Source organism: Streptomyces sp. NPDC088553, from assembly GCF_044752965.1.
GTDB lineage: Bacteria > Actinomycetota > Actinomycetes > Streptomycetales > Streptomycetaceae > Streptomyces.
In genome coordinates, this window is record NZ_JBIVMG010000003.1 from 221,380 (window position 1) to 279,050 (window position 57,671).

General features: G+C 70.1%; 44 protein-coding genes and 1 pseudogene (2 of these 45 only partly in view). 23 read left to right on the plus strand and 22 right to left on the minus strand.

The window, feature by feature from the left end:
• The 4 genes in view from ACIP8Z_RS10505 to ACIP8Z_RS10520 are tightly spaced (each overlapping or abutting the next) and all read left to right on the plus strand, a layout consistent with a single transcriptional unit that may run on beyond the window.
• Positions 1-79: the 3' end of a 2-oxo acid dehydrogenase subunit E2 gene (locus ACIP8Z_RS10505; protein ID WP_402081275.1), read on the plus strand. 1,316 nt of this gene lie to the left of the window's left edge; 79 of the gene's 1,395 nt are visible here — the last part of the coding sequence; the start codon falls outside the window, past its left edge; it ends in the stop codon at positions 77-79.
• On the plus strand, positions 76-345 hold the full coding sequence (locus ACIP8Z_RS10510; RefSeq protein ID WP_402081277.1) for a phosphopantetheine-binding protein: 270 nt from the start codon (positions 76-78) through the stop codon (positions 343-345). The genes ACIP8Z_RS10505 and ACIP8Z_RS10510 overlap by 4 nt, the downstream gene beginning before the upstream one ends.
• Positions 345-1,025, plus strand: a complete 681-nt coding sequence (locus ACIP8Z_RS10515; protein WP_402081279.1) for a CBS domain-containing protein — start codon at positions 345-347, stop codon at positions 1,023-1,025. Before ACIP8Z_RS10510 ends, ACIP8Z_RS10515 begins: the two co-directional genes overlap by 1 nt.
• Positions 1,022-1,879 carry a universal stress protein gene (locus ACIP8Z_RS10520; protein ID WP_402081282.1) on the plus strand — a complete coding sequence of 286 codons (858 nt, stop codon included), beginning with the start codon at positions 1,022-1,024 and terminating at the stop codon, positions 1,877-1,879. The genes ACIP8Z_RS10515 and ACIP8Z_RS10520 overlap by 4 nt, the downstream gene beginning before the upstream one ends.
• 10 nt (positions 1,880-1,889) lie before the next feature.
• Here ACIP8Z_RS10520 and fdhF read toward each other — a convergent pair whose 3' ends face one another.
• Genes fdhF through ACIP8Z_RS10535 form a run of 3 tightly spaced genes read right to left on the minus strand, consistent with a single transcriptional unit; the run spans position 1,890 to position 6,585 of the window.
• Positions 1,890-4,583 carry a formate dehydrogenase subunit alpha gene (gene fdhF, locus ACIP8Z_RS10525; RefSeq protein ID WP_402081284.1) on the minus strand — a complete coding sequence of 898 codons (2,694 nt, stop codon included), beginning with the start codon at positions 4,581-4,583 and terminating at the stop codon, positions 1,890-1,892.
• Complete coding sequence (locus ACIP8Z_RS10530; protein ID WP_402081287.1) at positions 4,580-6,274, minus strand: NADH-ubiquinone oxidoreductase-F iron-sulfur binding region domain-containing protein; 1,695 nt, start codon at positions 6,272-6,274, stop codon at positions 4,580-4,582. The genes fdhF and ACIP8Z_RS10530 overlap by 4 nt, the downstream gene beginning before the upstream one ends.
• Before the next feature lie 53 nt (positions 6,275-6,327).
• A complete protein-coding gene (locus ACIP8Z_RS10535; protein WP_266973966.1) occupies positions 6,328-6,585 on the minus strand; it encodes an SHOCT domain-containing protein in 258 nt (85 codons plus the stop codon).
• A 237-nt stretch (positions 6,586-6,822) separates the two neighbouring features.
• Between ACIP8Z_RS10535 and ACIP8Z_RS10540 the strand changes: the two genes are divergently transcribed.
• The 4 genes from ACIP8Z_RS10540 (at position 6,823) to ACIP8Z_RS10555 (ending at position 13,496) form a co-directional block, all read left to right on the plus strand.
• Positions 6,823-8,037 carry a nitrate/nitrite transporter gene (locus tag ACIP8Z_RS10540; RefSeq protein ID WP_402082338.1) on the plus strand — a complete coding sequence of 405 codons (1,215 nt, stop codon included), beginning with the start codon at positions 6,823-6,825 and terminating at the stop codon, positions 8,035-8,037.
• Between the two features lie 122 nt (positions 8,038-8,159).
• Positions 8,160-8,897, plus strand: a complete 738-nt coding sequence (locus ACIP8Z_RS10545; RefSeq protein WP_402081290.1) for an ABC transporter ATP-binding protein — start codon at positions 8,160-8,162, stop codon at positions 8,895-8,897.
• A 2-nt stretch (positions 8,898-8,899) separates the two neighbouring features.
• Positions 8,900-11,836 carry an ABC transporter permease gene (locus ACIP8Z_RS10550; protein ID WP_402081292.1) on the plus strand — a complete coding sequence of 979 codons (2,937 nt, stop codon included), beginning with the start codon at positions 8,900-8,902 and terminating at the stop codon, positions 11,834-11,836.
• A gap of 328 nt (positions 11,837-12,164) precedes the next feature.
• Positions 12,165-13,496 (plus strand): DUF1254 domain-containing protein, encoded by a 1,332-nt coding sequence (locus ACIP8Z_RS10555; protein ID WP_402081295.1) that lies wholly within the window; start codon positions 12,165-12,167, stop codon positions 13,494-13,496.
• 91 nt (positions 13,497-13,587) lie between these two features.
• Here ACIP8Z_RS10555 and ACIP8Z_RS10560 read toward each other — a convergent pair whose 3' ends face one another.
• From ACIP8Z_RS10560 to ACIP8Z_RS10590, 7 genes are all read right to left on the minus strand, one after another.
• Positions 13,588-14,091, minus strand: coding sequence for a GAP family protein (locus ACIP8Z_RS10560; protein WP_402081298.1), 504 nt, complete (start codon positions 14,089-14,091; stop codon positions 13,588-13,590).
• Positions 14,092-14,275: 184 nt separating this feature from the next.
• Positions 14,276-15,493: a PP2C family protein-serine/threonine phosphatase gene (locus ACIP8Z_RS10565; protein ID WP_402081299.1), complete on the minus strand. Its 1,218-nt coding sequence runs from the start codon at positions 15,491-15,493 to the stop codon at positions 14,276-14,278.
• Between the two features lie 140 nt (positions 15,494-15,633).
• Complete coding sequence (gene uppS, locus ACIP8Z_RS10570) at positions 15,634-17,439, minus strand: polyprenyl diphosphate synthase (protein WP_402081302.1); 1,806 nt, start codon at positions 17,437-17,439, stop codon at positions 15,634-15,636.
• A 16-nt stretch (positions 17,440-17,455) separates the two neighbouring features.
• Positions 17,456-18,322: an ABC transporter permease gene (locus ACIP8Z_RS10575; protein ID WP_402081305.1), complete on the minus strand. Its 867-nt coding sequence runs from the start codon at positions 18,320-18,322 to the stop codon at positions 17,456-17,458.
• Positions 18,319-18,927: an ABC transporter ATP-binding protein gene (locus ACIP8Z_RS10580; protein WP_402081308.1), complete on the minus strand. Its 609-nt coding sequence runs from the start codon at positions 18,925-18,927 to the stop codon at positions 18,319-18,321. Before ACIP8Z_RS10580 ends, ACIP8Z_RS10575 begins: the two co-directional genes overlap by 4 nt.
• 438 nt (positions 18,928-19,365) lie before the next feature.
• Positions 19,366-19,929: a GNAT family N-acetyltransferase gene (locus tag ACIP8Z_RS10585; RefSeq protein WP_402081311.1), complete on the minus strand. Its 564-nt coding sequence runs from the start codon at positions 19,927-19,929 to the stop codon at positions 19,366-19,368.
• A gap of 25 nt (positions 19,930-19,954) precedes the next feature.
• Positions 19,955-20,866 carry an alpha/beta fold hydrolase gene (locus tag ACIP8Z_RS10590; RefSeq protein ID WP_402081313.1) on the minus strand — a complete coding sequence of 304 codons (912 nt, stop codon included), beginning with the start codon at positions 20,864-20,866 and terminating at the stop codon, positions 19,955-19,957.
• A gap of 118 nt (positions 20,867-20,984) precedes the next feature.
• On the opposite strand from ACIP8Z_RS10590, the gene ACIP8Z_RS10595 reads away from it, so the two are divergent.
• The 4 genes and pseudogenes from ACIP8Z_RS10595 (at position 20,985) to ACIP8Z_RS10610 (ending at position 26,942) form a co-directional block, all read left to right on the plus strand.
• Positions 20,985-21,623, plus strand: coding sequence for a TetR/AcrR family transcriptional regulator (locus ACIP8Z_RS10595; RefSeq protein ID WP_402081315.1), 639 nt, complete (start codon positions 20,985-20,987; stop codon positions 21,621-21,623).
• Positions 21,624-22,840: 1,217 nt separating this feature from the next.
• Positions 22,841-23,740 carry a hypothetical protein gene (locus ACIP8Z_RS10600; RefSeq protein WP_402081317.1) on the plus strand — a complete coding sequence of 300 codons (900 nt, stop codon included), beginning with the start codon at positions 22,841-22,843 and terminating at the stop codon, positions 23,738-23,740.
• Between the two features lie 145 nt (positions 23,741-23,885).
• Positions 23,886-24,066 (plus strand): annotated as a pseudogene (locus tag ACIP8Z_RS10605) (IS5/IS1182 family transposase); the annotation flags it as partial.
• Positions 24,067-26,633: 2,567 nt separating this feature from the next.
• Complete coding sequence (locus ACIP8Z_RS10610; protein ID WP_402081320.1) at positions 26,634-26,942, plus strand: hypothetical protein; 309 nt, start codon at positions 26,634-26,636, stop codon at positions 26,940-26,942.
• Here the strand turns inward: ACIP8Z_RS10610 and cas7c are convergent.
• From cas7c to cas5c, 3 genes are read right to left on the minus strand one after another with little or no spacing between them, the layout of a single operon-like run.
• Positions 26,932-27,801 carry a type I-C CRISPR-associated protein Cas7/Csd2 gene (gene cas7c / locus ACIP8Z_RS10615; protein WP_362638480.1) on the minus strand — a complete coding sequence of 290 codons (870 nt, stop codon included), beginning with the start codon at positions 27,799-27,801 and terminating at the stop codon, positions 26,932-26,934. The two genes, ACIP8Z_RS10610 and cas7c, sit on opposite strands and share 11 nt — an antisense overlap.
• A gap of 59 nt (positions 27,802-27,860) precedes the next feature.
• Positions 27,861-29,693 (minus strand): type I-C CRISPR-associated protein Cas8c/Csd1, encoded by a 1,833-nt coding sequence (gene cas8c / locus ACIP8Z_RS10620; RefSeq protein ID WP_402081322.1) that lies wholly within the window; start codon positions 29,691-29,693, stop codon positions 27,861-27,863.
• 1 nt (position 29,694) lies between these two features.
• Positions 29,695-30,468: a type I-C CRISPR-associated protein Cas5c gene (gene cas5c, locus ACIP8Z_RS10625; protein ID WP_402081325.1), complete on the minus strand. Its 774-nt coding sequence runs from the start codon at positions 30,466-30,468 to the stop codon at positions 29,695-29,697.
• A 218-nt stretch (positions 30,469-30,686) separates the two neighbouring features.
• Between cas5c and ACIP8Z_RS10630 the strand changes: the two genes are divergently transcribed.
• Positions 30,687-32,951: a CRISPR-associated endonuclease Cas3'' gene (locus ACIP8Z_RS10630; protein ID WP_402081328.1), complete on the plus strand. Its 2,265-nt coding sequence runs from the start codon at positions 30,687-30,689 to the stop codon at positions 32,949-32,951.
• 47 nt (positions 32,952-32,998) lie between these two features.
• On the plus strand, positions 32,999-33,241 hold the full coding sequence (locus ACIP8Z_RS10635) for a hypothetical protein (protein WP_402081331.1): 243 nt from the start codon (positions 32,999-33,001) through the stop codon (positions 33,239-33,241).
• A 2,423-nt stretch (positions 33,242-35,664) separates the two neighbouring features.
• Here the strand turns inward: ACIP8Z_RS10635 and ACIP8Z_RS10640 are convergent.
• The 7 genes from ACIP8Z_RS10640 to ACIP8Z_RS10670 form a co-directional block, all read right to left on the minus strand.
• Positions 35,665-36,801 (minus strand): tyrosine-type recombinase/integrase, encoded by a 1,137-nt coding sequence (locus ACIP8Z_RS10640; protein WP_402081334.1) that lies wholly within the window; start codon positions 36,799-36,801, stop codon positions 35,665-35,667.
• Positions 36,802-37,366: 565 nt separating this feature from the next.
• The gene (locus ACIP8Z_RS10645; RefSeq protein ID WP_402081336.1) at positions 37,367-39,064 is read right to left on the minus strand and encodes a SulP family inorganic anion transporter; all 1,698 of its coding nucleotides are present in this window, start codon (positions 39,062-39,064) and stop codon (positions 37,367-37,369) included.
• Positions 39,065-39,066: 2 nt separating this feature from the next.
• Positions 39,067-39,747 carry a GAP family protein gene (locus ACIP8Z_RS10650; protein ID WP_402081338.1) on the minus strand — a complete coding sequence of 227 codons (681 nt, stop codon included), beginning with the start codon at positions 39,745-39,747 and terminating at the stop codon, positions 39,067-39,069.
• A 7-nt stretch (positions 39,748-39,754) separates the two neighbouring features.
• Positions 39,755-41,107, minus strand: a complete 1,353-nt coding sequence (locus ACIP8Z_RS10655) for a DUF1254 domain-containing protein (RefSeq protein WP_402081341.1) — start codon at positions 41,105-41,107, stop codon at positions 39,755-39,757.
• Positions 41,108-41,121: 14 nt separating this feature from the next.
• Positions 41,122-42,435: a DUF1254 domain-containing protein gene (locus tag ACIP8Z_RS10660; RefSeq protein ID WP_402081343.1), complete on the minus strand. Its 1,314-nt coding sequence runs from the start codon at positions 42,433-42,435 to the stop codon at positions 41,122-41,124.
• 119 nt (positions 42,436-42,554) lie between these two features.
• The gene (locus ACIP8Z_RS10665) at positions 42,555-43,892 is read right to left on the minus strand and encodes an MFS transporter (RefSeq protein WP_402081345.1); all 1,338 of its coding nucleotides are present in this window, start codon (positions 43,890-43,892) and stop codon (positions 42,555-42,557) included.
• A gap of 11 nt (positions 43,893-43,903) precedes the next feature.
• A complete protein-coding gene (locus ACIP8Z_RS10670) occupies positions 43,904-45,316 on the minus strand; it encodes an alkyl sulfatase dimerization domain-containing protein (RefSeq protein WP_402081348.1) in 1,413 nt (470 codons plus the stop codon).
• A gap of 169 nt (positions 45,317-45,485) precedes the next feature.
• Here ACIP8Z_RS10670 and ACIP8Z_RS10675 point away from each other — a divergent pair, with 169 nt between their 5' ends.
• The 7 genes from ACIP8Z_RS10675 (at position 45,486) to ACIP8Z_RS10705 (ending at position 53,522) form a co-directional block, all read left to right on the plus strand.
• Positions 45,486-46,724, plus strand: coding sequence for a PucR family transcriptional regulator (locus tag ACIP8Z_RS10675; RefSeq protein ID WP_402081351.1), 1,239 nt, complete (start codon positions 45,486-45,488; stop codon positions 46,722-46,724).
• An 879-nt stretch (positions 46,725-47,603) separates the two neighbouring features.
• Positions 47,604-47,771, plus strand: a complete 168-nt coding sequence (locus ACIP8Z_RS10680) for a BON domain-containing protein (RefSeq protein WP_402081353.1) — start codon at positions 47,604-47,606, stop codon at positions 47,769-47,771.
• Positions 47,768-48,370: an AMP-binding protein gene (locus ACIP8Z_RS10685; RefSeq protein ID WP_402081356.1), complete on the plus strand. Its 603-nt coding sequence runs from the start codon at positions 47,768-47,770 to the stop codon at positions 48,368-48,370. The genes ACIP8Z_RS10680 and ACIP8Z_RS10685 overlap by 4 nt, the downstream gene beginning before the upstream one ends.
• A gap of 628 nt (positions 48,371-48,998) precedes the next feature.
• On the plus strand, positions 48,999-49,721 hold the full coding sequence (gene cseB / locus ACIP8Z_RS10690) for a two-component system response regulator CseB (protein ID WP_402081358.1): 723 nt from the start codon (positions 48,999-49,001) through the stop codon (positions 49,719-49,721).
• Complete coding sequence (locus ACIP8Z_RS10695) at positions 49,718-50,977, plus strand: ATP-binding protein (RefSeq protein WP_402081361.1); 1,260 nt, start codon at positions 49,718-49,720, stop codon at positions 50,975-50,977. The genes cseB and ACIP8Z_RS10695 overlap by 4 nt, the downstream gene beginning before the upstream one ends.
• A 491-nt stretch (positions 50,978-51,468) precedes the next feature.
• Positions 51,469-52,422: a D-alanyl-D-alanine carboxypeptidase family protein gene (locus ACIP8Z_RS10700; protein ID WP_402081364.1), complete on the plus strand. Its 954-nt coding sequence runs from the start codon at positions 51,469-51,471 to the stop codon at positions 52,420-52,422.
• A complete protein-coding gene (locus ACIP8Z_RS10705; protein ID WP_402081366.1) occupies positions 52,419-53,522 on the plus strand; it encodes an endonuclease/exonuclease/phosphatase family protein in 1,104 nt (367 codons plus the stop codon). Before ACIP8Z_RS10700 ends, ACIP8Z_RS10705 begins: the two co-directional genes overlap by 4 nt.
• Before the next feature lie 127 nt (positions 53,523-53,649).
• On the opposite strand, the gene ACIP8Z_RS10710 is transcribed toward ACIP8Z_RS10705, so the two are convergent.
• A complete protein-coding gene (locus ACIP8Z_RS10710) occupies positions 53,650-54,087 on the minus strand; it encodes a hypothetical protein (RefSeq protein WP_402081369.1) in 438 nt (145 codons plus the stop codon).
• Positions 54,088-54,555: 468 nt separating this feature from the next.
• Here ACIP8Z_RS10710 and ACIP8Z_RS10715 point away from each other — a divergent pair, with 468 nt between their 5' ends.
• Complete coding sequence (locus ACIP8Z_RS10715; protein ID WP_402082341.1) at positions 54,556-55,182, plus strand: response regulator; 627 nt, start codon at positions 54,556-54,558, stop codon at positions 55,180-55,182.
• The gene (locus tag ACIP8Z_RS10720) at positions 55,179-56,300 is read left to right on the plus strand and encodes a sensor histidine kinase (protein WP_402081371.1); all 1,122 of its coding nucleotides are present in this window, start codon (positions 55,179-55,181) and stop codon (positions 56,298-56,300) included. Before ACIP8Z_RS10715 ends, ACIP8Z_RS10720 begins: the two co-directional genes overlap by 4 nt.
• Positions 56,301-56,414: 114 nt before the next feature.
• Here ACIP8Z_RS10720 and ACIP8Z_RS10725 read toward each other — a convergent pair whose 3' ends face one another.
• Positions 56,415-57,671: the final stretch of an RICIN domain-containing protein gene (locus ACIP8Z_RS10725; protein ID WP_402081376.1), read on the minus strand. Its footprint extends 1,362 nt past the window's final position; only the last 1,257 of its 2,619 coding nucleotides appear in the window; its start codon lies beyond the right edge, outside the window — the gene reads right to left on this strand; its stop codon occupies positions 56,415-56,417.

A 57,671-nucleotide genomic window follows, 5' to 3' on the forward strand; every position in this document is an offset into this window, starting at 1 on the left:
CCGAGCCGCCGACGGCGCCACCGGCGCGCGCCTCCTGACCACCATGGACCGGCTCCTGCAACAACCGGAGGAACTGTGAACCACGACCAGGCGAAGGAGTTCGTCCGGCAAGCCGTGCAGCGTGTCGTCCCCGACGCCGACTTCACCGGGCTCGATCCCGGCGTGTCCCTGCGGGACAGGTTCGAGATGGATTCGCTGGACTTCCTCGAGTTCGTCGAGGCACTCGCCGAACTCAGCGGGGCGGAACTCGGCGAGGACGACTATGCGGCCCTCGACACCTGGGACGGCTGCGCCGCTCGCCTGGTGGGCGAGGCCAGTGCGTCCGCACAAGGAAGGAGCGGATGATGCGCCACCGCAGGATCGACCAGCTGATGACCCGTGAGGTGGTGAGCGTCCGCGGCGACACTCCGTTCAAGGAGATCGCCCGCACGCTCTCGCAGCACCAGGTGACCGCCGTACCCGTGGTGGACGGCGACGGCCGGGTCGTCGGGGTGGTGTCGGAAGGCGATCTGTTGCGCAAGACCGCCGACCAGGCCGCCGCACCGAGTGGATTGCCGGCCGTTCCGGGCCTGGAGGCGTGGGAACGGGCGAAGGCCGAGGGAACACGGGCCGAGGAGCTCATGTCCGCCCCCGCGGTGTGTGCCCGTCCGGAGTGGACCGTGGCGGAGGCGGCGCGGCTCATGGAGGTGCAGAGGGTCAAGCGGCTCGTGGTCGTCGATGGCGAGGACCGCTTGCTGGGCATCGTGAGCCGTCGCGACCTCTTGGACGTGTTCCTCCGCGAGGACGACGACATCCGCCGGGAGATCGTCGAGGACGTGCTCGGTGACACGCTGCGTCTCGAACCGACTGCCCTCGCCGTCGAAGTGCACGACGGGCGGGTGGAGCTTGGCGGGAGGCTGCCCTTCCGGGGCATGGCACCGGCGATCGAGCGCATGTGCGCGACGGTGGACGGCGTGGTCTCGGTCTCCTGCACCCGTCTCACGTACGACGTCGATGACACCGAACGAGGAGGTGGACGATCATGACGCGGAGCATCGTGGTCGGCCTGGACGGTACGGAGCAGGCCAAGGCAGCCGCGGAGTGGGCGGCCGAGGAGGCGGTGCTGCGCGGGACTGACGTACATCTGGTACACGCGAAGGAACCAGTACCGGAGGCCGCTCTGTCGCTCGTGGAGTGGGAGTCCGAGGAGCCGTGGGCCAGGGAGATGATGGCGCGCACCGCCGGTGAGCTGCGCGAGCGCCATCCCGGCCTGTCGGTGACCTCCCAGGTGCTGCCCTCGGGGCCCGTTCCGGGTCTGGTCGCCGCGGCTGAGGAGAGCGATCTGCTCGTTCTCGGCTCGCGGGCGCTGGGCAGCGTGGCCGGGTACCTGCTCGGCTCGGTCGGCCTGACGGTCGCCGGTGCCGTCGAGCGACCCGTCGTACTGGTACGGGCCGTCAGCGCGGGAAGCACTCCACGGGGCCCGATCGTGGTCGGGGCCGACGTGCGGCAGCCCGTGGACTCCGTGCTGGGCTTCGCCTTCGAGGAAGCCGCGCGACGGCACACCCAGGTCCTCGTCGTGTATGTGCAGCAGCTCCCGCTGCACGCGGGAATGGGGCCCGCGATGGTCCCGGACTTCAGGCTTTCCATGGTGCCGGAGATCAAGCGTTCGGTGGAGGTCATGCTGGACCCCTGGCGGGCGAAGCATCCCGACGTCGAGGCGGTCGCCCGCGTGGCGGTCGGATCGGCCGGACCCGAACTGGTGGCGGTCGCCCGGGAGGCCTCCCTCGTGGTGGTGGGCCGGCGTACCCGCCCTTCGACGCTCGGCGCACACATCGGCAGCGTGGCCCACGCCGTCCTGCACCACAGCCCGGTGCCCGTGGCCCTCGTTCCCCACGACTGATCGCTGCCGGTCAGTCCTCGGGCGCCGTCGGACTCAGCCGTACCGCCGTGACCTTGTACTCCGGACACGAGGTCACGGTGTCGGCGTGCTTCGAGGTGAGGGAGTTGACGCCGCTGGCCGGGAAGTGGAACGCGCAGAAGACCTGCCCGGGAGCGAGTTCCGTCCCGACGCGGGCGACCAGTCGCGCCTGTCCGTGCCGGCTCGCGACGGTGACCGGGGTGCCGTCCCGCACGCCGAACCGGGCGGCGTCCTCCGGGTGCAGGTCCAGGCAGTCGGACGCGTCGAGAAGTAGGTTGCCGCCGCGCCGGGTCATGCTCCCGGAGTTGTAGTGGGCCCATCGGCGCCCGGTGACGAGGACCAGCGGATAGTCCTGGTCCGGTTCTTCTCCGGGCGGTAGATAGGGGGCCGCAGATAGATGTGCGCGCCCGTCGGGGGTGGCGAACTCCTCCGCGTACAGAGTGGCTTCGCCTGGCCGGTCCGGCGTGGGGCAGGGCCAGGGCACCGCCCCCTCCCGGTCGAGCCGCTCGTGCGAGAGACCGGCGAAGAGAGGTGTCACACGTCCGCACTCGGCGAGAGCCGCTGCGGGGGTCGGGCAGTCCAGGTCGGCACCGAGGGCACCGGCGACGGCGTGCACGACGTCGAAGTCGGAGCGCGCCGTTCCGGGCGGAGTCACCGCTGGTCGTACGCGCTGGAAGCGGCGGTCGAAGTTGACGAACGTCCCGTCCTTCTCCAGCCAGGAGGCCACGGGCAGGACGACATCGGCGTGGTGGGCGGTCTTGCCGAGGAAGAGCTCGTTGACGACGACGAGCGGGCAGGCGTCAAGGGCCTCGGCGACCCGCCGGCTGTCGGGATCGGTCGCGCACACGTCCTCGCCGATGATCCACAGCGCCCGCAGCCGGCCCTCGCGAGCCGCCGCGAACATCTCGGGGATGCGCATACCCGGCCGATCTGGGACTGGTCGGCCCCACACCACTTCGGCACGGGCGCGGGCCTCGGGGTCGGTGACACGGCCGTAGCCGGGGAGCAGGTCGGGCAGGGCACCCATGTCGGAGGCGCCCTGGACGTTGTTCTGACCGCGCAGGGGGCTGATGCCGAACCCGCGGCCGGTGGCTCCGACGGCTCCGCGCAGGATGGGGAGGTTCGCCAGGGTCCGGACGCCGTCGGTGCCGTGCAGGTGCTCGGTGACCCCGAGCCCGTACACGACGGCCGGCCGCTCCGCGCGGCCGTAGAGCCGGGCGGCCTTCCTGATGTCGTCGGCGGGGACGCCGGTGATCTCGGCTACCCGCTCGGGCGGGTAGCCGGCCATCAGGTCGGAGAGTTCGTCCAGCCCGGTGGCGCGATCGCGGAGGAAGCCCGAATCGGTCATGCCTTCGTCGACGAGGACGTGGGCAAGGCCGTGGAAGAGGGCGACGTTCGTACCGGGGCGCGGACGCAGGTGCACGTCGGCATGGTGCGCGAGGCCCACGGCACGGGGGTCGGCCACGATCAGGGAGGCCCCTGCGAGTGCCCGTTGGAGGAGACGGGCGCCGACGACGGGGTGGGCTTCGACGGGGTTGGCGCCGACGACCAGGAGGCAGTCGGCGGTCTCGACGTCGTCGAAGGGGTCGGTGCCGCCGGCGCGTCCGAAGGAGGCGGTGAGTCCTGCGGCTGACGGGGCGTGGCAGAGGCGGGAGCAGTTGTCGACGTTGTTGGTGCCGATGACGGTCCGCAGGAACTTCTGGACGAGGTAGTTCTCCTCGTTGGTGGCACGGGCGGAGGAGATCGCGGCGACCGCGTCGGGACCGCCGTCGAGGACGGCCGCGCGCAGCCCGTCGGCGATCCGGGTCACCGCCTCGTTCCAGGTCGCCGGTCGTAGTTCGCCGTTCTCCCGGACCAGGGGCTCGGTGAGACGCTCGGCGGAGCCGAGGTATCCGTACGCGAAGCGGCCTTTGACGCAGGCGTGGCCCCGGTTGACCGGTCCGTCCCGGGCGGGCAGCACGGCGGCGACACGGTCCTCACGGACGACGACGTCGAGGGTGCAGCCGACTCCGCAGTAGCCGCAGGTGGTGCGTACGCGGTCGGCGGGTGCCTGTCGCGAGGTGAGGCCCTCACCGGGTCCGGGCTGGGCGATCGCCCCCGTCGGACAGGTGTCGACACAGCCGCCGCAGGACACGCAGTCGGAGCCGGCCCAGGGACCGCCAGTGCCCGGGGCGACGACCGTGTCGGCACCACGTCCGGTGAGAGTGAGCGCGAAGGTTCCCTGGACGTCGGAGCACATCCGTACGCAGCGCCCGCAGGCGATGCACAGGTCCCGGTCGAGATGGACGTACGGGTGGCTCTCGTCCCGGCCGCGCGTGGGGTCACCGGCCGCCATGTCCGCCGGGATCCCCAAGGTCCGGCACGCCTCGGCCAGTTCACTGTGCGCGCTGTCGTCGAGCGCGTGCGGTGGGAGCGCCGAGGCGATCAGGGCGACCGCGTCCCGGCGCAGGTTCCGCACGCCCTCGTCGGCGGTGTCGACGGTGAGGCCCGACGTCGCGGGCGTGACGCATGCGGCGACGGTTCGCCCGTCGGCGCGGACCAGGCAGGTCCGGCAGGAGCCTGCGGGCCGGAGACGGTCGTCGTGGCAGAGGGTGGGCAGGTCGGCTCCGGTGGCACGTACCGCGTCGAGCAGTGAGGCTCCCGCGGGCAGTCCGACCGGCACGCCGTCGACCTGGAGCCGGGTCATCGGTCCCATCCTTCCAGTGCCGGCTCGTAGACGCGGGCCAGGCTGCGGACGGCGACGGGGACGCGGCGGCCGAAGGCGCAGAGGCTCGCCTCCTCCATGAGCCGTTCCAGTCGCTCGTAGGTCTCCCCCGGCCGGCCCTGGCCCTGCGCGAGTCCGAGTCCTCGCCGGGTGCCGACCCGGCAGGGCGAACAGGCTCCGCAGCTCTCGTCGGCGGCGAACTCCCAGATGTGCCGAAGGAGTTCGTGCGGATCGGTGTCGGCATCGAAGGCGACCATGCCGGCGTGACCGAGGGCGGCGCCGTGCTCGGCGAGCGCTGCCGTGGTGAGGGGGACGTCGAGAGCGGTCCCGGCGAGGAAGCCGCCCAGGGGCCCGCCGATCTGGAGGGCGACGAGCTCGCGGCCGTCCTTGAGACCGCCCCCGAACCGGGTGGCGATCTCGCCCACGGAAGTGCCGAGCTCGACCTCGTAGGCACCGGGCCGGGCGAAGCGTTCGGACAGGCACACCAGCTTGGTACCGGTTTCGTCCGTTACGCCGCGTCGGGCGTAGGACGCTCCGCCGTGGGCGACGATCCAGGGCACGGCCGCCAGGGTCTCCACATTGTTGACCACGGTCGGCGCGTCCCACAGGCCGTGGTCCGTGGGGTACGGGGGCCGGGGGCGGGCACAGCCGCGAGCGCCTTCGAGGCGGGCGATGAGGGCGGTCTCCTCGCCGGCGACATAGGAACCGGCTCCTTCGACGATCTCGACGAACGGCCGCGGACCGGCTGTCTCGACCGAGGGTGCCAGGTCCCCCGCCTCCGTCGCGCGTTCCACCGCCCGGCGCAGCCGTGCCATGGCTCTCGGATACTCGGAGCGGACCAGGACCGTCCCGCGCCGGGCGCCGCAGGCGAAGCAGGCCAGGGCGAGTCCTGCGAGGACGCGCTCGGGGTCCTCCTCCATGAGCAGCCGGTCGGCGTACGAGCCGGGGTCACCCTCGTCCCCGTTGGCGACGACGACCGTGTCGGGCTTCCCCGCGACTGCGGCCCACTTGTCGGCCACCGGAAATCCGGCGCCGCCTCGCCCGCGCAGTCCTGCGAGGGCGGTCTCCTCCCGTACGTCCTCGGGCCGCAGCCCGGCCACCGCCTCGCGCCACACGTCCCATGCGGAGAGCTCTCCCACGATCCCGGCGAGCAGGACGGGCGCCCCGGTGGTGTCGGCCGCGGGGATGCCCGGCGCCCGCGGTTCCGTCCGCCCGGCGAGTTGGTCGGCCAGGTCCGGGCCGGTACGGGGCAGGGTGCCGTCGAGGGCGGCGGGGCCTGCGTAGCAGAAGCCGACGCAGTGCACAGTCTGCAGCGAGGTGGAACCGCCCTCGTCGACCGTGCCCGCCACCACTCCGAGTGCCTGTTCGACCTCCGCCAGGTGCTGTCCACCCCGCGCGGCGAAGCACGCCGTGGCGGTGCACACCCGCACGTGCCGCTCTCCGCGCGGGGCGGCGAGATCGGCGAAGAAGGTGGCGGGGCCAAGTCCTGCGGCGGCCGGAAGTCGGGCTGCCTCCGCAGCTTGGGGTGCCCATGCCTCGGGCCCTTCCGCGGTACCCGACCTGGCGCGCTCAAGCGCGGCCGGCAGCAGCCCCCCGCGCCCTCCGTGCCGTGCGGTCAGCTCACGGAGCGCGTCCATGCGTCCGCCCGGCTCCCCGGGTATCCGACCCGCCATGATCCCAGCGTGACCGGCCACGCCCCCACTCGCATCCCGACCGGTCGCGGGGTTCACGGTTCCGCGCTGCGCAGGGCGGTCAGGCGCCGTCGGTACTCGTCCTCGTCGATCTCACCGCGCGCCAGTCGCTCGCCCAGGATCTGCTCGGCCGACGTGGCAGGCCGAGACCCAGACGGCCGTTCCGCAGGACGGCCCAGGGTACGGAAGAGCATCACCGCGACGGTGATGAGAAGGCCCCAGAACAGCACCATCCCGGCTGACATGGCGAACCAGCCCCATCCGTTCATGCCGTCGCCGTACCAGAACATCATCGCCACTCACACTCCCGACGGCCGGGCCGGTAGGAACCGGACGCCCCTGCCTCCGGTCCGTCCGCCACCACCGTGCGCCGCCCCAGGAGGCCTGGCACAGGGCCGTCCGGTCCCTGGCGGGGGGCCGGTCGGGCACGGAAGGGAACAAGCGGCCCCTGGAGCCGGGATCCCGAAGGCCGGAGGGTGGAGAACAGCAAGCCCGCGCCCGCCGACGCGGATCACCGCCGGGAGGCCACCATGGTCCGGAACTCGGGGATCCCGCCCGTGGTGGACGCACCGCGACCGTGGCAGATGCTGTTCCTCGCCACCGTCGGGTTCGCCCTCTGTTTCTGGGCATGGGCGCTGCTGGGCCCGCTCGGCCCGCGGCTGCGGGACGACCTGGGCCTCAGTTCCTTCGAGCAGTCACTGGTGGTCGCCGTGCCCGTGGTGGTCGGCGCGCTGGGCCGGATCCCGGCGGGGGCGCTGACGGACCGCTGGGGTGCGCGCCGGGTCTTTCCCCTCGTCGCGGCCCTGACGATCCTCCCCGTGCTGTACCTGGGTCACCTGGCCGACTCGTTCGCCGAGGTGCTCGCGGGCGGCTTCCTCCTCGGGCTCGGGGGAACGGCCTTCGCCGTCGGAGTGCCGTTCGTCAACGCCTGGTACCCACCCGCACGCCGAGGCGTCGCCCTCGGGATCTTCGGCATCGGCACCGGTGGAACGGCCTTGTCAGCATTCACCACCGTCCAGCTCGCCGACGCCGTCGGACGTGCCTTCCCCTTCGATCTCGTGGCCGCCTTCCTCGCCGTGTACGCCGGGGTGGCCTGGTTCCTGCTCCGCGACCGCCCGGGGCGCGCGACGGCGTTGGGGTCGCTGATCTCGCGCACAGCACTGGCCATGCGTACACCGGCCACCTGGCAGCTGGCGTTCTTGTACGCCGTCTCCTTCGGAGGGTTCGTCGCGTTCAGCGTCTACCTTCCGACCTACCTCACCAGGGCGTACGAGCTGGGGCGCTCCGACGCGGCACTGCGGACCGCGGGATTCGTCGTCCTCGCCGTGGCGATGCGGCCGGTGGGGGGCTGGCTGTCGGACCGCATCCACCCCGTACCCGTACTGACGGTCTCGTACGGGCTCGTTGCGGTGTCCGCCCTGATCGCGGCGTTCGAGGCGGAACTGGTCCCCGTGGGAACGGCGGCCTTCTTCGGCATGGCCGCCGGCCTGGGCGCCGGGTCCGGGGCGGTCTTCGCGCTCGTGGCACGTCTGGTCCCGGCCGAGCGGGTCGGCTCGGTGACGGGAGTGGTCGGGGCGGCGGGCGGTCTCGGCGGCTTCTTCCCGCCTCTCGTGATGGGAGCGGTCGACAGCGTCGCACACGACTACACGTGGGGGTTCGTCCTCCTCGCCGTCACCGCGACCGGCGCGGGAACCCTGGCCGCCACCGCTGTCCGGCGAAGCGCCCGGGCGACCGCGGACGCCTGACCGCGGCGGCGGGAACCGCTCGTCCCGGCCTCCCGATGACCCGGCGATTGGGCCGTTCGGCCCGTTTCCGGGGCCTGGGTGGCCGTAGCCGCCGGTTCCTTCCGAAGGTTGGTATGGAAGACATGAACGCCGACCAGGCACTCCTCGTCGCCTCCGGAGTACGCAAGATCTACCGGACGGGCTCCGTGGAGGTCACAGCCCTCCTCGACCTGGATCTCGTCGTACGTCACGGGGAGATGGTGGCGGTCATGGGACCGTCCGGCTCCGGAAAGACCACGCTCCTGAACTGTCTGTCCGGGCTCGACGACATCGACGGCGGCCGGGTGGAGGTCGACGGCCACGATCTGTTCGCGATGTCGGACGCTGCGCGCACGGAGCACCGCGCTCACACCATGGGATTCGTCTTCCAGGCGTTCAACCTCATCCCTGTCTTCTCCGCGGTGGAGAACGTCGAACTGCCCCTCCTGCTCGTGGGCACCCGGCCGCGCGAAGCCCGTCGCCGGGCGCTGGACATGCTCGACCGGGTGGACCTCGGCCACCGGGTCGAGCACCGGCCCAGCGAGCTGTCCGGGGGTGAGCAGCAGCGGGTGACCATCGCCCGCGCCCTGGCGGGACGCCCGGCCATCGTGTGGGCGGACGAGCCGACGGGCAACCTCGACAGCGCGATGGCCGACCAGGTCATGGACCTGCTGTGCGAGCTCAACCAGGACGAGAGCCAGACGATCGTCCTGGTCACCCACGACAGCGCCATCGGAGCGCGTGTCCCCCGGCTGATCCGGATGCACGACGGGCAGCTGGTCGACGACGTCCGCCAGACCGTCACGGCCCGAGCCCCGATCCCCGACGCACCCTTGGGCTGACCATGTACCCGAACCTCCTCGTCCCGCTGCTCACCGCCTTGGCGCTCGCCCTCGCGGCCCTGGTGCTGGTCGCCGTCCGGCAGCCGGTGTCGCGGCGGCTGGCCTTCCGGCAGGTCGCCCGCCGGCGTACCGAGGCGGCGCTGGTGATCGGCGGATCGATGCTCGGGACGGCCATCGTCATCGGGGCCCTGGTCGTCGGCGACACCCTGAACTTCTCTGTACGGCAGGAGGCGTACCGGACCCTGGGGCCGGTGGACGAGCGCGTCGTCGCACCCCCCGGCCCGACCGGGCGCGCCGCGACGGAACGGATGGCCTCCCTGGCGGGGAATCCCGACATCGACGGAGTGCTGAACGCCCAGGCCACCCAGGCATCCGCCGTCACCCGTACCGACGGCCGTACGGCCGCAGAACCACGTGTCCTGGCCTGGCAGATGGACTTCGACAAGGCGGCGCGCTTCGGCGCACCGGGTGGGGATTCCGGCCTCGGCGGACCGAATCCGAAGCCCGGGCAGGTCGTGGTCAACGAGCCGCTGGCCCGGTCCCTGAGCGTGGGGGCCGGAGATCCGGTCACGCTGTACCTGTTCGGAGTCCCGGGGACGTACCGGGTCGAGCGCGTGGTGCCGGAAGAGGGTCTGGCCGGTGTGGGCCTAGGTGGCAGGCTGAACCGCGACGTGTTCCTGGCACCGGGGACCCTGGACTCCGCCGCCCGGTCCGTCGGAGCGGAGCCTCGCTCGGTCACCTTCGTCTCCAACCGAGGCGGCGTCGAGAGCGGCGAAGCCCTGACCGACAAGGTGACGGCCGACATCCGGCAGGCACTGGGCCCGCTCGTCGGCCAGACGGCGATCGAGACGCCGAAGCACACGGTCCTGCGGGACGCCAAGCAGGCCGGGGACTCCCTCGGAGCCCTGTTCCTCATGATCGGCAGTTTCAGCATCATCGCGGGCGCACTGCTCCTGGTGAACATCTTCGTGATGCTCGGCGAGGAGCGGAAGTCCCAGATGGGCATGGTGCGGGCCGTGGGGATGAAGCGCTCGCGGCTCGTCGGGTCCTTCACGCTCGAAGGTTCCACCTACGCGTTGCTGTCCGCGCTGCCGGGTGTGGCCATCGGGGTCGCGGTCGGCTGGGGCGTCGCCGTCGTGGCGGCGCAGATCTTCCAGGGCTGGTCGGTCGGCGGAAGCAGCATCCGCATCGCGTTCGCCATCACGCCCACCAGCGTCCTCAACGGACTGGCCATGGGCCTGCTGATCGCTTTTGCCGCCATCCTGGCCACCAGCGTGCGCATCAGCAGGTTCAACATCATCGCCGCGATCCGCGACCTCCCGACGACGCCCGGGCAGGGACCGCGACGCCGGCTGCTGGCGGTCTCCAGCACCCTGGCCGTCCTGTGCGCGTTCGCGGCCGTCCCGGCCGTGGCACGCAGCCAGCCCGACGCGACGTACCTCATGCCGGCGCTCGCCCTCGCCTTCGCCACCCCTGCACTGCTGCGTGTCCTCCCCCATCACACGGTCACCACCCTGGTCGCGGGAGCCGTCCTCGCCTGGACGCTCCTGGCACCCGTCATCCGCCCCCGGATCTTCGACACACCCTCGATGTCCGTCTACGTCATCCAGGGCGCCCTGGCCGCCTTCTCCGCCGTGGTGCTCGTCAGCGACAACCAGAAGACCCTGCTACGTCCCGTACGGCGCCTCCTCCAGCGCCCGACGGAGGGCGGCCTGGCGGCGCGGCTCGCCGTCGCGTACCCCCTGGCCAAGCGGTTCAGGACCGGCGCGACGCTGGTCATGTACACCCTGATCGTGTTCGTCCTCGTCCTCCTGACGGAGATCTCGGGCATCCTCCGCGCCGGAGTCGACGGAGTCGTAGCCGATGCCACCGCCGGATACTCCCTGCGACTGGACTACAACCCCCAGGTCGCCGGCGACCGACTCGTCTCCGATCTCCGCGGCGGCCCGTCGGCCGCCGGGATCGCCGCCGTGACACCGCTGCTCAACGCCACAGGGCGAGCCACTGATCCGGGACACCGCAGCGCTCAACTCCTGGACACCGCCGTCGTCGGCGTGCCCGACGGAGCGATCACCGGCATCACGTTCCGGGAGCGGCTGCCCGGCCTGAACAACGACGCCGCCGTGTGGCAGGCCCTCGCCTCCGACCCCCGCTACGTCGTGCTCGACGCCTTCTTCGGCAGCACGGGCGGCCCGGCCGGCGACTACTACGACCCCGGGGACACCCTCACCCTGACCGATCCCCGGACGGGCCGCAGCGAACAGAAGGTCATCGCCGGCGTGCTCAGCAACGGGTTGGTCTTCTACCCGGGCACCGGCGCCAGTTCGACCACCTACCCCGTGGTGTCGAGCGAGCAGGCGACGCGCGAGCTCTTCGGCGCCCAGGCCCAGAACGCCTCCGCACTGGTCAGAACCGCCCCCGGCATCTCCCCCGACGCCCTGGCGACCCGACTGCAGGGCGAGCAGCTCTCGTCCAGCCTGGTCGCCACCCCCATCGAGTCGGACATCCGCCAACAGTTCGACTCCAGCACCGCCTTCTTCCGCCTCATGCAGGGCTTCCTCGCCCTGGGCCTCGGCGTGGGCATCACCGGCCTCGGCGTCGTCATGGTCCGATCCGTACGCGAACGCCGACGCACCATCGGAATCCTGCGCGCCCTCGGCTTCCGCGCGCGGACCGTCCAACGCTCCTTCCTCTGGGAGAGCTCCTTCATCGCCGTGGAAGGAATCGTGCTCGGCTCCCTCCTGGGCGTGCTCACCACCTGGCTGATGTACGCCAACAGCGCCGCGTTCGAGGGCCTCGAAGGAGGCTTCCCGGTCGAATGGACCAGCATCTGCGGCCTGGCCGCAGCCACCTTCGTCGCATCACTCCTGGCCACGATCGGGCCGGCCCGGCGCGCAGCCGCTATCCGTCCTGCCCTCGCGGTCCGCGTCACCGAATGACGGGCAGGCCAGGACAACTCGTCCGACCAACCCCGGTGGTGAGGCGCCGTCGTCACGAGAGCGGCTTCCCGACGCGCCGCCACCTCGTCACGCGTCGAGCTGCCGGGCGATGTCGTCCGCCCAGGCGTCGATCGCCGCTCAGTCCCCGTGGTCCCCGTAGCGGCAACCGAGCAGCCGGAACAGCAAGGCACGTCGCCCGGCACGGACCGTTGCCCCCCCCCGGAGGACCCGCCCGCGCCACCCGTTCGGCAGACTCGCCGCGCGGGAGGCAGGCGGCGCTCGTAGCGTCGAGCCCGGATGAGATTCGCCGTAGCACCTGGAGTAGCCGATGACGGATGAGTCGATGGAGAAGCTGGCCACGGAGGCATGGCTGTACGGGTATCCGCTGGTCACGGCGGCCGTGACGAAGGGCAACATGACGGCGGTCCCGGCGCGGGACGACGCGCGTCGGAAGGCCCCGGTCAACCAGTTCTGCTACATGCGCTCCACGCCGGACGCCTCCTTCACCGAGGTCGTCTCGCCGAACGCGGACACCCTGTACTCCAGCGCCTGGCTCGACCTGTCCGACCAGCCCCTGGTGCTGACCTTGCCCGAGTTCGGTGACCGGTTCTGGATGGTCCCGATCCTGGACGCCTGGTCGAACGTCTGCGCCGTCGTCGGCCGGCGCAGGAACGGCCCCTCGGCGGGCCCGTTCCTGATCGCCGGCCCGGCCTGGTCCGGAACGGTTCCCGACGGCCTGACCCTGCTGAAGTCCCCCACCGCCGTGAACTGGATCATCGCCCGGTACGCGACCAGCGGCCCGTCGGACTTCCCGGCCGTCAACCGGCTCCAGGACGCCACGCGGCTGATCCCGCTGTCGCAGTGGACGGGCGACCCCGACGACTACTACCCTCCCACCGACGTCCCCGTCCCCGCCGGCGCCGACACCACGACGGCGCCCGTCGACCAGGTCCACGCGCTCAGCGGCCGCGACTACTTCACCCTCCTCAACCGGATGATGGTCGACAACCCGCCGGACCCCGCCGACGCACCGATCCTGGGCCGCCTCGCCAAACTCGGCATCGCGCCCGGCGCGAGCCTGGACGACCTGTCCGCCGAGGAGCTCGCCGCCCTGGACGCGGCCGCACGGCGCGGCCCGGAGACCTTGGGCGAACTGCTCGCCCGGGCCGAGGCCACGAAGACCAGCGGATGGGCCGTGCACCGGGGGCTGGGGGACTACGGCACCGATTACGCCCAGCGCGCGGTCATCACCCGGTTCGGGTACGGAGCCAACCTCGACGCCGACGCGCTGTACCCGCACGCCACCGCCGACGCCGACGGCCGGCCCCTCGACGGTGCCCACACCTACGTGCTGCACTTCGACGCCGGGAAGACCCCGCCCGTCGACGGCTTCTGGTCCCTCACGATGATGAACGAGCGTCAGCTCTTCGCCGACAACCCGCTGGACCGGTACGCGATCGGCGACCGCAGCGGTATGCGGACCAACCCCGACGGCTCCCTGGACATCTACGTCCAGCACGACAACCCCGGACCCGACCTCGAGAGCAACTGGCTCCCCGCCCCCACGGGCAGCTTCAACGTCTTCCTGCGCCTGTACTGGCCCCAGCAGCCCGCCCTCACCGGTGACTGGACCCCGCCGGCCCTGCGCCGCACCAGCTGAATCCTGCAGGCCCTGGTACCCCCCCCAGGAGTTTCTTGTCGATCACTGTCGAGCCGGACGAGGGTGGTAATCGCCGCCGGGGCCGCCCGCATCAGGCGACCAGCTCGTAGATGCTCGAGGCCGTCATCCGCAGGCCGGCGAACAGGGAGAGCGTGACAATCAGCTGCCCCTGGTGCCGGCCCAGGCAGCTCCGCAGGCCGGTCAGCCGGGCGTTCGCGGCCGCAGGTGCCCAAACCGCGTACATCTCCATGACGATAAGGCTGAGGGTGGCGAGCAGACAGTAGCCGGTCAGCGCGAGCCAGTCACCGGCGGTGGAGAGGTTCGCTTCAAAGGCCGTCGCAGCACCGGCGGCACCCAGTCCCCAGGGTTGCAGCAGCCACGCCAGACCGGCTGCCGTGACCCAGGAGGCGTTGTCGATCCGGGCGGCCCACCGGGGTGGGCCGTGCGGGCGGGGCGGCCGGTGCCGCCGGTACGCGCCGTACAGCCCGGCCGTCACCTCCTGGGCGGCCCCGGGACACGCCTCTCCCGGCGGCGCGGCGGTGGTCCGCCCCCTGGCCATGAAGAACGCGCACCCCCTGCCTGCTGCGTGCGCCACCCCCGCCCCTGGTGCGGGCCCCTGCGCGGTGCCGGCGAGTGGCCACGGCTCGCCCGTGCCCGTACTGGAGCGGCAGGGACAGAGAGGGCCGGGGGTGGCGGCCGGTGGGGTACTGATCGCTCCCGCCGCCGCTCCCGAGCACACGCCGCCCGGCCGGGGAACGCGGACTCCTTCGAAGAGCCACTCAGGGCGGCGGCTCACGGCGTGGTCGGGCTTCGACGTTCGCGCTGTGGTGTGCGGGGCGGGGGCCGTGCCAGTCCAGGCACAGGACGGTGGCGTCGTCTCTGACGTGGCCTTTGCAGGCGTCGGTGACGGCGGTGACCATGGCGCGTACGGCTTCACGGGGGTGCTCGGCGGCGGTGTCGTGGATGATGCCGGGCAGGTCCACGTTGCCGGCTTGGCGTTCTTGCATGCCGTCGGTGTAGAGCACGATGCGGTCGCCGGGGCGCAGGTCGATGGCCTGTACCTGGTAGGGGCCCTGTGCGGGGACGCCGAAGGGGAGGTTGATGTGCAGCGGGATCTCGCTGACGGTGCCGTCGCGCAGTCGCAGGGGCCAGAGGTGGCCGGCGTTGACAAGCTGCGCGCCGGACCCGTCCAGGGCGATGCGCAGGAGCTGTCCGGTGGCAAAGGTGCGGCGCCCGTGGTCGAGGAGGGCCTGGTGGGTCCGGCGGGCCTGCTCGGCCAGGTCGGTGCCGGCGCGGCGGGCGCCGCGAGAGGCGTTGACCAGGAGGGTTGCGATGAGTGAGGCTTCGACGTCGTGGCCCATGGCGTCGGTGATGGACAGGTGCAGGGTGTCAGGGTCGAGGCTGTAGTCGTAGGTGTCGCCGGCGATGTCGGAGGCCGGGACCAGGGCACCGGCGAGAGCGAACTCGTCGGCATCGCAGGACGGCGCCGAGGGCAGGAGCTGGCGTTGGATCTCCGCGGCCAGGCTCACCGTGGCCGTGCGGTTGCCCCAGTAGTAGCGGTCGGTGAAGCGGCGATCGGTGACGATGATGTACGCCAGCGCGTGCGCGGCCTCTTCGACCTGCTCCAGCACGTCCTGGGTGACGTAGGTGAGGTGGAGCTCCAGGATCCCGATGGCGTCGCCGCGGTTGGTGACCGGGGCGAGCACCCGCTGCCCGCGCTCACCCTCCGGCACCTGCACCAGTTTCTGACCGCGCAGCACCTCGTCGTAGACACTGCCGATCAAGGGCACTTGATCGGTGCCGTGCTCACGGCGCGGCGCTTTCTCCTCGTAGACGCGCAACAGTCGTCGGCCGACGACATCGACGAACAGGAACGACACAGAACGCGCACCGAACCGCTCACGCAGATTGTGCGCCACGACATCCAGGGAACGCACCGGCGCTGCGGCCTCCGCCTCCGCCAGCACCCCGGCCAACCCAATCCGATCACGCTCCACCACAGCCTCCCTCGGTCACAGGCACTCCATTCCCCACCGAGCCCCAAGCATCACGGCCGCCGCGCTTGCATCAGCCCTACTGCTCCGCGGGAGCGGGCTGCCGAGGCCGACCCGGGCACCGATCGTGGACACGCGCGCCGTTACTGCGTGGCGCCGCCGTGGCGGCGTTGGCGTCGGCTGTATTCGGTGATGGCCTGCCATAGATCACGCCGGTCGACATCGGGCCAGTAGTCGGGGGTGAAGTACAGCTCAGCGTAGATGGTGTGCCAGGGGAGGAAGTTGGAGATGCGCTGTTCGTTGCCGGTGCGCCAGAGCAGGTCGACGTCCGGCATGTCGGGTTGGGGCAGGTGGCGGGCGAAGTCGTCCTGACCGATGAGGTGGGGGTCGATGTCGTCTGTGTGGGCTGCCTGGGCGAGGGCTGCGGCTGTGCGGGTGATCTCGTCGCGGCCGCCGTAGTTGATGCACACGGTGAGGGTCAGGCCTGTGCGGGTGCTGGTGCGGCGCTCCTCGCGCAGGAGAGCCTGAACGAGTTCCCGGGGCAGTTTGTCGGGGTGGCCCAACCAGCGCTGGCGTACGTCGAGGTCACGGACGGGTCCCTCGTCGAGGTCGCGTCGGATCGCTTCCAGGATCGTGGTGATCTCCTCGGTGTCGCGTTTCCAGTTCTCGGTGGAGAACGCGTAGAGGGTGAGGTGGCGCAGGCCGATCTCCAGGGCGCCATAGACCATTTCGTGGGCGGCGGCGGTGCCGGCGCGGTGGCCTTCCGGGCGGGGCAGGCCACGCTGCTCGGCCCAGCGGCCGTTGCCGTCCATGATGACTGCCACGTGGGCGGGCATCCGGTCGGCCGCGATCTGCGGGGGCCGCACGCCGTCACGGTGCGGTGGCGGAGGCCGCAGTGCGGTCTCGTCGGCCTCCGGGCTCGGCTCGCTCGCGGCCACGGCGGGGCGTCGGGGTCGGGGCACGGTCAGGGGCGTCAGGCTCCAGGCCAGTTTCGAGCGGATGCGGGCCGGGGCGAGGATGCGGGTGCGGGCCGTGAGAGACGGGCGCGGGGCGCGCTTGAGCAGGGCGTGGCCGGCCGCGTCGACGGCATCGAGCTGGGCGCGCATCAGGCTGGCGGCCGTGTTGAGCACGGTGGCAGCGCCCGGGTGCATACCTGTGGTCATTGCGGGCCTCGTGACCCATTGACGGGCCAGAGCCGTCAGCTCCCGGATCAAAGCCGCTGTGGCCGGGCTCCAGCTCCCTTGCCGCAGATCGTCCTCGGCGCCGGGAAACGTGCCCAGGGCCTCTTGCGGCAGGAACAGGTCACCCTGGGCGAGGTCGGCGCTCAGGTCGGTGAGGGTGTCGGTGAGCCGGGCGCCGTCGATGAACCGCTGGTAGTCCTGCTGCCGGTCCAGCCGGAGCGTCATCGGCGCTCCGGCCCGTTCGAACAGGTGCCGTACCTGGTCGACCCAGGGTGTGATTGCCCCGTTGCACCAGGCCCGCCACGCGGCCCAGTCGGCGAAGTGTCGACCGCAGGTGTCATCGCGCGTGCTGATCATGGCGCCTCGTAGGCTGGACAGGTCCAGGCGCCATCGCAGGGCGCTGTCCACCAGGGCGTACCGGACCGGATCCCTGCTCGTGCCGGCCGCCAGGTCGCAGTGCAGGGCCTGGGTCCACGCTTCGACGCGGGCCGCACGTTCGGCCGGCTCCGCATCCCGCTGGTCGGCCAAGTCGTCCAGGACAGTCGCTGCGGCCCATAAGGCCCACCCCGCCGGGCGCAGCACGGTCGGCATCAGCTGGATGAGGGCATAGATCCCGGGATCGTGCACGCGTGTCGTGCGCCGGCACAGCCGGTACGCCGCCCGCAGAGACGGGTCTTCGCCGGTGGGTGAGCGGTCGGCGGGTCGCCCACGTTGTGCCGGCAAAGCGGCGCCGAGGTCTGCCGTAGTGGAGTACGTGGTGATGCGCATGTCGGGAGCCGGAACCTCAGGGTGCTTCTGTGTCGGACGCCTTGACCGATGGACTGGCAGTTTGGCGCGGTGCGGGAATACCGGCCTTGCTGTTTTCCGACCCGGGCAGAGGAGTGGAGGCGGTCGGTAGGCAGTTGCGGGTGCTGTGGCGGAAGCCCAGCAGAGCGACAAGGGCGGCCAGCCCGAACCAGGTGAGCTGGAGGGCCAGATGCCCGGGGACCGGGCTGGGGGAGAATCCGGCCGCCGTACTGGCCTGCATGGCCCCATACGAGGGCAGGTAGCGCATGACCGGGTTGTCCGCCCCGGAACTCGTGATGGGGTTCTGCAGCGCGAGGTCGATGATGCTGGTCATCACGATGGCGAACATCCCCTCGACTTCCCGGCGCAGCAGGGACCCGAAGACGACTCCCAGAGCGCCGTAAGTGAGTCCGGCGCAGAACAGAGAGGCGGCGAGCAGGAGCGGCTGGCGGGGGGTCCAGGCCAGGCAGATGACCGCGGTGGCATAAGCGGCCACCGCCGCCGAGACCAGAGCCAGAGCGGTGACTTTCGCCAGGACGAGGTGGGCGCGGGGGTAGCCGGCCATCGCCAAGCGGCGGTCGAAGCCACTGCCGGAGAAGGTGGCGGCGAACATCATGAAACCGGTGATCAGGGTGACGGCGTTGAGCGCTCCGCTGATCGCGGTCAGTTCGTTGCCGTGCGGGGCCAGTGCTTCCCCGGTGGCGCGAAGCCGCATCCGGGCCGGGGTGTCGGGCATCGCCAGGTACGCCAGGGAGGTCCAGACCGGGACGAACAGGATCACCAGAATCATGGCGAACCGGTTGCGGCCGTGTTCGATGAGCGTGAACCTGGCGGCGACGGCGAAGCAGGTCAGGTGAGACCTCATGCGGCGGCCCCCGCCTTGTCCGCGCGCAGCGTCCCGCTGTCCAGGCGCCACAGCTCGTCCAGGCGCTCGGTGTCGTACGCCAGGTGAGAGACGACCAGGACCGAGCGTCCCGCATTCCGCAGCCGCGCGGCCAGGTCCCAGAACCGCTGGTAGGTGTCCCAGTCGAAGCCCTGATACGGCTCGTCCAGTAATAGGACCTGCGGATCGTGCATGAGCGCCAGCGTCACGTTCAGCTTCTGCCGCGTGCCTCCGCTGAGTACCCCGGCCCGCTCGTCGATGTACCCGGTGAAGCCCAGCACGTCCATGATCTCATCGGCGTAGCGCACATCGGAGAGGCGGTAGGCCGTCTGGAAGAACGTCAGGTGCTGCCGGACAGTCAGCGCGTCATTGAGGACCACGTGCTGCGGGCAGTAGCCGAACCGGCCGCTGTGACGGACCGATCCACGCGTGGGCCGCAGTTCACCGGACAGAATTCTCAGCAGTGTGGACTTGCCGGCGCCGTTCTCCCCGACGATCCCGCACAGAGTTCCGGCCCGAAGGCGCAGGTCCACGCCCCGCAAGACCGCACGCCGACGGTAGGCGTGATAGACGCCTTCGACCTCCACGCCCGCCTCCCGCTGTCGACTTGACACGACCGTGCCCGAACGGCCTAACGATCAAGTGGTCGAACAGACACGAGCCTCCCCTCCCCGGTGTAGCCGTCTGATCACAGCCCGCGCGCCCCGCCCACCGCACGATCACACTTGAGATGTCGCTGAACCACACCGCGCCCGCACCAGCCGCTCCGACACCTCCTGTGATGAACCCCTTCTCGCGGGAACAACCTGCCAACCAGTCTTCGGAGTGGTGATGGGGCTTACCTCATGGACCGGAGGATGCTTCGCCCTCAGGGTTGGGGTGACCTTGTCGCCTTCGCGGGCGAAGTCCAGCGTCCAGTCCGGGTCGAGGCCGTCGACACGCGCCCAGCCCTCCGGGGCAGTCGGCGGCCAGGCGACGCGTCTCCGAAGCACCATCGGCAGGTCCATGAGGGGCGACACCCCCGTTCACCGATGGCTTCGCCCGATCGAGGGCGAGTGCGGCCTCGCGGTGTAGATCCAGTCGAGGCCGTCGTGTCCGGTGGCGTCGAGGTGTTCCGCCCGGATCAGGCCGGCACGGGTCGCCACGCGCTGGGAGGCGGTGTTGGCCGGCCGAACCCGCGCTATCAAGGGGAGATCGGGCACGTGGCGGGAGGCCCATGCCGTGACTTCCCTTGCGGCTTCGCCGGCGAAACCCTGACCCCAGGCCGAGGCGGCGAAGCGGTAGAAAAGGTTGAGGATCTTCATGTCGTGCAGTTCCATGGGCTTGATCCCGCAGAACCCCAACTGCCGGTCAGAGTCATGGCGCCGGATCACCCAGTACCCGTAGCCGTACCGCTGCCACTGCTCGTTCCAGCGTCGATAGAGCGCCTCCGCTTCCTCGAAACGGGCCAGCGCGTCGGAAGGATTGTGCTCACAGGTCCGGGGATAGCGATGGATCTCGAAGATCGCTTCGATATCACCTTCGGTCGGACGCAGCAGCGACAGCCGGGCGGTTCGCAGCTCCTCGGCTGCTGGGCTCCAGTGGCTCATGGGAAGAAGAATCGCATGTCGTCTGTCAGGCGACGGAGGCCATGAAGTCCAGCATCCTGCGGTTGACCTCCTCCGCGTGGTCGATCTGCGGTCCGTGGCCGGTGCCGGAGATGATCTCGGCCCGGGCGCCCGGTATCAGGCGCGGCACGCGCTCCACCTGCCTCTGGGGGTGCACGAGGAGGCTGCGCTTGCCGAGCACCAGGTAGAGCGGGGTGCGAATGGTGGACAGTTCGTCCTCGGACAGGGGCAGGGGAGCCGGGCGGCGGATGCGGTAGGCGCGGACCGCCGTCCTGATCATCGTGCGCAGCTCCGGCACAACGAGGACCGGCTGTTCCAGCCAGGCCGCCAGGCGCGGGCGCAGGGACTTGGGCGCGAAGGTCGCGAAGAGACTGACGAAGATCCAGACGAAGAAGCGCAGCCCCACCTTCTCCAGGCCGCCGGGGTCGAGCAGCGTGACCGAAGCGAGGCGGTCGGGCCTGCGGTGGGCCTGGTTCAGGGCGAGCCAGCCGCCGTAGGAGGTGCCCACGAGATGAACGCGGTTGAGGCCGAGTCCAGCGAGCGCCTCCTCGAGCCACTGGGCGGCGTGTTCAGGCTGATGAAGGGGGGCACGCTGGACGCTGCGTCCGGGGTCGCCGGGGGTGTCGAGGGCGTAGACGGGGCGGTCGGCGCTGAGGCCGGGGGTGTTCGGGTACCACATGGCGGAGCAGGAGCCCGCTCCGTGGACCAGGACGATGGGCGTACGGGACTGGGCCGCCGGCTCTGTGGGGCCGTAGCGGTAGACGTGGGTGGTGCCGAAAGCGGTCTCCACGTCCTGCTCCGCCAGGGCGGGTACTCCCAGCGCGTAGACCGCGTCGCAGGCCGCGAAGTAGCGGTCACGCCAGGCGTCGCTCACGTAGCGACCGACGTCGGACGGGGTGCGGGCAGTGGTCTCGGGCACAGCCACCTCCGGGGTGTCACGGTTTTGTGATACGAACGTACCACGATGGTGGTACGGCTGTATCATCAAAGGATCCGAGGGATCGTGCGAGCGGGAACGAGAAGTGGAGGACCGGTCGATGCCCAAGCGCGTGGATCACGCAGTACGGCGCACCGAGATCGCCCAAGCGCTCGTGCGTGTCGCCAGGCGACGCGGGCTGCATGCCGTGGGGATGCGGGATGTGGCAGCGGAGGCGGGGGTGTCACTGCGGCTGGTGCAGTACTACTTCGAGACGAAGGAGAAGCTGCTGTTCTTCGGACTGGAGCACCTGGCGGAGCAGTTCGGAGAACGGGTCTCCGCCCGGGTCCGGGCCGTCAGGGACAGCCCGGACCCGCGCGCCACGGTGGAGGCGCTGCTGATGGCGGCCCTGCCGGCCGACGAGGAGAGCCGCACGTTCCACCACCTCTACACCTCATACGCTGTTCTGGCCGTGACCGACCGGGCGCTCGCCGCCCAGCCCTTCATGAAGAGCCCAGATGCCGCCGAAGACGTCGTGACCGAACTACTCCGGCGGGCCCAAGAGGCAGATCTGCTCGAGCCCGGTCTGGACGCGCGGTTGGAGGCAGTCAGCCTGCTTGCGATGTCGTCAGGACTCGGCACCAGCGTCCTCGTCGGTCAGCGCAGCGCGGAGTCCGCCACCGCGGTCCTGGAGCATCACCTCGACCGGATCTTCCGCACTCGTGGTGGCGGCGCGTCGACCCAAGGGGCCCAGGGGTGATCATTTGCTCTTGAGCATCTCGCACTCCCAGTCGCGTAGATCACGTGCCGGCCGCCGTCACCGGACGCAACTCCCCGAGTAGCGAGGGTGCCTGCTCATTGACCGAACCCGCCGTCGGCGCCGACTCGGCCAAGTTCCCAACCGCAATCCACGTCTGCGTCCGCCTGGGGGCTGACCCTCTGGGCGGAGCTGTGGCGCCGCCGGCCGTGCTCGTCTGCCACCCTCCCGAACGAGAACTGTCAGCGGAGAGGAAAGCCACGGTCGAAAGGGGGGCCGCTCCTTCGGGAAGCCGCCCTCCAACCGAAACCTCTCATCGGTCAGGAGGGCGGGCTCCTGTTACTGGTAGCACGTCAGCTCATACGTGCGACGTGCGTCCGCTCCGGCGGCGGGGTCAGGACGGGTCGCCGTACTGGGGGCGGCGTCCGTTGGTGCCGATGCAGACGCGCCCGAAGGTGTCGTCGCCAGTGATGACGCCGACCCCCCCGATACTGCCCCACTGGTGGGCCGTGTCGTTGACGCGGAGCCAGGTGGTGCGCTTGCCGGTGGAGCGGAAGACGTGCCGCCGGCCAGCGAGTAGAACGTCCCGGCCGCGGCGCGGTCGGCGACGACCATGGCGCCGGCTCCGGCTCCGCCCTGAAGCCGTTCCAGCTGAAGCCGCCGTCGCTGGAGTAGGTCAGTCCAGCTCAGGCGAGCTCGGAGCGGCCCCAACAGCCTGGTCCGCTCCCCGGTCACCGCCTCGAGTCCGGTGCCACCCTGCTGCGCGGCCGGTCTCGGGACACCGCGTGCGCTCGCCCAAGGCGTGCCCGGACATACCGGAGCGGCCCGCCGGGAGGCGAGGCCGCTTCGGGGGGGGGCTGGCTCAGTGGATCTCCGTGACGGTCGACCACCGCAAGACCGCCGTCATGCTTACCGGTGGCAACCGACACGACGCAGCCCAACTCCGGCTGTGGCTGGACGCCGTGTGGCCGATCCGGGCCCACAGTCCGGGCGAATCCTGCTCGGTGGCGGGATCGCGTCCGCCTGATCGGATGATCTCTTCGCTTCTCTGACGGCAGGCCGCCAAGAGGGCACTGCGCCCCCGGGGGCTCCTCCAGGGGGATGCCACCGGCCACCCTCACTCCGAAGCCTCAGGAGCACCGCCACAGCGACATCCGGCCACGCCATGTGATGACACAATCACCGAAAGCTATTCATGCGGGTTCGTGGAGAGAGGTCACATGCGCATTGTGAAGAGGGCCCGGGTCGCTGCAGCCGCCCTGGGAGTAGTGGCCGGGACGCTGGTGGCTTCGGCCGGCCCGGGGACGTCGGTCTCGCAGGCCGCGGCACCCGCGGACGGCGCCACCACTGCGGCCTCGCGCATCTACGGCGTCGAGATCGTCAAGGAGGCTGGCGGGGTCGGTGATCTGCAGACCCAGAGTGTCCGCTGCCCGCAGCGCAAGGTCCCGATCGGCGGCGGCGCCGAAGCCAGTTTCGGTTACACCCCCTGGGGCCACGACATCCAACTCGTCAGCAGCGCCCCGCTGCTGGAGGGCGGCCAGCCCGTCGGCTGGAGGGCGTCCGCCCTGAAGTTCGTCTCCCCCGGCATGACCCTGACGACCTATGCCATCTGCGCCTACGAGCCCAGCGGCTACCAGATCGCTCAGAGCCCCGTCACGCCGTCCCCCAAGAACACGCTGACCACGCTGTCGTGTCCGGCCGGGAAGGTCGCCCTGGGCGGAGGCGGCGAGGCCATCGGGGCCGACTCCTGGCTGAGCAAGTCGTACCCCACCCCGGTCAGCGGCACCGCCCAGCCCACCCAGTGGGCACTGGGTACCGCCGGATGGGATACGACCACCGCCGTGGTCCACGCGGTCTGCGCCGACCCCGTCCACGCCCTGACCGTCACCCGTTTCAACACCGCTTCCGAAAGCCCCTACGGCGGCCTGCTCAAGTGCCCCGCCGGGACTGTCGTCGCCGGTGGAGGCGCGTCGGCCAACGGTCCTGCGGCCAGCCTCATCTCCAGCCGCCCCGCCAAGGCGGCCGAGACCGGCTCGCGCGACGGCTGGTGGGCCCAGGGCAGCGACGACCTGCAGAGTTCCAACATCGACCTGTACGTCATGTGCACCGAGCCCGTCTAACGAGCTCGGTGCACGGCATGCGGTGAGACGTCGAGTCCCGATTGGTCGATCATGGCCAGGTGATGGGGACCGTGAATCGTGCAGTGATCGTCAGCGATCGCTGGATCACGGGGCTGTCGGCCGATGTGATCGGTGACCTCGTTGCCGAGTTGGCCGCCCCCATCTCGGGATCCGTTACGTCTGGGTCGACGGCGGCTACCGCCCCCACCAAGTCGAGCAGGCGGCCGCCCTTGGTGTCGACATGGAGATCACCACCCGCACCCCCGGGACCCGGGGTTTCACCCCCGATCCCGAACCGGTGGGCAGTAGAGCGGACCTACGGCTGGTGTGGGCGGCAGCCGAAAGGTCACGCGGTCGGCTCACTCCTCCGGCCGGTTCGGAGTTGATGGTGAACAGGCCGTGGGTGGCCGGACAGGCGCATGATGCGGGTCAGTCAACCGGCCCCCTTGTGGATACCGCATGTCCTGGTGATATCGCACAGACGACGAGCCGTCAGCCCCAATGACACCACGAGTTCAACCTCAGTAATCCTGAACAGGCCGTTTGCGTGTCAGATGATGGTGTTGCGATCCTCAGTTCGCCGTCGGCGGCGCCCACCAACCGATTTGAGACACGGACGGCTTCCCGGCCACCGTACAGTTGTGGTCCTCAATCGCCTTGGAAGGCGACGTTACGTGAACTGAGTCGCGTACTCGTTCAAGGTGTCGAAGTTGCGATCCTCGGGCGCCCCGGAGGACGACCATCACACCCGCTCGCCGCATGTACGAGTACTGGCACGACAGCACGTTGCGATTCTCGGTAGTCCTGGAAGGCGACCACCACATTAGAGTCTATCGGCGACGGAACGGCGGAGACCTCGTTGCGATACTCGGCCGTCCCGAAGGACGGCCGCCACCTCATATATGACCACCAATACGGCGAGTGCGGCAATCTGTTGCGATCCTTGGTCGTTGCGGAAAACGGCCGCCACTGGCGCTCGCCGACGAACGGGACGCGGATCCAGTCGTTGCCATCCTCGACCGCCTCAGAGGGCGACCGCCGCTAGCCCGGTACTGGCGACGACAGAGATGTTTAATTCTCAGCCACTGCGATGGATCTGTCCAGTGCGAACAGAGCTGAACCCAGGTCTTCGGCTTGGGTTCCGTTGCGATCCTCAGCCGCCCCGGAGGGCAACCGCTAGATACGTGCGGCCAGTGGGCCACTCGACGCACTCAGCATTGAGATTCCCGGCCACCCTGGGGGTGGCAAGATTGTCCACCAATTGCCTGGCGCTGCGTACTTCGTGACGTCGATATTGCGATCCTCAGCCGCCCTGTACGGCGTCCGGAAACACTGACGGGCATTCCCCATATCAACTCTGCGTAGGCGTTGTGATGCTTGGTCGCCCCGGAAGCGACCGCTAGACGTATTAAGCTCTCTCCCCAGGCATGACGTGAGCATGGTTGCGATCCTTGGTCGCCGCGGAGGACGATCACCAAAAGCCAGTGGCGCGGATTATCGAGGTTGGTGGTGGCGTTGCGATCATCAGCCGTCCCAAGGGCCGACCGCCGCTCCGCTGGCTGGTAGTTGCCAGCGATCATGAGAAGGTTGCGGTTTTCGTACACCTCGGGCGAGCGCTAGCCGGAAATCCAGCTTGCCCATGGTGGTCTGCGTTATTAGTTTCGATGCTCAGCCGCCCTGGAGAAGCGCCGATGGCCTGCGCCAGTCGGTCCACGCACTGTTGCGATCCTGGGTTTCCCGGAGGACGACAACCACCCGAAGATAGGCGATCGTTCTTGGAGCTCTACACATTGCGATCCTCGGTCGACCCGAAGGACCACCTCCGTGTGAGGACGAATTGCCGGAACTCGGTCGGGTACTCAGCATTGCGATCCTTGGCCAGCCTGGGGGCTGGTCCGCCACCATCTTGGGTGCTGTCTCGGAGGACGTAGCCCGCGGGGTTGCGATCCTCGGCCGTCCCGCCGAACGAGCACCCATGATTACCCGGCCCTTGGCGGCGCTCCCCCGGTGGTTGCGATCCTCGGTCGTCCTGGGGGACGACCGCCACTGCTGGGACCGGTAGACGGCCGCGATGACGTTCAGGGTGTTGCGATCCTCGGTCACAGTAAAGGACGACCGCCACTCAAGCATCGGCTCCTGGTGCTCTTTGGCCGCGCGGGTGTTGCAATCCTCGGTCGCCGTAGCAGACGACCACCACGGCGACGAGGTCGTCGGGTGCATCAAGAGCCAGGAGTTGTGATCCTCAGCCGTCGGAGAAAATGACCGCCACGATTCGATCCAGTGGTGCGTCTCGTTCAGAAGAGTGTTGCGATCCTCGGTCGCCCCTAGAGGACGACCGCCACTGGGCCACCATGCGTACTGGACGAGGGAAAAGCAATCGTTGCGATCCTTGGTCGCCGTAGGAGACGACCGCCACCGGAGGTCGGCGGCTACTCGTGGGGCAGTCTCTACATGTTGCGATCCTCGGTCGTCCCGGAAGACGACCGCCACTCGACTGGACAGTTACCGACGCCGAGGCGTCCCTGAGCGTTGTGATCCTCGGTCACCCGAAGGGGCGATCGCCATCCTCGGGCACCGTGTGGGGACGTGGACGATCGGGGTGTTGCGATTCTTGCCCGCCACGTAGGACGACCGTTATCTGCACGGCGCGCACCGCTTACCCGCCCACTCGAGGTGTTGCGAGCCTCGGTCGCCCCGAGAGGCGACCGCCAAGCCTCACCACGTCTTCCCAGCGCCAAGGATGAGGAGGTTGCGATCCTCGGTCACCTCGGGGCGATCGTTAGCCGAAAAATTGTCTGGAAAGGCGCCAGTCATTCCCACCCGGCGTCCCGCATTGGAGATTTCTTGGCAAGGGTTGCGATCCTCGGTCCTCCCAGAGGTCTACTGCCACAGTGTGGCCGACGCCCGCGTTGGTGATGCCGACCATGTTGCGATCCTCGGCAGCCCGGAGGGCCACCGCCACATGCGCCACTTCGCCTCGTTGGCTTTGAGCGAAGGGTTGCAACCCTCGGTCGCACCGGAGAAGACCGCCACTGTTGATCTTGCGGTGGATTCGGTCGCCCCGGAGGGCGACCGTCACTCGGCATCGTTGCGGTCCTCGGTCATCCCCGAAGACGACTGCCACCGCCGCTACTGGCTTGGGGTGGACTACGGCACCACGTTGCGATCCTCGACTTCCTTGGCGGGTGAGTTCATTCGATGAACCGGGTCAGGGTCACTCCGGTGGGGATCTTGTCTTCGTCGATGGTGATCCGGTCGGTGTAGTCGTCCCAGGAGCGTGCTTCGCTGTGGCCGAGGGGTTTGATGCGGATCAGGTCGAAGAGCTTGTGTGCGGGGGCTCGTCCGTAGGCGTCGTCGTGGGAGAAGACGTACAGTCCGCGGATGGCCATTTCGCCGCGGGATGACGCCCGGTCGTGGTCGAACATCATGGTCAGGGCCTGCCAGTAGGCAGCAAGGTCTTCCGGAGTGACTCGGGCCTTGGCGCCGAGGGCTCCGGAGTAGAAGCCGTGGCCGCGGTAGAGGCCGTAGGGGACGTAGTGCTTGTTGCCCATCTCGGTGACCTTGCCCTTGGCCAGGTCCTCGGGCTTGTTCGGGGCGACACGGGTGATGCCGGCCTCGAGTGGGGTGACGGGGTCGATGGAGCGGGAGAAGGTGAGCTGCATGGGTCCGCGGGCCCTGCCGGCGTGCTTCTTCTGGTCGCCCACGGACATGACGGCTCCGAACAGGCGCACGTCCCAGAAGTTTCGGATCATCCATTCTTGCGCGGTGGCGGTTTCGCCTTCCTTGGCGCCCCCTTCGATGTAGGCGCGCTGAATCTGCGGGTTGAGGGCAACACCTTGCTCTACGTACATCTCGAAGCCGGGCTTGCCCTGGTGGACGAGGGTGATGGTATTGCGGATCTTGCGCTTGAGGGCGACGTCGGTGATGAGGCCCTGGCCGGTGATGGGGTCGGTGCGGGGCATGCCTCCGGCGTCGGGGTCACCGTTGGGGTTGCCGTCCTTGACGTCGATGAGGAAGACGTAGTCGTGCTTGCGGGTGGGGTCCAGGTGCGCGTCGGTCATGGTTGTGCTCGTGTCCTTCCGGGGCAGTGGCGTCGTGGTGAACGGGTGGCGGCAGGCGTCTACCAGAGGGTGCTGTCCGAGGATTCGGTGTCCTCGGCAGAGACTTCGGGAAGGGCGTCCGCTTGCTGTTCTGCGACGAGTTCCTTGCCGGCTTCCCGTGCCTTGATGGCTTGTGCCGCAGCACGTGCGGAGTGGGCTCGCTGGTGGTCGTAGCCGAGGATGAACAGGGCCTGCTGCTCGGCGCTCAGGTGCGCGGGAATGGTGTCGAGCAGGTCGAAGACATCTCGCAGTCTGTTGTCCATGGCCTTGGCTGCGGGTTCGCTGGCCCGGCCGATGGTGCGCAGGTGCGGGCGTGCTCCGATACGGAGGCGGGTGAGGACGGCTCGGGGGGAGACTACGGCAGTGCTCAGGTACTTGTCGGTGATGGTGGTGTTGACCTTGGGCATGGCCTTGCGCTGGATCGCTTCGAGCATGGCCATGATCCGTCCGCATACATAGCCGGGCTCGGTCGACTGGGGGTTCAGCTGGGGCACACAGAGCTCCTTGTGGCGGGTGGTGGTACGGATCAGGGCGAGGCGCAGCAGGGCGAGGCGGGGCCGGTCGAGGTGGTGGTCGGCGCGGATGCGTTGCAGGAGGACCGGCAGGAGATGGGCTGGTGGTGCGGCGCCGTGGAGTGCGGCTTTGGTGAGGTCGGCCTGGAGGTGCTTGGGGACGGTGGTGTCGATGTATTTGTTCTTGTGCTTGTCCCAGCGGGCGCAGGCGAGGGCGAGTCGCCAGACCGACCAGTAGGTGTAGATGTTGTTCCAGCCGTCCCAGGTCTGTTGGTCGGCGAACCAGGTCCCGAGTCTCTGTTTCAGTTCGGGGACGGGGATGGTGATCCAGTCGGCGACGATGACCCTGTTGGTGTTCACCCGCAGAGTGAGGGCGTGGAAGGCATCCTCGTCGAGGACCGTCAGCGCATCTCGTCCCCTTTGGGGGTGGCGGAGGCCGGCGACGAGCTGGGCCACTTCCTCGGGCTGGGGGTCGCGCAGGGTCCACATGGATGTGTCGGTGTCGGGATCGCGGGTCCACCAGACGATGGCGGAGTCGTCGGCAAAGGCGCGGTGTTCGGGGTCGGCGAGCAGCGTGTTCAGAGCGGTGGCGGACTTGGTGCCGCAGTCGACGCAGATGGGGGTGGCACCGAGTTGCTTGGTGCCGGCACGGAAGTGGGCGGGTTGGTTGAGGCAGACCAGCTGGGTGTTCATCCCGGAGTTGGGGATGCCCTTGATGGGAACCGGGAGCGTGGACAGCAGGGGCATGACGTGTCCGCACACGAGGCAGAGGCCCTGGTTCGCCTTGCCCGTCTTCCCGCTCTTGGCTTTCTTGACCTTCTCCGCCCACCAGCTCTTGGCTTCCGGCAGGTCGTGGATCCACTCGCCGTCCACGCTGATGGCGATGAGGTGGTCCTTGTCCATCTCCAGCGGCCACGCGTTCAACGGCTGGCTGTTCAGCCACGCGGACACTGTCTGCGCCTGGGAAAGATGCGGGTGGTCGTCGCACCAGGAGGTGACCAGGTCGCGGTAGGCGGCATGTCGAGTTCTCGCCTTGGTGACGTCGACAGAACCGATCGAGAGAGTCTTTTCCCCGTCCGGTCCTTTGATCAGGCCGGGGTGGGCGAGCGCGAACTGTGCGGTGTCGGCCAACAGGAGCGGTGCCGGCTTGGACCCGGAGCGGCCGGTGTACGGGGCGGTGATCTTCCGCCCTTCCTGACGAAGGTCGATGACCAGCGGTTCGGTGCTCCCCATGCCGGTGCCGGAGAGGTCGATCTGCCACATGACCCGGCGTGCGAGGTAGTACTCGGGGGTGTCCTCCTGGCGGCTGTCGGCCTGTCGGACAAGGCTCTGCAGCAGCATTTCAGGCCACCTCCTCCGCGGAGGCGCGCCCCTCGGCGCCGGGCATGCCACTGACTTCGGCGGGGGCGAGCGGGCGGTCGGGCACGTGGAGAATTCCGTACTCGAGGCTGGCTCGAAACCAGTGGTAGCGCTCCTTGCCTTTCGGGAGGTACTCGATGTGGTGGAGCATCAGTCCGAGCTCGTCGATGGGCGGAATGCCTGCCTGGTCGGCGGGAGTGACCGCACCGGCTTCCTCCGCCGACCCGTGGGGACCGAAGAAGGCTGCGAACTCACGGCAACCGAAATGGGGTTGCTCGTAACAGGCGCCCCGTGCGAGCCGACGGTCGAACTGGTCGCGGTACTTCGGCAGGGGCGCGGTGCACCGGTCGGTGGCGTGGATGGTCGCGTGGATGCGGTAGGCGACATCGCTCAGGGCGACGGTGACCCGCTGGCCGCGGTCTTCGGCGACATCGTAGTAGTAGCCGTTATTGGCCCGCAGGCTCTCGTAGGCGTTCTTGGTGATGATCGAGTTGTTGACCTCGTTGCGCCGGAAGCGGGTCCACCTCACCGGCTTGAGCTGTTCGATCCGCTCGATCCGGTAGGTCATCTCCGGCTTCCAGAAGATGGCCTCCAGGAGCCCCCTCGCCGCAGAAGGGGTCATGATCGGATAGGAAACACGTTCGACCTTGAGTTCCGGACGAGTGAAGCAGGCCAGCGGCCCCCATGCCTCCACCTGGACATGAAGGGGCCGGTCACCCCTCTCCTCACGCTGCTCTCGGGGACGTGACGCAGTCATGCACTTGTTCCCTTCCCTGCCTGCCGGCGCAGGCCGTTGTCAGTGCCTGCGGCTAGCTTCCTTACGTCGCGCGACCCCGAGGTCTGCACTGTGCGCTTCGAGGGGTATCCGGCGATCTGGTCGGATCTCAGCGTATAACTGATGGAAAGTCAAATACGCTTGTTAGTAAGGGATTTAATGTGTTAACTGACTCAATATCGACCCACGAGGGCAGGCTCGTGGCCCACTCACCGGGCCATCAAGGGACATGGCACTCGTACGAAGACCACGCCCGCGGGACGGGCGAACTGGCTCGTCGGTTCGCCGAGCCATGGGGAGCCGGGGACCTTGCCTACCGGCTCGGACGCGACCACGACACGGGCAAAGGAGCCTGTGCGTGGCAGGAGGGGTTGATCGAGGAAGTCACCACCGGTCGCAAGGTCAGACGGCCCTCGCACAACGGCGCCGGAACGCTCTTGTTCGGCCGGGCGGCCGAGCAGGTCCCCGCTCTTCTGCCCTGTGCCAGTGTGATCGAGGGACACCACACCGGCCTGTCCGCATGGTCGGAAGTCCGGCTCCGACTGAAAGCCCTGATGGCCGACTCCAGTGAGGTGGACGAAGCCATCCATCGCGTCGCCGCGGTCATGCCGGAAATCTTGGACGGCTCATGCCCGGCCGCCCCGGACTGGCTCGACCCCCGCGACAAGGTCGCTGTGGAAATGCTGGTCCGCATGACCTACTCGGCCGTGGTTGATGCCGACCGGCTCGACACCGCCGCCCACTTCAGGCCCGGCACACACATCAGGCCACACGTCGGGATGCATGGACTGTGGGAACGCTACGAAACCCGCCGGCAGGAGGCAATCGGCGAACGCCAGCGCTCCAAGGGAGCCTCCTGGCTGGACAAGCTCCGCGAGAACGTCTACCAGGAGGCCCTTGAGGCCGCCACCGGCAAGCCGGGCGTGTACCGGCTGCACCTTCCGACCGGCGCCGGAAAAACGTTCACCGGCGGAGGCTTCGCCCTCCGCCACGCCTCCCTGAATAAACTGCGGCGCGTCATCGTCGCCGTTCCGTTCATCTCAATCACCGAACAGAACGCCGCAGAGTACCGAAGCCTCCTGGACCCGGAGCAAGGACCACCGGTGGTGCTGGAACATCACTCTGCCGTGAACGTCGAAGCACCGCAGTCCGCCGCCCCCTCGACGAACGTGCGCCACGGCCAGAAGGGAGGTCAGCCGAACCGGTGGGCGAAACTGGCGACCGAGAACTGGGACGCCCCCTTCATCGTCACCACCACCGTCCGCCTAATCGAAACGATCTTCGGCAACACCCCCTGGGCCACCCGCCGGCTTCACCGGCTCGCCAACTCTGTAATCGTCCTGGACGAGGTCCAGGCTCTCCCCGACAGGCTCCTGACGCCGATTCTCTCGGGCCTGCGGGAACTCGTGGAGCACTACGGCGTGACTCTCGTTCTGTCATCTGCGACCCAGCCGGAACTCGCCGCACTGAACCCCTGGCGCTCGGGCCTCCCACAACGTGACATCGTCTCCGACCCTGCGCCGCTCTTCGAGCAATTGCGCCGGGTCAGGTACGAATGGCGGACCGGCCCGAACGTGACCCTCGCAAGCATCGCCGCCGAGGCAGCCGACCACGAACAGGCCCTCGTCGTGGTCAACGGGACCAAGGACGCCAGCCGGATCCATCGCCTCTGGTTCACTACGAACCGCGACGAAGACCCAGGCATCTTGCACCTGTCGACCCGCATGACCGGCGGCCACCGCCGAGAAACCATCCAGGCGACGAAACAACGTCTGGAGAAGGGCCTGAAAACGCTCCTCGTGTCGACCTCTCTCATCGAAGCCGGCGTCAACCTCGACTTCCCCTGCGGATACCGCGCCAGATCAACACCGGAGTCCGAACAGCAGGCCGCCGGTCGGATCAACCGCGAGGGCAAGCGCCCCGCAAAGGACAGTGTCATGACCGTCTTCGACCCTCAAGACGGCCTCGTACCGGAGATGGTCTACAACACGTGCGCCATCGCAGCAGCCTCCCGCCGCTTCGGCGACGGGCTGGCTGATCCCGACGATCTGGACGCCCTCCGCTCGTACTACCAGCACCGCTACCGCCTCCAGGCAGGACAACACTCCAAGGACCTAAACGGAGCCACCGGGGAAGTCATCGAGACGCTGCGAGCGAAGCTGCACTACCCGGAGGTCGCACACAGAATGCGGATGATCGACAACGAGCACTCCGCGGCTGTGGTCGTCATCCGTCCCCATCTCAAAGAAGAAGCCCGACAGACCGCCCAGAAGGCAATCGACCAGCTCCGCCGCGGCCTGCCGACGCCAGCGACCTACCGAGCCTTGCAGGAACACATGGCATCCATTCCCATACGGGAGCTGGAACTGGCGATCAACGCCGGCCACGCCATCGAAGTCGCCGGTGACCTGTACCAGTGGGTCGGCTCCTACCACTCCCAACGAGGCATCGAACCTCCCGCATGACCATTCAGACCACCGAGTAGCCTCTCAACCAGTACGCTTGACACGTAGTGATCGCTTCTCATGCGGTCAAGGATCGCAACGAATGGACGAGTTGGCGCGGCATCGCGCTCAACCCTAAGTGGCGGTCACCTTCCGGGGCGGCCGAGGATCACAACAGCTTCCGCTCGGGCTGGTACCTGGGCGCCTCAGTCATGGCGGTCTCCCGTCGGGAGGCCGAGGATCGCAATGTCCTACTGGGTGGGGTGGGTACGCTCAAGCATGGCATGGCGGTCGCCCTTCGGAGCGGCTGAGGACCGCAACGTCCACTACGGCGGCGCGCACCCCATCACCCGCAGGATGACGGTTGTCCTTCGGGGCGACCGAGGATCGCAACACATTCAACGCGGGTTACCGGCCCGCCTTCGAGCACGGATGGCGGTCGCGCTTCGAGGCGGCCAAGGATCGCAACAAGAAGGGGCTCTCGATGTGGGAGATCATCCGGCGGGATGGCGGTCACCCTTCGGGGTGACCGAGGGTCGTAACGACCAGGAGCTGGGCAGCGTCACGAACGCGGTCAATGGCGGTCGTCCTTCGCGGCGGCTTAGGATCGCAACCACGGCTTGACCATCTTCCGGTAGGAGCCAACCCGGATTGCGGTCGCCCATTAGGGCGACCGAGGATCGCAACTTGTACTCGTGGACCTCATCTACGAACAGTTAGTCGAATGGCAGTCGCGCCTTGGCGCGGTCGAGGATCGCAACTTCCCGCACATGGACGGCATCTTGACGCGGATGCAGAATGGTGGTCGCTCTTCGGGACAGCCCAGGATCGCAACAAGGCTCGGGAGACCCCCAACCTTGGCGAGTGATTTATGGCGGTCGCCCTTCAGGGTGACCGTGGGTCACAACCTCGAATACATCGCCCGAGTCGGCCGCACGCTCTCCGATGGCGGTCGCCTTTCGGGGCGGCTGAGGATCGCAACTGCACAACCTTCGGGTTCTCCCCGCCGGAGAATTGATGGATGTCGCCCTTCGAGTCGACCGAGAATCACAACGAATAGGGCAGGTTGTCGTTGACAAGGTACTGGGGTGGCGGTCGCCCCTCAGGACAATCGAGGATCACAACTCCGGTTACGGCAGACGCTCCAGGAGCTGCCGCCCCTATGGGGGTCGCCCTTTGGAGCGGCCAAGGATCACAACGTCAAGGACAAGCCCAAGACGGCTGAGGTCGCCCGGTGGCGATCCCCCCTCGGGGCGGCCGAGGATCGCAACGTCCGCTCCTCACACAGAGGCGTGGTTCTCGCCGTATGGCGGTTGCTCCTCGGGGCAGCCGAGGATCGCAACAATCTGGTCGCCCGGGACTGCGCATCGAGCGAGGTCATAGCGGTCATCCTTCGATGTGGCCGAGGATCGCAATATGGAGGCCGTAGAGAACAAGGGGCTAAGTCACGCATGACAGTCACCTTTCGGGCGGCCGAGGATCTCAACCTCACCATGCTCTATGCACTCCGCACCCTCGCCTCCGCATAGCGGTCACCCCTCGGGGTGGCCGAGGGGCGCAACCACGCAACGGCAAGGAGGACATTCGCGGAGACGGGGATGACGATCGTCCTTCAGAGCAGCCGAGGATCGCAACGACACCCAAGGGGCGGCACAGGCCGAGCGGGAGGTGTGATAGCAGTCGCCCTTCGAGGCGGCCGAGGATCGCAACTCCTCGCTGGAGATGAGCGAGACCAAGCTGATGCAATGGCGGTCGCCCTTTGGGGGCGGCCGAGGATCTCAACGGCACCAAGGCCGAGGACATGCAGCAAGCCCTCTACGGGATTGCGGTCGTCCTTCGGGGAGGCCGACGGTCGCAACGCACGCCGCCGACAGGGCGTGCGAGTCATGACGGAGATAGCGGTTGCCCTTCGGGGCAACCGAGGATCGCAACGGCGTGTACAAGGGCGCAGCCGCCGAGAAGTGCCGCATGGCGGTCGCCCTTCGGGGTGACCGAGGATCGCAACAGCTCGGCAATGCGCTGCTCAAGCTCCCTGGCCTGATGGCGGTCGTCCTTCGGGGGGGCCGAGGATCACAACGTCTTCATGCACGGCGGAGGAGCGAAAGGGAAGAGATAGCGGTCTGCTTTTTGGGCGACCGAGGATCGCAACGGCCGAGACCGCACCGGCAACGCCATCTGGCTCGCCAAAGTGGCAGTCGCTCTTCGATATGGCCGATTGGCACAATATCGGGCTGTGGATGCACGTGGACCAAGGCGGCGCCCTGTGGTTGTGCCGGCAGTGGCCCGGGAGCATCCCGCGATGGGACGGGAAACCCCGTCGCCTACGGCTGGCAGTCGCCCTTCGGGGTGGCTGAGGATCGCAACCTCCTCGGCTGGGCCCGACCGCCGATGTAAGGAGCGGTTCGTGGTCCCCGCGCCAGCGGGGGTGTCCCGACGTTCGCGTCGAAGCCGGTCCAGGACGGCCTGTGATCCCCGCGCGAGCGGGGCATAAGGATCACAACTCGCGGTTCATCACGGCCATAAGAAGGCAGGGCTGAGCGGCTGTCGTCCTTCGGTGCGATGGTTCTGCATGGCGGTCGCTCTTCTGGACTAGGGACGAGGCCGGCCTAGATCCGGGCCATACGCGGACCAGCCACCTGCCGCTTGGCCGAATCCCGTTTCCGCTGGTCAGCGGCCACGCGAGGCGTGTACCACCAGCACACGAAGAACCTACTGTTCCTTGAAAACAGGAGAATCAGGCGGCTTCCCAGAGGCCTGCGTCCAGGATCCGGGCGGCCTTGGTGATGCTGCCCGGCATCAGGTGCCGGTAGGTGCGGTACGTCTCCTCGATGGACTTGTGCCCCATCCACTCCGCGACATCGGTGATCGGGATTCCGCTCCCGAGGGCGTTCGAAGCGAAGTAGTGCCGGAAGCCGTACATCCCCACGCCCTCCTCCGGCGGGACGTCGGCGAAGAGCTTCCTCACCCGGCGCCGCTCCATCGGCTCCGTGTAGTACCCACCAGGGCCGCGCAGCAGGTAGCCGTCCTTCGAGGTGCCGTGCTTCTCCTCGTACCGCTCGATCGCCTCCCGGACCGATCGCGGCAACGGAACCTCCCGGAACTCTCCCGCCTTGCGATGCTTCAGCTTCGCCGGCTTGTGCGTGTTGGAATGGATCTGCTCCCGTACCCGGTACACGTCCTGCGCCACGACGTTGTGGACGTTCACCGCCCGCGCCTCACCGTTGCGCAGACCGCACCCCGTCATCATGGCGATCTCCAACGCCAGGTCTTCGTCGGCGATCGTCAGTGCCTTCTTCACGTAGGCGAGGGATGGAATGGCGACCTGTTCGCGCACGTACTCGGGTTCCTGAACTCCCTTCACCGGGTCGTCAGCCATGGCCCCCTTGGCATACGCGTCCCGCAGGATCGTCTTCAGGACCCGGAAGATGTTCACCTGGTTCCCCCGGCCAACCCCGTCGCCCTCCATCTCGTCCAGGAACCGTTCGACCACCATCGGCGTGACCGAGTTCAGCTTCCTCGCTCCCAGGCGCGGGACGATGTGGACGTTGATCGAACTGTCGACGTGCTCTCCCGTGGAGTAGTGCGTCATCCTGCGCTGCCTCGGCCGCCACTGCTTCGCATACTCCTCGACCGTCAGCTGACCCAGCTCACGGCGGGCCGCCGCCACCGAGGGCGCCGTGGTCTTCTTCTCCGCGTACAGCTGGGTGAGGCGTTCGATCGCGTCGTCCTGAGTGCCGTATCCGGACTCCTCGCGCTGCTTGCCGAGCGCGTCGCGGAAGCGGATCGAGTAGGGGTGGGGGCAGCGGGTGGGCTTGGCGCAGCCACAGTCCTTGAAGAAGGAACCCATGCCGCGGGCAAGCTGTCGGGCCATCGGTGAACCATCCGTTCCAGCCCAAGAATCATGCTCAGGCACGTGCTACCGGTCGAAGGTCAGCAAGCGCGGACACCATGCGGACGCATGCTGACCGTTTGCTGACCTGAGGGGGGCACATGATGCCCCTGACCTGCGGCGACGCCAAATAGTCAGATCTTGGACTTGAACAGAGTGCGCAGCACTTTGGACTCCTCGAAGACGGCTCCCTGCCTGCTTTCTGCAGGTCAAGGGCGGTCTCGACTGTACACCGGCACGCGCCGAACGATGTTTGTGAGGAACATCGCTCCGGTGGGGCGATACGGGCCCTACCTGGGCTTTCGCGTCGTCAGCGACGCCTTTTCAGGCACGTCTCCGACAACGCCCGGCGACTCATGCTGACCGAATGCTGACTTTCCTGGCGATGCATCAGGTCCTCGCAGGACGACTCCTCGTCCGGCACGACTTCGCGATCACTTCTGGAGATGGCGGCCCCGCCGCCGAATCACCCTGGGCGTGTCCTCCTTCGGGAGGGCTACGCACCTGGCAATTGCTCACAGCTGTCTCAGCGCACCTCGCTCGCCTGTCAGTCCCGCCCGGGGGCTCGGTCCGGTGAAGCGATCCAGGCGCGCGCGTCGGACACGGCCTGGTCGAGGGGGTCGAAGAGGGCGCCGCCTGCCGGGACGATGCCCTCGGGGCCCAGGTCCCGGTCGAGACCCGCGGCTTCCAGTGCATGTGCGAGGCCCGGTTCCACACCGGCGAGGATCAGTCTGCCGCCCGCCCGGTGGAGGTCGTGGGCGTGGCGGCGCAGGACCTTGGCCATGGTGGACGACGGCACGTCGGGGACGCCCCGCATGACCAGGATCAGCACGGCGCCGCGGGCGTGGTCGGTGGGCGGCAGCCACGTCTCGATGCCGGAGAGTTCGGCGAAGAAGCCGACGCCGTCGTAGTAGAGGACGGTGACCTCCCCGGGTGGCAGGCTCGCCGGGACGTCGTCGGGGTGCCAGCGGCCTCGGTCGTCGGGGACGAGGGCGACGAGGCGGGCGCGATGGGCGGCCTGGACGCAGTACAGAAGCAGTGAGAGGACGGCGCCGAGGACGATCGCCTGCTGAAGGGGAAGCTGCGTGGTGGCCAGGAAGGTGACGACCATCGCCACCGACGACAGGCGGGAGGTGCGGAGCACCAGGAGGATGTCGTGGCGCTTGCCCCAGATCAGTTCGCCGCCGACGACGAGGATCAGGCCGCCGATGACGGGCATGGGGATGTGCTCGGCGAGCGGGGCGCAGACGAGGACGATCAGGGCGAGCAGGACGCCGGAGAGGACGCCTGCCCAGCGGGTGCGGGCGCCGGCCGAGACGGCGACGCCGGTACGGGACAGGGAACCGCCGGAGGGCAGCGACTGGAAGAGGCCGCCCGCGAGGTTGGCGAGGCCCTGGGCGGCGAAGTCGCCGTTCACGGAGGACTTGGAGCCGTCGGGGTTCGGCACGGACGGCCCGATGCTCGCCGCCTGCGCGAGGCCGACGAGCGCGACCGCGACCGCGCCGCCGAGGAGCGCGGGCACCGCGGACAGGTCGGGTGCGGAGAAGCCCGGCAGCGCGGCGGGGATGTGGGCGATCCCGCCGACGAGCTCGACGTCGGTGCCGAGCACCGCGACGGCCACGGAGGCGACGACCATGGCGACGAGCAGGGCGACCGGTTCCAGGCGCCGTACGAGCCGGGTCAGCGCCCATACGGCGATCGTGGCGGCGGCCACCAGGGTCGCGGCGAGCTGCCAGGCGCCTATGTGGGCGAGCCAGTCCACAAGCTGGTGGAGACGGTTGTGGCCCTGGGGCTTGTAGCCGGTGGCGTCCTTGAGGACACCGGTGATGATCTGGAGGGCGATGCCGGTGGAGAAGCCCGTCATGACGGCGTTGGAGACGAAGCTCATGACCGCGCCCAGCCGCAGCACGCCCATCAGGAGCATCACCACGCCCGCCATCAGGGTGAGGGTGGCGACGTTCCCCGCGTCCTTCGGGTCAAGGCCGGCGTCCGAGAGCACGCTCTGTGAGGTCAGCGCGAGTGCGCTCGTCAGCGTCGTGACCATGAGGACGGTACGGGAGGTCAGCGAGCCCACGATCGCGGGGACGACGCCCGCGTACAGGCCGGCGACCGGGTTGAATCCGGCGATCGCCGCGTACGCCATGCCCTCCGGGATCGAGAAGAGCCCCGTCACCAGGCCGGAACCCACGTCCGCGGGCTTCGGGCGGCCGAGACGGCGCCGGAGCAGGCGGACGGGAACGTGCACCTTCAGCCCGCCAGACCGCTCACCGCGTCGCCGATGTACTTGGCGCCGAGGACGATCAGGACCGTGGTCATGATGGCCGCGTTGTGGGCGGCCATCCATGCCTTCCACTCACCGAGCACCTGCACCGACTTGTCGCCGCCGAGGAAGTAGACACCGAGCGGCAACAGGGTGCACAGAGATGCGATCAGCACCATCAGGACGGCGGCGACCGTCTTGCCACCGGCCGAGGCGGTACTGGCGGCGATGGAGACGGCGCCGCCGACCGCCAGGACCAGGTTCTTGGGGTTGGCGACGGCGAGCGCGGCGGCGAGTCCGGCCGATTTGCCCGGGGTGAAGGTGTCGATCGCCTTCATCCAGCCCGGCGGCTCGGCCGCGCGCCCCTCCCGGGGCCGGTCCTTCCACTGCTTGACGCCCATGAGCAGGAACAGCACGCCAAGGCCCAGCTTCAGCCACAGCGTCCAGGAGGCCGGCCCGTCGTCGCCGCCCGAGGCGTCCCCGCCCGAGCCGGCGAGGACGACCACGGTGACGAGCGCCGCGAGCGAGACCACCCAGCCCGCCGTGAAGGCCACGCCGTTGCCCCGGCCCTTCGGGGTGGCCAGCATGAGGATCACGGCGATCAGCGGCAGGGGGCTGATGGCGATGCCGACCGCGGAGGCGAGCATCCCCCCGATGGCGTCTCCCATCGCTACCTCACTTCCTCGCGGTGATGGGCGGCAGCCTGTAGGTGCCGTCGAGGACGGACGGGCCGGGCGTGTAGAGGCGGATCATGGGGCGGAAGTCGCCGGCGGGAGCGGGCAGCCAGTTCGCCGCCTCGGCCGGGTCCTCGGGGCGCTCGCGCTGGATGACGACAGTGAGGGAGCCGTCCTCGCCGTACACCAGGCCGGGGGTGCGGTCTCCGAGCGAGTAGCGGCCGGCCGGGTTGGCGACGAGGTAGTAGTCGGGGGTGTCGTACATGGTCACCGACCAGAACGACTCGACGGGCGGCTGCTCTTCGAAGCGCAGGGTGTAGGACCGGGATCCGTTCAGCTGCTCGCCGTCGGCGTCGGTGAAGGTGTGCGCGTACACCGCTTCGTAGCCGTGGTTGCCCCACAGCGCGGAGCGTGCCGCACCGGCCCGGACGAGGTAGGACGCCTCCCGGTCGGCGATCCGCCACTGCGGGGCGTCCAGGGATCCGACGCCGAAGTGGTCGAGGTTGTAGTCGAACAGGTGCGGGTTCATCACCCAGGCACCCGGCGGACGTTCCCCTTCGGCGGGCGGATTCGCCGCTGCCTCGACGCGCGCCTTGCCGGTCGCGAGCCCCTCGGTGAGGGCCTTGACGAGGGCGGGTTCGGCGTTCGCGTACGGCGAGTGTCCCCCTTCGAGGAGCCACAGCGGCTGGAAGCGTTCCTGGTGGTCCTGGTCGGGGCCGGCGGGTGGGAAGTCGGCCATCCACACGCGCAGTTGCTCGTAGAAGCGCAGCTCTTCGGGGACGTCGGGATCCGGCGTCGGCAGACCGGTCCGGTGGGTTGTCCTGTCGAGCGGGGTGAGCGTGAGCTGTTGCTGGAGGGCCTGCACGCGGGGCATGTCCTCAGGGCCGTCGCAGGCGTTGCGGCCGACGATGGAGATCACGGCGGTCGGGGCCTCGATCACCCCGCGCACCCCGTCGGGTGCGGTGCCGGACCAACCGGGCGGAGCGATGAGCCAGTCGCCTTCCTCCGTCCCGGTGGCGCGCTTCCCGAGGTAGGCGAAGTTGTTGCTCCACACATCCACGAACTGCAGGACGTAGTACGCACCGGCGGTGTCCGGGACATGGAGCAGGACCGGGCCGCCGGAGAGGTCGACCTGGGCGATCGAGTACACGGTGTCGTTGTTCACGGACACGAAGTGGGCGTCCGGGGTGGCCAGTTTCGTGGAGTGGCCGAACCGGTTGAAGGGGGTGGGAGGCAGCGAGCCGAAGCCCTTGTGCATGAAGGCGGAGATCATCGATACGTCGAAGACGAGGGGGTAGCCGTAGACGTACGCGTCTGCGGCCAGGTCGGCCAGGTTGCCGGTCTGGTGGGGCACGACGGGGCTCTCTCTCAGGTTTCGACGCTCAGGGCGGGCAGGGTCCAGGAGCCGTCGAGCACGGAGGCGTCGGGGCCGTACACGCGGATGGCGATGGTGAAGGGGCCGTCGGGCGCGGGCAGCCAGTTCGCCGCCCGCTTCGGATCGGCCGGACGGTCCTTGCGTACGTACAGGGTCAGGCCGCCGTCGTCGTCGTACACGAGCCCAGGTGTGCGGTCGCCGATGGAGAAGCGATCGATCTCGTTGGCGACGAGGAGCCGCTCGGGCAGTCGGTACATCGTCGCCGACCAGAAGTAGCGTGCCGGCGGCAGCGCCCCGGGGGCGAAACGAATGACGTGGTCGTGCGTGGCGGCGTTCGGCGGCCGGTTGCCCTGGTCGTCCCGGGCCCAGCCCGCGTACCAGGCCTCCGCCGCCGGCAGTCCGTAGAGGCCCTTGTCGACGCCGACCGCGCGGGTCAGGTAGTCGGTGCCGTGCTCGGCGCGGGTGCCGAACCAGTGGGTGGAGTCGGCCGCGTCCGTCTTCGCCTCCTCCAGGCGGGCACGGGCGTCCTCGATGCCCTGCTGGATCGCGGCGCGGATCTCCGGCTTCAGCGCGGCGGGCTCGAACTCCCCGCTGCCCCGCACACCGAGCGCGGCCAGCCGGCCGCGCAGTTCCCGCTCGGCGCCGAGGACGGGGAAGAACTGGAGCAGGAAGTCCAGCAGGGTGAAGAACTCGACGGTGCCGAGGTCCTCCTCCCGCCAGACGGGCCACACCGGTTCGTCGTCCGGCGGCGGCGCGTCGGCGCCGGTGAACTCCGACAGCGGACGCAGCCGGTACCGCTCCTGGATGTCCCGCAGAGTCGGTACGTCGTCGGGGCCGGCCAGATACGTACGGCCCAGGATCCCGACGAGGAAGGTCTCGGCGCGCAGCACCCCCGCGATGCCCTCGGGGACCACGCCGTCCCAGCCGGGCCCGGCGACCAGGTAGTCGCCCGCCTCCGAGCCGGTCGCACGGGCGCCGACGTAGCCGACGTACGAGGTGTCCAGGTCGTGCAGCGGCAGGACGTAGTAACGGTCCACGGCCGGAACCGACACCACAAAGGGCTCCGCCCTCAGGTCCAGCCACGCCCAGGAGTACGGGGTGTCGTTGTTCGGGGTCACCACGTCCGTGTTGGCCGGGGTGAAGGGCTCCGAGTAGTGGCGGAAGCGCCCGAACCCGCCTACGTACCGGGGATCGTCCTGATCAACCGCCTGCGGATACATCGTCCGGTAGTTCTGCAGGAGCGCGTATCCCCAGATCCAGCCCTCGGCCGCGGCGCTCCGCGCCTCCTCGACGGTCAACTCCGGCACACCGATCTCCTCACCCGTTTATTACGTTTTGCCATAAACTTTCATACTCGTCTCCGGGGCGCATCCGGAACTCCCCCAGCGCCCCACCGCGGTCTGCGCCGAGCCGGCGGGGCGCGCCCTCAGTGGACGACGGGGGACGCCGCACCCGGGGACTCCGGGACGCCGAGCCGCTCGGCGTCCCGTTCCGGGCGCATGAAGCAAGCGGCCAGGAGGCCGGTGACCAGCAGCAGGGCCGCCGTGACGAGCCAGCCGTTCTCGTAGCCGGCCGTTGCCGTCGCCGCGCTGTCCACGATCCGGCCGAGGACCAGGGGCGAGACGATGCCGCCGAGGGCGAAGACCGCCACCAGGGCGCCAAGGACGACGCCGCGCTGCGAGGGCGGCGTGATGCGGGCGATGGCCGTCTGCGCGGCAGTGATCATGACCAGGGCGACCGCCATCGGGCCGAACATCATCGGGACCTTGATCCACAGCGTGTCGACGGTGGCGAACACGGTCACCGCGCCCGCCGAGGCCACCAGGAGCAGACCGGCGCCGGCACCGGCCGGCAGCCTTCCGCCCGTTCCGCGCAGAGCGGCTCGGCGGGCCAGCAACCCGTGCGCCAGGAGGACCGCGCCGTTGGCCACGGCTCCCCCGCCGACCGCGGCGGCGGCCCGGTCGAGGTCCCAGCCCACCACGGTCTGGAGATAGTCCGGCAGCCAGGTGAGTTTGGCGCTCATCACCCAATAGGCGGCGAATGCGCCCAGTGCCGCCGTGATGAAAGTGCCGGAGAGGAAGACGGCGCGCAGCGGTACGTCTGCGGTCCCCGAGCTCCCCTCCGTGGAACGCGCGTCACGGCCCACCGGCGGGGCCAGCGGCCCCTCCTTGCCCTTGACCCTCCACACGGCCACCCACAGCAGGCCCGCGAGCCCGGCCGCCCCGAACGCCCAGCGCCAGCCGAAGTGGGAGATCACTGCCCCGAGGGTGGGCGCCGCCACCGCCACCCCCGCCGCCGCGCCCACCATGAGGATGGCCGTCGGCAGCGTGCGCTCACGCTGCTCGAACCAACCGTGGACGTGGTGGACCGCGACCGGGGCCGAGGGTCCTTCGGCGAAGCCGAGCAGCACCCTGGTGGCGATCAGCGTCGCGAAGCCCGCCGCCCCCCAGACCATCGGCAGCTGCGCGGCGGCCCACAGCACGCCCATCACCAGGAGCAGCACCGATGTGCGCACCTTGCGGGTCAGGAAGGAGACGCCCAGCGCGGACAGCGAGAAGAGGCTGAAGAACGCGGCCTGGGCCGTGCCGAACTCCTGGCGGGTGAGTCCGAACTCCTTCATGATCTCCGGCCCGGCCAGCCCCAGGACGGCCTTGTCGGCGAAGTTCACCAGCATGAAGACCAGCAGGAGCCAGGTGGTCGTCCATGCCTGCCGGCCACCTGCCGTCGGGGCCGTCGGACTCGCGCCCCGCGTCGTCGCGGTCACCGCGTCCACGGTCACACCCCTCGCTCTGCGCTGTCGTCCACGGCGGCGGCGCAGCCGCAGCTGTCGTCGTCGACGACGCCCACGCTGATGACCCCCGCGGCTCGTCGCCGCCCTTCCTCGCTGCGGGTCAGTTCGGTGGCGACGTCGGTGCCCTCCGCCACGGCGGCGGATTCCGCGGCGGCCCAGTGGAAGACGCCGCGCGCCATCGTCGAGGTCTCCGCCGCTGCCCGACGGGTGAAGACCTCGGCCCGGATCCGGGCCACGTCGGGGTCGGCGGGTGCGGCCAGCGCGGCGGCCTCTGCCAGGTGCGCCGCGAGACGCAGTTCGCCGCGGGAGAGGAGCCGCCCGGCCCGGTCCGCCAGCGCCCGCGCCCCGCCGGCGGCCTCGGCGAGTTCGACGGCCAGCGCGGCCTCGGGGGCCGGCTTGAGGTTCGCGGGATTCTGGTCGTACCACCCGCCCCACAGCCGCCACAGGTTCCGCACGACGAACTCCGGCTCGTCGTACGCGGGGTGCAGGTAAGGCTTCTCCAGCAGGCCGGCGGGGACCTTCACGCCGTGCAGCACCTCGTCGAGGCGCGCGCCCGCGTTCATCAGGTCCCGGGTCTGGGTGCACAGTGATTCGAGCAGCTCCGCCGTGTCGCCGAGTGCCTGGCGGATGCGGCCTGCGCCGAGGATCGGCACGCCGTGTCCGGGCAGCAGGACCTCGGCGCCGAGGTCCTGCATGGCGCGCAGTGCGGCCGCCCACTCCACCGGGTAGCGCTGCACCTTCTGCGGGTTTCCGGCGTTGGGCGAGTTCCAGATGAACAGGTCGCCGGTGCACAGGGTCTTCAGCTCCGGGATCCACACGTAGGTGTGGTCGTCCGTCTCGCCGCGGGCGTGCACCAGCTCGAAGGTCAGCTCTCCCCTGCGCAGGGTCAGCCGGTCGCGGTAGGTGGTGTCCGGGTAGCGGTACTCCGTCGGCCAGTTAAGGGAGGGTACGCCGAACTGGCGTCGGTTGATCCAGGTGTTGTAGCCGGCCGTCTCCCGGTAGCGGTCGAAGCGTGCCGCCACCGCCTCGTGGGCGACGACCTCCGGGAGCGCCGTGCCGCTGTCGGTGGCCTCCCGGTCGAAGGGGCTCACGCCGAAGACGTGGTCCACGTGGCCGTGGGTGTACACCACAGTGGTCACCGGCGCCTGTGAGCGGCCGCGCACCGCGTCGTGCAGCTGGGTCGCCGTGCGGAAGTCTCCCGAGTCGACCAGCACCAGGCCGTCGCCGGTGTCGAACACCGCTACGTTCGCGAAGGCCGGGAAGAAGCCGGTCCGCTCGGCGACCCGCACGAGTCCGCCGCCGGCGAACTCTCCGGTGAAGTGGGCCAGCAGAGACTCCTCCCCGCGCCAGACCCGGTCCGCGTACTCCATGTATCCGCTGGCGTTGTGTTCCGTCATAGTTTCCGGCTCCTCGTACGTCACCCGGGAGGCAGCGTCCCGCGCCCCTCGTGTGGCCCGCTGATGTCTGTAGAGTCTGCGGCGGAGCCTGACGAGGGGATATCCGTCGCCTTCACAGTCGTTCACGGCACACGCTGTGATCCGTCACATTGCCCGGGAGGAACCTCCGGTGCCGAGCACCCCGCCGCCCGAAGCCCACGACACGCGTCCCGCTCTGTCGCCCGCGGCCCGGGCGCTCGCCGCCCGGTGCGAGGGCCGGGTCAACGAGCTCGCCCGCCGCATGGCCCGTGAATCGTTCGAGCGGCTGCCCGGATACAGCGAACTCCCCACCGACGTGAAGGACGTGGAGGTCGCCGCGACGGTCCGGCACGGGCTGCGTCTCTTCCTGCACCGCGTACGCGACGGGCGGGATGGCGCCGGGGACTACCGCCTCTTCCGGGAACGGGCCGCCCAGCGCGCCGACGAGGGGATGCCCCTGCACACCCTGCTGCGCAGCCACTCCACGGCCGTCCACGTGCTCTGGCAGGCGCTCAGGGAGGAGACCGCCGCCGGCGAGGAGGGCGCGCTCCTGGAACTCGTCGACCTCCTCCTCCGCGGCCACGAGGCGGTGATCGGAACCGTCGCCGAGACCTATCTCGACGAGCAGGCCGCACTCTTCGCCGAGCGACGCGAACACCACCGGTCCCTCGTCCGGGGCCTGCTGGACGGCTCCCTGCCTCCCGCGCGGGCCTTCGAGGAGCTGGGACTCGAAGGCCCCACCCTCGTCGTCCACCTGTATGTTCCGCGCGAGCGGGATCCCGAGGCCTCGGCCGTGGCGGAGCGCCGCCGGACGCGCCGCGTCCAGACCGCCGTGGACCGCACCTTCGACGCGGGGGCCGCGTCCCTGCTCGGCGCCGACGGCGGACACGTGATCGCCCCTCGGCGGCCGGACGACACCGACGGCATCCGTGCCTGCGAGGAACTGACCGTCCGGCTCCGGCAGGTCTGCGGAGACGATGTCCGCGTGGCCGCGGTCACCGCCGCCACCCCCCGGGACGTGCCGGCCGCCGCCCGCACCGCCACCGGCATCGTCCGGGTCGCCCGCGCCTGCGGCCGCCCCGCCGGCGTGCACCGCATGGACGACGTCCTGCTGGAGTACCACCTCTCCCGACACGACGAGAGCAGCGACCGCATCGCCTCCCTCCTCGATCCCCTCGGCGACCGGCCCGAACTCATCGAGACCCTGCGCGTCCACATCGAGCACCGCCACGAACGGCGCAGCACCGCACACCGGCTCGGGCTGCACCCCAACACCGTGGACAACCGGCTGGCGAGGATCACCGAGCTCACCGGCCTCGACATCGCCTCCCCCCGCGGAAACGCCCTGGCCCTGGCCGCCCTGCTCCTGCGCGACGACGCTCCCCGGTGACCCTCGCGGGCGCGGGGACCGCGGTCGCGCGTGACGGAGGCGGTGCCGCGGCCGGGGCCACCGACGCGCGCCCCAGACCGTCCCTCGGGCTGCTGTGGTACTCGGCTGACAGGCGTCCCATGGCAGCCCGGGCCAGCTGGAGTTCCTGCATGCGGCGCAGCAACAGGTCCTCCCCGGCGATGTCCGGCGGCGATGCGATGAGCTGGGCAGGCAAGCGCCGCGCTGTAGTTCGCAGGTCAGCAAGCACGGACACCATGCGGACGCATGCTGACGGTTTGCTGACCTGAGGGGGGCACATGATGCCCCTGACCTGCGGCGACGCCAAGTAATCAGATCTTGGACTTGAACAGAGTACGCAGCACTTGGGACTCCTCTGAGACGGCTCCCTGCCTACTTTGTGCAGGTCAAGGGCAGTCGCGACTCTACACCGGCACGCGCCGAACGATGTTTGAGAGGAACATCGCTCCGGTCGGGCTGGACGGCTTCCTACCTGCGCTTTCCCTTAGCACCGGCGCCTGTTGGGACGATCGCCCGCCCCGGAACGTGCGGGGACTCATGCTGACCGGATGCTGACTTGCCTGATGAGCGATCAGGCATGCGGGAGACCCCTCGGCAGCGCGGAACTCGCGGGCGGCGGCTTCCCGTCCGACGGCCTCGCGAGGCGGAGGCACGGTAGGAAACCGGCCCGGAGGAGCCGGCGGCGCACCGGCCCCTTCGGCACGGGGAGCGGAAGCGTGTACGGGCTCGGCACCTGGCGTGCGGAAGCATCGTCGCCCCGCGGCCGGCGTACCCCTTCCTGCGCAGTGACACCGCGATCCGTGACGAGATCGAGCACGACGTCCTGGCCGATACTCTGCGCTTCGCCCCCACACGATCCGCGTGACGGTCGACGACGGAGTCGTCGGGCTGACGGGCCGGGTCGCCGAGCGGGCCGACATCCGCGTGATCGTGCGGCTCTGCCGTTCGGTCGACGGAGTCGTCGCCCTGCACGAATCGATCGAGTACGCCTACGACAACCTCGCGCTCGACGTGGAACCACCGCGATGAACGCCCTGTGGGTGGCACCGGTCATGCCCGACTACGACAGCGCCCGGGCCGTCTTCTCCTGGCGACGCGAGCGGTCCCGGCTCGCCGGGCTGCCCGACGGCGGCATCAACATGGGGTACGAGGCGGTCGACCGGCACCTGAGCGAGGGTCACGGCGAACGCGTCGCGTTGCGCTGCATCGCCCGCGACGGAACCGTCCGGACGGTCACCTTCGCCCGACTCGCGGCCGAGAGCTCACGTTTCGCGCACGTGCTGGAGACGCTCGGCCTGGAACGGGGCGAGCGGGTGTTCACCCTCCTCGGCCGCCGGTCCGAGCTGTACAGCACCGTCCTCGGAACGCTGCGGGCCGGCCGAGTCGTGTGTCCCCTGTTCAGCGCCTTCGGGCCCGAACCCGTCGCACTGCGCTTGGAGCTGGGCAACGCCCGGGCGCTGGTCACGACCCGCGAGCTGTACGAACGCAAGGTGGCCCCCGTACGGCCGACGGCTGAAGCACTCAAAGCCGCGCGCCCCGACACGTCGTGTTCGAGGGACAGTCGAGGAGGTGCCACGCCCTGGCGCTCGAGCGCGGAGCGGCCCGCCGCACCCAGATCCGGTCCATGAACGAGGTCGCCGCTGCGGGCACCTTCGCGAGCACCTCGCGGAACCGGGCGACGTCTTCGGCCGGCGCCTCGATGACGGCCTCGCTTCCCTGGATGTCCGGGTGCCCCGTACAGGCCGCCCACAGGGTGTCGACGTCTAGGCCGGTGGTTCTGGTGCGGCGCCGACCGAGAGGTCGTGGAGGCCCGGCATCGCGACACGGAGACCCCACACACGGGCTACGCCGGATGGTCGTCCGCCCTGCCGACCCCGACGCGGAGGGACGGCCGCGGCAGGCTGCGCCGTAACGAGAGTGGCGAACTGGACGCGCCGCGGCACCGCGGATGCGGGGGAACGCGCGTGAGGACGGCGCGGCGAGCGGGCCTCCGCAAAGGGTGACGACGCCGTCGGAGCAACCAGCGTCGCTTGTCCGGTGACGGTGGGCGCCGGAGCGGCTGCCGCGCGACCGGTGTCCGTCGCGCCGCCTCCGTGTCCGTACCCGCTCGGATGTGTGTCGGCCACCGCGCGGTGGTGTATCAGGCGGGTATCAGCCCAGGTCGGAGGCGTGCCGACAGCCTTCCGGCGACGCCGGAGGTGCGTGAGGGTGAGGCATGATGGAGGGCCTGCCCTGTCCCGTGCCCGAGAGATGTACATGTCTGATTCCGTGTCGGCGCCCGCGCCCGCGCCTGTGACCGTCCTGCTCGTCGAGGACGACGAGGTGATCCGGCGGTCCGTCGCCATGGCCCTGGAGCGCTACGGCTACCGCGTGCTCGTCGCGGCCGACGGCCTGACCGGGCTCGAACTCTTCCGGGAGGGGCGGCACGACCTGATGCTGATCGACGTGATGCTGCCGGGCCTGGACGGCATCGGGCTGTGCCGGCGCATCCGGGAGACGGCCACGGACCCGATCCTGATGATGTCGGCGCGCGGCGACGCCCTCGACGTGGTGTCCGGCCTGGAGGCGGGGGCCGACGACTACGTGGTGAAGCCCGTCGACACCGCCGTCCTGGTGGCGCGGATCCGTTCGCTGCTGCGCCGGGCCGCCTTCGTACCCCCGGCAGCCGAAGCGGCCGGCCCCGCGGAGCCGGCCGCCCCGCTGGTCTTCGGTGACCTCTCCCTCGACCCCGCGGCCCTGGAGGTCCGCAGGGGCGGCGAGCGGATCGCGCTCGCCCCGACCGAGCTGCGGCTGCTGCTCGAATTCGCAGCGCACCCAGGAATCGTGCTGGACCGTCAGACCCTGCTGCGCGAGGTGTGGGACTACGGCTGGGACGGCGACACCCGGGTCGTCGACCTGTGCGTGCAGCGATTGCGCAAGAAGATCGGCTCCGAGCGAGTCGAGACGGTCCGGGGCTTCGGCTACAAGTGGAAGCGGTGAGCCGGGGTCCCCGGGGAGCGGTCGCGGGCCTGGTGCCGCACTCCCGCTCGCTGCGCTGGAAGATCGTCCTCCTGGTGGCGCTGGCCTGTGCCTCGATGGCGCTGACGGTCGGCGTGCTGGTGCACGACTCGGTGCTGCGGCGGTCCATGCACGAGGGCGCGGGCAGGGCCGTCACGGCCCTGGAGAAGGCCAGGGAGGAGGCCGCGGCCGCGGGTGAGGATGGCCCCCGGGCCTCCCCGGGGGAGCTGCCCGAGGCCCTGCTGCGGCAGGTCGAGCACGACGGCGAGGCCACGCTCTACGAGAACGAGCCCCCGGCCCCCGTGTTCTGGGCGGCCCGGCGGGAGGGCGGGAAGTTGTACGCGGTCGAGGTCGACATGACCGGCGACCTGCTGACCCGGCAGGCCCTGGACCGTCACATGTGGAAGTACTCGCTGCTCACCCTGGCCGTCGTCGTCCCCGCCACGGCCCTGGCGACGGAACTCCCCGCCCGGCGGCTGCGCCGGGTGGCCCGCACGGCCCGCCGCATCACGGCGGGCGACCTCGACGCCCGGACGGGGACGGTCCGCGGGGGCGACGAGGTCGCCGAGATCTCGGCCGTGGTGGACTCGATGGCCGACAGCCTCCAGCAGCGGATCGACACCGAGCAGCGCTTCACCGCCGACGTCGCACACGAGCTGCGCACCCCACTGATGGGTCTGGTCACCTCGGCGGATCTGCTGCCCGAGGGCGAGGTGACGGACATGATCCAGAGCCGGGTGCGGGTGCTGCGGGACCTGGTGGAGGATCTCCTCGAGATCTCCCGTCTCGACGCGGGCGCCGAGACGTCCCAGCCGGGACCGGTCGACCTGGCCGCCCTCGTCCGGGACTCGGTGGCGCGGACGGGCCTCGTGGCGCGGGTGACCGAACGGGAGACGGCGGTGGTCGAGTCGGACCCCCGGCGCCTGGACCGTATCGTCTCCAACCTCGTCGTCAACGCCCACCGGCACGGCGCGGGCCCGGTGGAAGTCGCCGTCGCCGGCCGGACGGTGACCGTCCGGGACCACGGCCCCGGCTTCCCGGCCGACCTGTTGTCCCACGGCCCCCAGCGGTTCCGTACGGGCACGGCCGAGCGGGGGCACGGGCACGGCCTGGGCCTGACGATCGCGTCCGGCCAGGCGAGGGTGATCGGGGCGACCCTGGACTTCGCCAACGCCCCGGACGGAGGGGCGGTCGCGACCCTGACCCTGCCCCAGGACGGGCCACCGTCCGGGGCGTGACCGCGTCCCTGGACCGCCCGCCGGCGGGTGACCCTGCCGTACCGGGACGGCCTGCCCGTCGCGGGACACTCCTCGGCGCCCCGGGAGGTCCGCCTGTCGGGGTACGTACCGGTACGGCCTGCATGCCGACGCACGGTCCTCGACGGTCACCTGTCGGCGTACGTCCCCGCGCTTCGGACGGCCCGCCGGTGCGTGGCTCCGCCGTCCGGGGACGGCTCCGTCCGCCGACGAGGCCGTCCCGCATCGCTCGCCTTCGCCGGGACGGCCGCCCGGCGCGATGCGCACCCCCTCCGCTCTTCCGGCCGGGGCCCCGACCCGCCCCGCCGATGCGTCGAACGCGCCGGCTGGCGCACGTCCACTCGCCGCCCCGTTGATACACGACCGATGGGTTCCCGAGCGCGGGCAGCGCTCTTCCGACCGTGGGACGGACACCTCGTCCCCGGAGTCTTGCTGCCGTACCGATCCCGTACCGCAGCCCCTGGAGGCGGCCCGTGCCCGTTCCCCGTACCCCCCGTCACCGCCTCGTCGTCGGTGCCCTGTTCCTGGCCCTGCTGACGGCCTTGGGCATCGCCGTCGCCTCCCCCTCCGGCGCGCCTCCGACGCCGGGTGACGAGCGAAGGCCGGTTTCCGACATCGGCCCGCTCCCGTGGCCGCGGGACGGACAGAGCGCCGTCGACCTCGAAGGGACCGGTTCGCTGGGCGAGCGGGGCGGGCGGCGGCCAGTGCCGATCGCTAGCCTGACGAAGGTGATGACCGCCTACGTCATCCTGGAGGAGCACCCGCTGCGGCCTGACGAGGAAGGCCCCCTGATCGAAGTGGACCGGACGGCCGCGCACGAGGCGGGGGTCGGCGGCGAGTCGACCGTCCCCGTACGGCCTGGCGAACGCTACTCCCAGCGCCGGCTCCTGGAACTGCTCCTGATCCCCTCCGGCAACAACGTCGCCCGTCTGCTGGCCCGCTGGGACTCCGGCAGCCAGGCTGCCTTCGTGGGGAAGATGCGGCGCGCCGCCGGACGGCTCGGCATGAAGGACACGGTCTACACGGGGGCGAGCGGCATCGAGCCGACGACCACGAGCACCGCGGCCGACCAGGTGCGGCTGACGCGGGCCGCGATGGAGGACCCTGTCTTCCGGGCGGTCGTGGCCACCCGCGAGACCACCGTCCCCGGCCTCGGGACGATCACCAACACCAATCCCCTGCTGGACAGCCCGGGCGTCCTCGGCGTGAAGACCGGCTCCAGCACACCGGCGGGCGGGAACCTCCTGTGGGCCTGCGAGGTGCGCGTCGGCGGTACGCCCCGGCTGCTGGTGGGCGCCGTCCTGCACCAGCGGGCGAACACGACGCCCGCCGAGGGGCTCCGGGCCGCCGTCGACGCCAGCCGCGGCCTGCTCACCGCCGTCCGCGACCGGCTGGCCGCCGCCGGAACGCAGGGCGGGGAACGATGACGGCGACGACACGCCCGGACCCCGCCGCGGCGCCGCGCGGCACGGCGGCAGAGACCATTGCCTCCCCCGCGACGGCGGCACAGACCCTTCCCTCCCCCGCGGAGGACGGCACGGCGGTCGGCCCGGACCGCGCTCCCGGAGCCTCGGACGCCGGGTCGCGCCGGTGGTGGCGACGCCGCGGGGCGGCGGTCACGGTCTGCTCCGTCCTCCTCGCGGTGGGCGTCGCGGGCCACGGGCTGCTCCCCAGGCTGCCCGGACGGCTGAGCAGTCTGGCCGAGACCCTCCTGCCCTGGAGCGCGCTGGTCGTGCCCGTGCTTGTGACCGCGGCCCTGCTGCGGCGGGCGCAGGTGGCGGCGGCGATGGCCCTGGTGGTGCCGGCGGCGGCCTGGCTGGCGGTCTTCGGCGGAGTCCTCGCCGACAAGACGTCCCCCGGCGGGGACCTCACGCTGGTCAGTCACAACGTCAACCAGGCCAACCCCGACCCCGACGGCACCGTACGGAGCCTGCTCGCCGCCGGGGCGGACGTACTGGCGCTGGAGGAGCTGAGCCCGGCCACGGCGCCCGCCTACGAGCGGGCCCTGGCGGAGACCTACCCGTACCACTTCTACCAGGGCACAGTGGGCCTGTGGAGCGTCCATCCACTGAGCGACGCGCGGGCCGTGCCGATCATGCCGTGGACGCGGGCGATGCGGGCCACGGTGGACGCACCCGGCGGGCCACTGGCCATCTACGTCGCCCACCTGCCGTCCGTCCGCGTGGGCCCGCGCGGATTCACCGCCGGGGCGCGCGACGAGGCGCTGGGCCTGCTGGCGGCGGAGGTGCGGGCGGAGCCCGTCCGGCGCGTCGTCGTCCTGGGCGACCTCAACGGCTCCACCGACGACCGCGGACTGCGGCCCCTCACCGACCGTCTCGTCTCCGCACAGGCCTCGGCGGGCGCGGGCTTCGGCTTCACCTGGCCGGCGCGCCTGCCGGCCGTCCGGATCGACCAGATCCTTCTCGGGGGCGTCCGGGCCGCTTCGGCGTGGACCCTCCCCGCGACGGCCAGCGACCACCTCCCGGTCGCGGCCAGGATCCACCTTTCCCCGGACCCCGCTCCCTGATGATGGGTCAGAATCTCCGGGCGCCGCCAGGAAGCGGACCATCCGACGGGCTTCGGCGAGATCCCCGCCGCCCGGCCGGGACCAGCCCCGCCGAGTGGCGGAACGGCGCCCAGGACGGTCCACCGTCCTACTTGATGACGGCGTTGGCCCCCACGACCACGAGGCCGAGCAACGCGTCCACCGTGCCGATCCTCACGGCGGAGCCCCAGGTGCGACCGGCGGCGCGGGCCGCGGACAGACCCCAGGCGAACAGCAGCACCACGTTCACGGCGAAGACCACGCACTCGACGTCCGCCGTGGGCCACCATCCCCAGGCGGCGCCGAGCAGCACGCACAGCGTCGGCACCGTCGCCACCACCAACGGCCACTCGGACAGCAACAGCCGCACCCCGGCGCGCACACCGTGATGGGTCCGGTCGCCACGCAGGGCCATCAGATGCGCGTAGCCGTGGGCCAAGGCCGAGGCGAAAGCCGTCACCAGGAGCCATTGGGCGCTGTTGAGCCGGTGGGCGGGCGCCGTCTCACCCTGTTCCGTCAGGGCGGCCACCATGGAACTGGCCAGCACCGCCCCGTACACACCCCCGAAGAGCACACGGGGTCGCGCCGCACAGCGACGCAGAGCGCGGACGGGCTGACGCAGGAACGGGCGGGGCATGACGGGGTCGTCCTCGAACGGTAGGGAAACGGCTGCGGCCCGCGGACTCGTGCGGGCCCATGGACCGACTCCAGCTGACGAGGACGACGGACACCATCCGCCGTCCTTCGTGCACTGCCCGCCGACGGACGGGATCGTCCCCCCGAGCGGCTGGAGCCGACCCGCCGGATGTCCACACTCCACGGTCATCGCGCCACCGCGTACCCTGCCGGACGTACTGTCGACGGCAGGCGATCACCGTACGAGAGCGTGGACGCCCCGGTGCGGTGCCGACACGGATCGCCGAGAGGCCGACCGGGCAGACGAGTGTGAGGCGGAACGCCGGTGATCCGGGTAGTGGTGGTGGATGACGAGGCCCTGGTGCGGTCCGGATTCCAGATGATCCTGAACGCGTCCGACGGCATCGAGGTCGTCGCGACCGCGGAGGGGGCGCAGGCGGCCGACGTCATCCGGCGCGAGAGGCCGGACGTCGTACTCCTCGACATCCGCATGCCGGACGTGGACGGCCTGACCGTCCTGCGGAAGATCCAGGAACTGGCCGCGCCGCCGCCTGTCGCCATGCTGACCACCTTCGACACCGACGAGTACATCCTCACCGCGCTGCGGTCGGGTGCCGCCGGCTTCCTGCTCAAGGACACCGAACCCGAGCAGCTCGCCCAGCTCGTGCGCACCCTGGCCGCCGGCGGGGTGGTGATGTCCCCGAAAGCCTCACGCGCGCTGCTGCGCGGTCACCCCGGGGCGGGAGCGCCCCAGGACGCGGAGGTGGCACGCGTCGACCTGCTCAGCGACCGGGAGCGCGCCGTCCTCGTCCTGGTCGCGGAAGGACTGTCCAACGCCGAGATCGGCACCCGTATCCACCTGAGCGCGGGCACCGTCAAGGACCACGTCAGCTCGATCCTGAACAAACTGCGGGTCGCCGGCCGTGTCCAGGCCGCACTGCTCGCCGAGCGCGCCGGACTGCTCGGCAGGGACGGCGACAACCCGTCACGGGACGACGGGCGATGAGCACGGGCCGGGCACTGTGGCGGCGCGTACCCCCCTGGGCCGTCGACGGGTGTCTCGTCGTCCTCGCCGTGCTCGACGCCTGGATCAACCTCTACGGCGAGGGGACCCCTCTCGTCTGGGCCTGCGTCGCCCTCGGCAGCACGGCGTTGTTCCTGCGCAGGCGCTTCCCGCTTGCCGTCTTCCTGTTCACCCTGCCCATGACCCTGTTCATGGACGTCGCGGTCGCGCCGATCACGGCCCTGTACACACTGGCCGCGTCCACCCGCAACCGGCCGATGCTGGCCGGCTGTGCCCTGCTGAACGCGGGGGTGGACACCCTCGTCTGGCCGTTGTCCGACGCGTTCGACGGCGACCGGACATGGACGCTCGTGCAGTTCGTCTACACGCTGGCCACGGCCGTCGCCCCCGTGCTGTTCGGCCAGCTCGTGCAGGCCAGGCACGACGTGGCCCGACAGCTCGTCGAGGTCGAAGAGGCCCGGGAACACGAACGCGCCCTGCACGCCCAGACCGTCCTCGCCAGCGAGCGCGCCCAACTCGCCCGCGAGATGCACGACGTCGTCTCCCACCAGGTCAGCCTCATCGCCGTACAGGCCGGAGCGATGCAGGTGGCCGCCAAGGACCTCGACGCCCGGGAGGCGGCTCGCACCATCCGCACCCTGAGCGCCAACACCCTGGACGAGCTCCGCCACATGGTCACCCTGCTCCGCGCCTCAGGCGGCAGGGAAACCGCACTCGCCCCCCAGCCCACCCTCGCCGACCTCCAGCAGCTCGTCGCCAACAGCGGCATCGAGACCACCCTGACCGGGGAGCTCCCCGCCGGCATCAGCACCACCGCTCAGCGCACCGTCTACCGTACGGTCCAGGAAGCCCTCACCAACGTGCGCAAACACGCCCCCGGCGCCCGCGCCGAGGTACGTCTGTGGCACGACGCACACCACTTCGGCGTCACCGTGACCAACACCGCCCCCACCCGCCCCTCTGTCGCCCTGCCCAGCGCCCACCACGGCCTCATCGGTCTCAAGGAACGCGCCGAACTGCTCGACGGCATCCTCACCGCCGAATCCACCCCACAGGGCGGGTACAAGGTCGAACTACGAGCCCCCGCCCGGTCCGACTGAGGCCGCGCAAGCAGCCCGCGAGGGGTGTCGCCAACGGGTCGGCACCTCCGGGTGGAGGCCGTAGCACCTGCCGGGGCCGCAGGCATCGTGCCTGCGGCCCCGCTCGGGGGAGGGTCAGGACGGGTCGCCGTACTGGAGGCCGCGTCCGTTGGTGCCGACGTACACGCGGCCGTAGGTGTCGGGGTCGCCGGTGACGACGCCGACGCCTCCGATGGCGCCCCACTGGTGGGCGTCGTCGTTGACGCGGAGCCAGGTGGCGCCCTTGTCGGTGGAGCGGAAGACGCCGGTGACGTCCTTGACGGTACCGATCAGATAGAGGGCCTGGTAGGAGGCGCCGGGTGCGGCCTTGCCGAAGCCGAGGGCGGACGCGGACCGCACCGTGGCGAGCGTGGTGAAGGTGCGGCCGCCGTCGGTGGAGTGCAGCAGCCCCTGGCCGCCGCCGGCGATCCACAGGTCTCCGGCGACGCCGGGGACGGCCGTCAGCCGGCCGGCGGGCAGGTTCGTGGCGCGGGCGGTGAAGGTCGCGCCGCCGTCCGTGCTGGCGTGGAGCGTGCCGCCGGACAGTGAGTAGAAGGTCCTGGCAGATGAGCGGTCGGCGACGACGACGGCGTCGGTGCCGAGGCCGTGGGCCTTGGACCAACTCGCACCCTTGTCCGTCGAGCGGTACGGGGCCTGGCCGGCCTGGGTCCAGACGATGGTGGAGCCGTCCGCCGCGAGCGCGGCATGACCGTCCTGGGCGCCGGCCACCGGCTCCGCCTTGAAACCGGTCCAGCTTGTGCCGCCATCGGTGGAGTAGGCGCCGTCCTGCGCGCCGCCACGGCCGACACGGACCATCACCGAGGGGTTGGCCTGGGCGAAGTCGATGTCGGTGCTGTTGGTCATCATCGGGTTGCTCAGCCGCCCGGCGGGCACCTTGGTGAGGTCGTCATGGCGGAAGCCGCCTTGGTCGCCCATGGCGGTGATCACGGTGGCGCCGCCGGGCGGGGCGATCGCGTCCATCAGCGCGGTCTCCTCCAGCCCTCGGGCGCCCATGCTCCAGTGGCTGGTGCCTCCGCCGTCGGAGGCGTCGGCGTCCTTGCTGCGCAGGATGCCGTTGCCGGTGCCGTACAGCACGTGCCCGGAGTTGAAGGGGTCGATGGCCAGGGCGGTCATCCAGTGCCCGGTGTGGGTACCGACGTAAGGGGCGGCGGAGGCGTCCCGTACCGATTTCCCGGCCAGCGCCTTCCAGGTCGTGCCGCCGTCGGTGGTTCGGTAGATCTCGTCCTCGGGCCACCAGCGGTCGAGGGTGGTGACCATCACCGTGGACGGCTTCTGCGGGTCGACGGACAGGCCGGAGAACCCGTGGTCGCCCTGGGAGGGGGAGATGTTCTT

Coding starts and splice junctions, on each gene's coding strand:
- fdhF (WP_402081284.1), bottom strand. CDS start 4,583: ATGACCCGGCTCCAGGTCGACGGCGTGCCGGTCGGACTGCCCGCGGGA.
- ACIP8Z_RS10575 (WP_402081305.1), bottom strand. CDS start 18,322: ATGAGGTCTCACCTGACCTGCTTCGCCGTCGCCGCCAGGTTCACGCTC.
- cas5c (WP_402081325.1), bottom strand. CDS start 30,468: ATGACTGCGTCACGTCCCCGAGAGCAGCGTGAGGAGAGGGGTGACCGG.
- uppS (WP_402081302.1), bottom strand. CDS start 17,439: ATGCGCATCACCACGTACTCCACTACGGCAGACCTCGGCGCCGCTTTG.
- ACIP8Z_RS10550 (WP_402081292.1), top strand. CDS start 8,900: ATGTACCCGAACCTCCTCGTCCCGCTGCTCACCGCCTTGGCGCTCGCC.
- ACIP8Z_RS10715 (WP_402082341.1), top strand. CDS start 54,556: ATGATCCTGAACGCGTCCGACGGCATCGAGGTCGTCGCGACCGCGGAG.
- ACIP8Z_RS10705 (WP_402081366.1), top strand. CDS start 52,419: ATGACGGCGACGACACGCCCGGACCCCGCCGCGGCGCCGCGCGGCACG.
- cas7c (WP_362638480.1), bottom strand. CDS start 27,801: ATGACCGACGCGCACCTGGACCCCACCCGCAAGCACGACTACGTCTTC.
- cas8c (WP_402081322.1), bottom strand. CDS start 29,693: ATGCTGCTGCAGAGCCTTGTCCGACAGGCCGACAGCCGCCAGGAGGAC.
- ACIP8Z_RS10650 (WP_402081338.1), bottom strand. CDS start 39,747: ATGGGAGACGCCATCGGGGGGATGCTCGCCTCCGCGGTCGGCATCGCC.
- ACIP8Z_RS10515 (WP_402081279.1), top strand. CDS start 345: ATGCGCCACCGCAGGATCGACCAGCTGATGACCCGTGAGGTGGTGAGC.
- ACIP8Z_RS10535 (WP_266973966.1), bottom strand. CDS start 6,585: ATGATGTTCTGGTACGGCGACGGCATGAACGGATGGGGCTGGTTCGCC.
- cseB (WP_402081358.1), top strand. CDS start 48,999: ATGTCTGATTCCGTGTCGGCGCCCGCGCCCGCGCCTGTGACCGTCCTG.
- ACIP8Z_RS10685 (WP_402081356.1), top strand. CDS start 47,768: ATGAACGCCCTGTGGGTGGCACCGGTCATGCCCGACTACGACAGCGCC.
- ACIP8Z_RS10555 (WP_402081295.1), top strand. CDS start 12,165: ATGACGGATGAGTCGATGGAGAAGCTGGCCACGGAGGCATGGCTGTAC.
- ACIP8Z_RS10585 (WP_402081311.1), bottom strand. CDS start 19,929: ATGAGCCACTGGAGCCCAGCAGCCGAGGAGCTGCGAACCGCCCGGCTG.
- ACIP8Z_RS10600 (WP_402081317.1), top strand. CDS start 22,841: ATGCGCATTGTGAAGAGGGCCCGGGTCGCTGCAGCCGCCCTGGGAGTA.
- ACIP8Z_RS10640 (WP_402081334.1), bottom strand. CDS start 36,801: ATGGCCCGACAGCTTGCCCGCGGCATGGGTTCCTTCTTCAAGGACTGT.
- ACIP8Z_RS10540 (WP_402082338.1), top strand. CDS start 6,823: ATGGTCCGGAACTCGGGGATCCCGCCCGTGGTGGACGCACCGCGACCG.
- ACIP8Z_RS10670 (WP_402081348.1), bottom strand. CDS start 45,316: ATGACGGAACACAACGCCAGCGGATACATGGAGTACGCGGACCGGGTC.
- ACIP8Z_RS10530 (WP_402081287.1), bottom strand. CDS start 6,274: ATGGCGGGTCGGATACCCGGGGAGCCGGGCGGACGCATGGACGCGCTC.
- ACIP8Z_RS10520 (WP_402081282.1), top strand. CDS start 1,022: ATGACGCGGAGCATCGTGGTCGGCCTGGACGGTACGGAGCAGGCCAAG.
- ACIP8Z_RS10595 (WP_402081315.1), top strand. CDS start 20,985: ATGCCCAAGCGCGTGGATCACGCAGTACGGCGCACCGAGATCGCCCAA.
- ACIP8Z_RS10545 (WP_402081290.1), top strand. CDS start 8,160: ATGAACGCCGACCAGGCACTCCTCGTCGCCTCCGGAGTACGCAAGATC.
- ACIP8Z_RS10720 (WP_402081371.1), top strand. CDS start 55,179: ATGAGCACGGGCCGGGCACTGTGGCGGCGCGTACCCCCCTGGGCCGTC.